The following is a 57196-nucleotide window of genomic DNA, read 5'->3' on the forward strand; positions in this document are numbered from 1 at the left end:
CAGATCAGCTCCAGGTCGACCGGTCCGATCTTGCCGTCGGCCGCCATCGTGTCGCGGAGCCAGTCGATCAGTCCGCGCCAGTACTCGGTGCCCATCAGCACCACCGGGAACCGGGTGACCTTGCCGGTCTGCACCAGGGTGAGCGCTTCGAAGAGCTCGTCCATGGTGCCGAACCCGCCGGGGAGCACGACGAAGCCGTGGGCGTACTTGACGAACATGGTCTTGCGGGCGAAGAAGTAGCGGAAGTCGATGGCGAGGTCGACCCAGTCGTTGATGCCCTGCTCGAAGGGGAGCTCGATGCCGAGCCCGACCGAGAGACCACCGGTCCTGCTCGCGCCCCGGTTGGCGGCCTCCATCACGCCCGGGCCACCGCCGGTGATCACCGCGTAGCCGGCGCGGGCGAGTGCCTCGCCCAACTCCTCGGCCAGCCGGCACTCAGGGCTGTCCGGGCCGCTGCGGGCGGAGCCGAAGACGCTGACCGCCGGGGGAAGGTCGGCGAGGGTGTCGAAGCCCTCCACGAACTCCGAGAGGATGCGCAACGCCCGCCAGGCGTCCCTGGTCTTCCAGTCGCTGCGCCCCCGGGAATCGAGCAACCGCTGATCGGCGGTGCTACTCGGGATTGCCTGCCGTCGCAGGGTGACCGCGCCCCGGTGTCGTTCCCGCCCGGGTTGCCGGCTCGCCTCCCGCCCGTTGCTCTGACTCATGCAAGCAACCGTAGTGGAGCGGGTTCGGCCGGGTGCGCGGGGCGAGAACGCGGCGAAATAGTCCGCGATCTTGGGCAACTAAATCCGTCGCCCGTGCGTCTTACTATTCACATACCGGGTATGCCCCGGCGCGCGCCTTCGGGGGAGGAGCCAGCGTGATCAGCAACAGCGAGATGATCCGGATCCGTCGTCAGATGCAGCGGCGGATCCGCGACGTGGTGGCCGAGCGCCGCCGCGCCCGCCAGATGGAGCCGGCCGGCGGCGAGCCGACCGGCGACGCCGACGTCCGGCAGACCACCGACCCGTCCCTCACCGCCCAACTCTGACCACCCGCCCAGGCCGAAACCGATCAGGAGGCTCGCGCCATCGGCCGCGAGCCTCCTGATCCCGTGTACGGGCTCAGACCGAGGCGAGCCAGCGGTGCAGGGTGGCCGCCCCGTCACGGATCTTGCTGATCTCGACGTGCTCGTCCTTGTGGTGGGCCAGGTTCGGATCGCCCGGGCCGAAGTTCAACGCCGGAATGCCCAGCGCCGCGAACCGGGCCACATCCGTCCAGCCCAGCTTGCCGATCGGCGCCGCGCCGACCGCCGCCACGAACTCCCTCGCCGCGGGCGCGTCCAGCCCGGGCAGGGCACCGGCCGCCGCGTCGGTCACCGCCAGGTCGAAGCCGGCGAAGACCTCCCGCAGGTGCGCCTCGGCGGCCGCCGGGTCACGGTCCGGGGCGTACCGGTAGTTGATCTCGATCTCACAGCGGTCGGGAATGACGTTGCCGGCCACCCCACCGTTGATGCGTACCGCGTTGAGCCCCTCGCGGTAGTCGCAGCCGTCGATGCTCACCCGTCGCGCCTCGTACGTCGTGAGGCGGCGCAACACCTCAGCGGCACCGTGGATGGCGTTCACGCCGTGCCAGGACCGGGCCGCGTGCGCCCGCTCGCCGTGCGTGGTGACGATCGCCCGCATGGTCCCCTGACAACCGGCCTCGACGATGCCGTACGTCGGTTCCAGCAGCACCGCGAAGTCCGCCTGGAGCCACTCGGGGTGCGCCTCACCGACCAGGTGCAGCCCGTTGTACTTCGACTCGATCTCCTCCGCCTCGTAGAAGAAGTACGTGACGTCGTAGCGAGGGTCGGGCAGGGTCACCGCCAGGTGCAGGGCGTACGCCACACCCGACTTCATGTCCGAGGTGCCGCAGCCGTACATCAGGTCGCCACGCATGGTGGAGGGGAAGTTGCCGTTCAGCGGCACCGTGTCCAGGTGCCCGGCCAGCACCACCCGCTGCGCGCGGTGCAGCTCGGTCCGCGCCATCACCGTGTTGCCGTACCGGTGCGTGGTCAGGTGCGGCACACCCCGGAGCACCTCCTCGACGCAGTCCGCGATCGCCTTCTCGTTGAGGGAGACGGACTCGATGTCGACGAGGGCGCGGGTCAGCGCCACCGGATCGGCGAGGACCTCGGGGGTCAACGGGTTCTCCATGGTTCGCACGGTACCGTCAGAGCCGGTGGGGGTGCCGAGCGAGCTTGCGTCCCCGCGACCGCGAACGAGAGGTGAATCAGTGACGTCCGCGCAATCCGCCTGGGGCATCGGCCTGGCCACGGTCACCGCCGACGAGCAGGTGCTCGACACCTGGTACCCGACCGGCAAGCTGGGGCTCGGCGAGCTTCCGCTGGTGGCCGGCGAGGAGAAGGCGGACGTGCTCGACCTGCCGCCGTCGTCGATCGGCGAGCGGACCCTGCCCGGTCTGCGTACCGTCCAGGTGATCACCGTCATCGGCTCGCTGGACGATCCGATCAAGGACGCGCCGGACGCGTACCTCCGGTTGCACCTGCTCTCCCACCGCCTGGTGCGGCCGAACGGACTCAACCTCGACGGCATCTTCGGCAAGTTGGCGAACGTGGCCTGGACCTCGGCCGGGCCGTGCCCGCCGGAGCGGGTCGACGAGCTGCGGGTGATCGAGCGGGCCGCGGGCCGTCACCTGACCGTGTACGGGGTGGACAAGTTCCCCCGGATGACCGACTACGTGGTGCCCTCCGGAGTACGGATCGCCGACGCCGACCGGGTCCGCCTCGGCGCGCACCTGGCCTCCGGCAGCACCGTGATGCACGAGGGGTTCGTGAACTTCAACGCCGGCACGCTCGGCACCTCGATGGTCGAGGGGCGGATCGTGCAGGGTGTCGCGGTCGGCGACGGCTCCGACATCGGTGGCGGCGCCTCGATCATGGGCACGCTCTCCGGTGGCGGCACCGAGAAGATCCGCATCGGTGAGCGGAGCCTGATCGGCGCGAACGCCGGCGTCGGCATCTCCCTCGGCGACGACTGCGTGGTCGAGGCCGGCTGCTACATCACCGCCGCCTCGAAGATCACCCTGCCGGACGGCCGGGTGGTCAAGGCCAGGGACCTCTCCGGCGTGGACGGCCTGCTCTTCTGGCGCAACTCGGTGACCGGCGCGCTGGAGGCCAGGCCACGCACCGGCCGGGGCATCGAGCTCAACGCCGCGCTGCACGCCAACGACTGACCCGGTGCCTCCTCCGGGCCCGCGGTCGCCCGCCGGCCCGGAGGAGCCCACCCTCACCTCAAGCGGTACGCCTGGATGATGTGCTGGGTCACCGTGTCACCGGCGCTGTCCCGTGCGGTGGCCCGCAGCGAGGCGTACCCGGGTCCGGCCGGGTGCCGGACCGTGGCCTTCCAGCCGTCGCGGGTCTGCTGGACCTTCGCCCGCTGCCAGGTCGAGCCACCGTCGTAGGAGACCTCGACGGTCAGCGCGGCGACGCGGGCCGAGGGCGCCCCCGGCTGACGTTCCACCTGGACCGGGATGACGAAGCTCCGGCCGGCGGGTGCGCTGTTCGCCGCGTCCAGCGGTGGCGCGAAGCGGACCGCCATCGCGGGCAGCCGGGCGAAGTCGTCGCCGGGAACGTGCCGGGAGCGGAACGTCCACGCCGCACCGACCTCGGTGCTCAGATCGGTGAAGCCGCGCCGGGTCACGGTCTCCAGCCGGTAACCGGCGCTGCCCGGCGGGACCTCGAACATGCCGGACCCCGGGTAGGTGTTCTCCGCGATCAGCTTCCCGTTGCGGTAGAGGGCCGTCCGGGCGCTGTCGGACAGCGACCCGCCGGCGTGACCGGACGCGTCGCTGTGCAGCGGCACGTCGAGTACGAGCACGTCGCCCTGCCGGCTGATGCCCTGCCCCGGCCAGCGCGGCTCGGGGAAGGACGGCCCGTACGGTGCCGTGTTCCAGCTCTCCCGCAGATGTCTGCCGGCCCGGTAGGACCGGACGTCGCTGGACAGGGCGGCACGAGGTTCGAGCCACCCGTCCTCGGTACGCACGCCGAAGGTCAGCTCGGAGTTCCAGCGCACGCCGCGGGTGTTGTAGTGCTCGACGCGCTGCCCCGGCACCGCGGTCGGCAGCAGGACCGCCCAGCCGCCGCCCGTCGACGCCACCTGCGGAAAGACCGCCCGCTCCGCCTCCAGACCCGGGTACGCACCGCGGAACGTGTGGGTGACGGTGGCCAGGTCACCGGGGCGGTAGCGCCGGTCGAAGCCGGTCGGCAGCCGGCCGGGGAAACCCTCGCTGAGCGCGTAGAGGTATGGGCTGCCGGCCGCATCCGGGTCGGCCCACTGGCTGCTCACCGTGCCGACGAAGCGGTCCGCGTCGCCGTCCGGGCCGACCTGACCGCTGAGCAGGCCGGTGAAGTCGAAGTTCAGCAGACTGAAGCTGTACGAGTTGCCGTTGACGGCGAGGATGTTCGCTCCGATTTCGACCAGCTGCGGGGTGGCCTTGCGGTCCGGCACCGTGGTGCTCACCGGCTTCGCCCGCCGGGCGTCGACGGTGAGCTCGGTGTCCCGGTCGAGCACCAGTTCGGGGCGGGCGAGCAGCGCGGTACGCGGATTCTGCTCATCGCCGCTGTACAGGTAGCTGACCAGGGCGTACCGCCCCTTCGGCACGCGGACCTGCACGGTGCCGTCCGGGTCGTACAGGTCGTGGCTGCTGGTGTCCGCCAGGTTGACGAGGGTGGTGCTGTGGCCGGACGCCGCCGCACCCGTGTCGTCGAGGTGCCGGACGGTGAGCGTGTAGCTCTCCACCTCCCGGTGCACGGCGACCGGGGTGACCGCGACCGTGTCACCGGATCGGGCGACCACCCGGCCGGTGTAGTGCCCGTCGGTGTCGCCCACCCGGGTGTCGGCGGTGACCGTGGCGGTCGCCGTACCGCCGGCCGGCACGGTCACCTGGTCGGCGTTCAGGGCGAACATCCCGCTCGGCGCGGGTGCCCCGTCCGGGCCGGTGACGTCGAGGGTGAGGTCCAGGGTGAGCGCGGTCGGGCCGTCGTTGCGCCAGGTCACCTGCCGGTTGATCGGCGTGTCGTCGTCGTGCGGCCAGAGCGCCCGCCCGAACGAGACGCTCACCGGATCGCTGGTGACGGTCTGACCGATGGCCCGGGCCACGTCGACCCGCCCGGCCCCCTGCTCGTACGCGGTCCGCTCCGGGTGGGGCTGGGCCGAGGCCATCAGCGTCGCCTTGAGCTGACCGGCCGTCCAGTCGCCGTGCTGTTGGGCGAGGAGCGCGGTCGCGCCCGCGACGTGCGGCGCGGCCATCGACGTGCCGGAGATGGCGACGTACGACTCCCCCACCGGTTCGCCGATCTGGCCGTCCGCCGCCCGGGCCGCCACGATCTCCACGCCCGGGGCGGTGATGTCCGGCTTGATCGCGTCGTCGCCGACCCGCGGGCCGCGGCTGGAGAAGTCGGCGAGTTCGTCGTCGCGGTCGACGGCGCCGACCGCGAGTGCCGCGTCGGCGGTGCCGGGCGAGCCGACCGGCGCGAATCCGCCGTCGTTGCCGGCGGAGACCACGAACAGGGTGCCGGTCTGCTCGGTGAGCTGGGTCACCGCCTCCTCGAGTGGATCGGTCTCCGGCGTGTCCGGGCCGGTGAGGCTCATGTTCACCACGTCCGCCTGCTGTTCGACGGCGGCCCAGTGCATGCCCGCGAGGATGGCGGAGTCGGTGCAGAAGCTGGTCTCGCAGACCTTGCCGGAGAGCAGTGTCGCGTCCGGCGCGACCCCCCGGTAGCTACCGCCGGAGGCGGCGCCGCTGCCGGCGATGATCGAGGCGACGTGCGTGCCGTGCCCCACCAGGTCGCCCGGGGCCGGGTCCTCGGTGAAGTTGCGCGCCTCGGCCACCCGGCCGGTCAGGTCCGGGTGGTTGGTGTCCACACCGGTGTCGAGCACCGCGACGCGTACGCCCTCGCCGGTGTAGCCGGCCGCGTAGGCGGCCGGTGCCCCGATCTGCGGGACGCTGTGGTCGAGCGTGACCCGGCGCCGACCGTCGAGCCAGATCCGGTCGACACCCTGCGCGCCGGCTCTGGCGCCGGACCGGCCGGTGACCGTGGCCCAGAACTCGTCCGCCCGGTCCTTGTCCACCGTGCCGGCCACCCCGCCGATCGCGGGCAGGTCCCGGGTGACCGTGACGTCCGGCGGGGCGGCGGCGCGCCGCTCGGCGCCGGCGCGCTGGCGCAGCAGCACCGGTAGGTCGTCGCGCCGGGTGTCGTCGTAGCCGGCGGCGATCAGCCCGGTGACGTCGAAGAGCCGCGGGTCGACGCGGCCGCTGCCGATCAGCGGTAGCGCGTCCTGCGGCACGACCGAGAGCCGCCCCTGATCCCGTCGGGTCAGGAAGCGTACGTGCTCACGCCCGGGGGCGGGACGGACACTGGCGCCACCGGTCGCGGAGACGGTCACCTTGTCCCCGGTGAGCAGGGTGACAGTGTTGGGGTGGTCGGTGGGCATCGACGAGGCCGGCCCGGCCGCCGGGGCGGGCGAACCGGCCGACGGTGCGGCCACCGCGACCGCCGGCGTGGCGAGCACGAGGGTGAGCGTGAGAGCTGCTCCGGTCAACTTCCGTGTTCGGTGCAACGGATCCTCCCTGCTGGGGCGTCCTAACCGATGGAGACATTGACGTCGGTCAGCATTGCACACGCGTTATGCAGCGAAGAGTCAGAAAATTGAACGACTTACCACCAGCAGGTGTGAAAGATCGGGATGATCTACCGGTGACGTCCATGAAGCAGCGCATGCTCGCCGGCGAGCTGTACCGGGCCGACGAACCGGAGATCGTCGCGGACCTGGCCCACGCCGCGCGGCTGATGGAACGCTTCAACACCAGCCCCGCCGACGACCCCCGGGCCCGGCTCGCGGCCCTGCGGGACCTGCTCGGCGCGGTGGGCGACGACACCTGGATCCGGCCACCGTTCTACTGCGACTACGGCTCCCGGATCCGGATCGGGCCGCGCTGCTTCGTCAACTTCAACGCCGTCTTCCTCGACGTCGCACCGATCTCCATCGGTGCCGACGTCCAGGTCGGACCGAACGTCCAACTGCTCACCCCGACACACCCCGTCGAGCCGGAGCCGCGCCGGGCGAAGTGGGAGTCGGCCAAGCCGATCACACTCGGCGACAACGTCTGGCTCGGCGGCGGCGCCATCGTGCTCGCCGGGGTGAACATCGGAGCGAACACGGTAGTCGGCGCGGGGGCCGTGGTGACCCGCGACCTGCCACCGAACGTCGTCGCGCTCGGCAACCCCGCTCGCGCCGTACGTCCCGTCGAATGACTTGATCAGGGCCGGGATGCCGTCACCCCGGCGGCGCCTCGGTCAACCGCACCACCAGGTCCGCCCGGTCGGCGCTGCCGGTCACCAGCGCCGCGTTCCGCTCGTCGCTGCCCATCGCCCACGCCCGTGCCTCCGCCTCGGACCGTCCGTACGCGACGTGCCGGGCGGTGAGCCGGCGCAGCCGCAACTCGGCGTCCAGGTCGAGGAACCAGGCCTGATGCAGCAGAGACCGCGCCTCGTCCCAGGGGGTCTGCGACAGCAACAGGTAGTTGCCCTCGGTCACCACCAGGCGCACCGCCGGCGGCACCTCGATGGCTCCTGCGATCGGCTCCTCCAGGTCCCGCCGGAACGCGGGCGCGTAGACGGAGGTCGGTTCGAGCCGGTGCAGCCGACGTAGCAGGGAGACGTACCCGTTGGCGTCGAAGGTGTCGACGGCACCCTTGCGGTCGGCGCGGCCGAGCCGCTCCAGCTCCGACTGGGCGAGGTGGAAACCGTCCATCGGCACCAGCCGGGCGGCCGGCCCAACCCCGGCGACGATCCGCTCGGCGAGGGTGGACTTGCCCGCCCCCGGGGCGCCCGCGATGCCGAGCAGCTGGCGGGGCCCGTCCTCGGCCAGCGAGCGCGCCCGCTCGATCAGCTCCTCGACCGGGAGCACGCGTGCCTGCGCCATCAGCTCAGGACCGCCTCGGTGATCGCGAACCGCGCCTGCACGGCAGCCTGCACGCTCTGCGGCTGCGGATCGAGGTCGAGCTCCGGCCGCCCGCCCGCCTCGGGGCCGCCGGCGTACGCCATCCGGGCCATCATCGGCCGCTCGACGCCGGTGTCCGCGAGCTCGATCAGCGCGGTGACGCGTGCGCCCAGCGCCTCCGCGTACTCCCGGCCCCGGGCCAGCGCGTCGGCGATCGCGGCGTGCCGCACCTGCCGGTACGCCGGGCTGTCCGGGCGCAGCGACCACCAGGGCCCGGCGACCTCCACCTGATCCTGCTCGGCGAGGCGGAGCATGAGCTCGCCGAGGGCGGTGAAGTCGCTGACCGTGACGGTGGTGGTGACAGCGCCGTGCCAGGCGACCACCCGCTCGGTGGCACGCCGGGTCTCCGGCCGCACCCGCAGGTCACCGGTTTCTCTACGGTCGATCGCGGTGCCCTCGCCGTCGAGCAGCACGCGGACGGTGGCGGCCCGTTCGGCCAGCCTGGTCAGGGTGGTCTCACGGTCCCGGTCGCGGGCCGTCACGGTGACCGTGAACGCGGCCAGCTCCGGCGCCACCTCCCGGTACACCTCCCCGCGTACCGTCACCACCGGCCCGTCCACCATGCCCTCACCCTAGTCGTGGCCGCGGCGGGCCGTCGGGGCAGTGCTCAGCCCGTGCTCACCGCACGGCGGTGGCCGGCGGCCGCCGCCCGAGGTACGTCACCACGTCCGCAGCGGTCTCACAGCCGGTCAGGTAGCCGCCGGCGGAACCCAGCTCCAGCAGGTACGCCAGCTCGGCGGCGTGATCCCCGCCGGCCGGGAACTCACCGCGGCACTCGTCCAGGGTCCGGTCGAACAGCGCATGGCGCAGCTCCTGTGCCTGCCGGTAGCGCTCGACCAGCGCGTCCTGGTCGTCCCGGCGCATCGCGTCGACCAGCCCGTCGAGCACCGCGCGGACCTCGCCGAGCTGGCGGAGCACCTGGTCCCGGTTCTGGAAGAGCATGTCCGCGATGCGTTCTGCGGGCGTGCCCACCACCCGGGTGCCGTCCCGGAAACTCCCGGCGGCCAGGCCGAGCACGGCGTCCCGGACGTCCACGTCGGCCGCCGCGCCGGCGAGGCTGCCCGCCAGCAGGTGCGGGACGTGGGACGAGAGGGCGACCACCGAGTCGTGCACCGTCGGCGCCATCGGCACCACCCGGGCCGAGAACACCGTCACGAGGAGGCCGGCCAGCAGCCGGAAGGACCCGATCCCCGCGGACGTCGGGCAGAGGACCCAGGCCGCGCCGTCGAACAGTTCGGGCACGGCGGCCGCCAGCCCGGAGCGCTCGGTGCCCGCCATGGGGTGGCCGGGCACGAACCGGCCGGTCAGATCGTGCTCGACGGCGAAGCGGGCCACCGCCCCCTTGGTGCTGCCGACATCGGTGATCACACACCGGTCACCGGTCTGCCGGGCCACGGTGAGCAGGGTCTCCGGCAGGCTCGAGAGCGGCCCGGCGAGGAACACGACGTCCCGGTCCCGGACCGCGTCCGCCAACTCGTCGGGGAAGCGTACGCCCTGGTCGCGGCCCAGGGCACGGGTCGCCGGATCGGGGTCCCAGCCGACCACGTCCGGGTACGCCTCGCGCAGCCGGAGCAGGATCGAGCCGCCGATGAGGCCGGTGCCCACCACGGCGACCCTCGGCGGCCCGACTGATCTGTCCACCATCACGTCCCTCGGCGTTCCGGTCGTGCCGCCACGGATGACGGCACGACCTCAGCCCTCGGCGAGCCGGCCGGCCACCGCCGCGACACGCTCGTCGGACTCGGTCAGCGCGATCCGGATGTGCTGCTCCCCGGCCGGGCCGTAGAACGAGCCCGGAGCGACGAGGATGCCACGGCGGGCCAGCCAGTCGACGGTCTTCCAGCAGTCCTCACCGCGGGTCGCCCAGAGGTAGAGGCCCGCCTCCGAGTGCTCGATGGTGAAGCCGGCCTCGTCGAACGCCTGGCGCAGCGTCTCCCGCCTCGCCCGGTAGCGCTGGCGTTGCTCCTCGGCGTGCTGCTCGTCCTGCAGGGCGGCCACCATCGCCGCCTGCACGGGGGCGGGCACGATCATGCCGGCGTGCTTGCGTACCGCCAGCAACTCGGCCACCAGCGCCGGATCCCCGGCCACGAAGCCGGCCCGGTAGCCGGCCAGGTTCGAGCGCTTGGAGAGCGAGTGCACGGCCAGCACGCCGTCGTACGAGCCGCCACAAACCTCGGGCGACAGCACCGAGACCGGCTCGGCCGACCAGCCCAGGGGCAGGTAGCACTCGTCACTGGCGACGACCGCGCCCCGCTCACGTGCCCAGTCGACCACCTTGCGCAGGTGGCGGGCGGGCAGCACCTTGCCCGTCGGGTTTCCCGGCGAGTTGACCCAGACCAGCCGGACCCGCGAGTTCGGGCCGACCGACGTCAGCGAATCGCTGCGTACCGCCGTGGCGCCGGCGAGCCGGACACCGACCTCGTACGTCGGGTAGCTCACCGACGGCACCACGACCACGTCGCCGGGCCCGATCCCGAGCAGGGTCGGCAGCCAGGCGACGAGTTCCTTGGAGCCGATGCTCGGCAGCACGCCCAGACCGTCCACCCCGGCGCCGCAGGCGCGGGCCACCCAGGCGCTGATCGCCGCCCGCAGCGCGGGGGTGCCGGCGGTCAGCGGGTAGCCGGGGGCGTCGGACGCGTCAGCCAGCGCCTGCCGGATCACCTGGGGCACCGGGTCGACCGGCGTGCCGACGGAGAGGTTGATCAGACCGCCGGGGTGCGCCGCGGCCACCGTGGCCGACGCGTCCAGGGTGTCCCAGGGGAACTCCGGCAGGCGCGCCGAGACCGGCGCGGGGCGGTTCAGTGTCCCTCGCCGCGGGGCGGCTGCGCGGCGACGAACGCCGCGTCCTTCTCCACCTTGCCGATCTTCGAGGCGCCACCGGGCGAGCCGAGGTCCTCGAAGAACTCGTAGTTGGCGCCGGTGTAGTCCTTCCACTGCTCCGGGACGTCGTCCTCGTAGAAGATCGCCTCGACCGGGCAGACGGGCTCACAGGCACCACAGTCGACGCACTCGTCGGGGTGGATGTAGAGCATCCGGTTGCCCTCGTAAATGCAGTCGACCGGGCACTCCTCGATGCATGCCTTGTCGAGCACATCCACGCACGGCTCGGCGATGATGTAGGTCACCGGTCTTCTCCTCCGCAAGACGCGCCGCGATCTCCCGCGACGGTAAGAGCCTAGTATCTCGCCGGGGAGGGGGTCGATCGTGCTGGGTCAGCAGGATGTGGGACACCGGATCGTGATTCGGCGAATTGTGGGCATTCGGGAAGGTCGACCGCTCTTCTCCGACGCCCTCGGCGAGCTGGTCGAACTGGACGAGACCCATCTCACTCTGGCCACCGCCCGGGGCCCGCTGCGGGTGCCCAGGGCCGAGGTGCACCGCGCCAAGCGGGTGCCGCCGGCTCGCCGTCCCACCGCGTCCGCCGTGATCGACCTGGAACTGGCCGCCGACGAGGCCTGGCCGGCGCCGGTGCACGAACCGCTGGGCGGCTGGCTGCTGCGGGCCGCCGACGGCTGGACCGGCCGGGCCAACTCGGCGCTGCCGGTCGGCGACCCGGACCGGCCGCTGCCGGCCGCCCTGGACGCCGTCGAGCGGTGGTACGCCGAACGCGGGCTTCCCCCGATGGTGAACACCCCGTTGCCGCTCGCCGCGCCGGTCGGCGCCGAGCTGGATGCTCGGGGTTGGAGCAGCCGGCCTCCGGTGCTGGTGCAGACCGCACCGCTGCCCCTGCCGCACACCGCCGCGCCGGCCGACGGCGCTGTTCGGCGGCAACCACCCGTGACCGACGGCGCGGCCGCGCAGATGCCCGCCGCGCCGGCTCAGGCCGCGCCGCCGCACCCCGAGCGGGCGCCGCAGCCGGACGGCGGCTCGGTGGACCCGACGCCGCGCAAGGGTCCGGGCGAGCTGGCAGTGGTCCGGCTGATGCCCGCCCCCACGCCGCAGTGGCTGGCCGTCGTGGGCGACCGCAAGGCTGGCCTGCCGGACGCCGCCCGCCACGTGCTGACCGCCGTGGACCAGGTCCGTTTCGCGCACGCGTACGCCGACGGCACGCTGGTCGGGATCGGCCGGGGCACGGTGACCGGGCGGGGACGCTGGCTGGGACTGACCCTCGTCGAGGTGCTACCGGCGGCCCGCCGACAGGGGCTGGCCGGCCGGATCGTCCGCGCGCTCGCCCAGTGGGGTGCGCAGGCCGGTGCCACGCACGCCTTCCTCCAGGTCGAGCAGCGCAACACCGCGGCCGTGGCCCTCTACCAGCGGCTCGGCTTCACCACCCACCACACGTACCTGACCCGCGTCGCCCCGCACTGACCCGTCCGGGGGCCCGTCAGCGGCGGACGACCTTGGGGGGCTTGGCGGCCTTCAGCTCGGTGTACCGCTTGAGGCTCTGCGACCGGTGATCGAGGCCGAGCGCGGTGGCGACCAGGTAGCCGACCAGCGCCCCAGCCAGCGTGGCCCCGAGGTAGAGCCAGATCTGGGCGAAGAACGTGCCCGCGCCGCCGGCGAACGGGCTGTCGCCGACCAGCAGCGGGCCGACCAGCACGGTCAGCAGCATCGCGGTCAGCACCGCGCCCGCCACGTCGGCCGACCAGTCGCCCAGCGGTCGACGCCGCGCCCACACGAAGGCGACCACGGCGAGGATCACCCCGATCAGCACGAACATGCCGAGCGACACCCGGTCGGCGACGGTGTCCTCACCGTCGAACCCGAAGTGGATGATCAGCCGGGCGACCACGTTGATCGCGAAGAGCACCCCGGCGAGCACTCCGATGTCGCGCCAGCGCCTGTCCATCGCACGACCTCCTGCCACACCGTTCCCTCGAACGGTTTCTGGCAGGAATATCTACCACTCGAACCTGTGTCCCGTCACCACCCGCGTGGGGACGGTGGCGGGGCGAGGATCTGGCGGAAACCCATGACGGCGAAGGTCATCGCGCCGGCCACGATCATGACGAGGCCGACCCAGTTGTCACCGGCGAGGAGCAGGTCCCCCTCGGACGTCCGGACCGCCGCGACAACCATCAGCAGGAACCACGGCACCGCCGGCAGCGCCACCGACCAACGGCGCCCGACGGTCTGGTGGGCGAACCAGCCGAGCGCGATGTTCGCGGCGACCGCCACCAGCACCGACACGCCGATGAGCTGCCCGGCCACCCGGAGCGTGGCGAGCAGCAGCTCCAGCACCCCGGTCACCACACCGGCCACGACCGCCACGAGACCGCCGGCCACCCTGATGCCGAGGTCGAGCAGGCGCGGTGGTGGCCCCGCCGGCGGCGGGCTGGTCTCTTCCGGGGCGACCGACATCGGGGCGGCGGGCAGCGTCACCGCAGACCGGCCGCCGCTGCCGGGACCCGGTCCGGGCTGTCGTCGGCGAGGCCGGCGAAGAGGTCGTCCTCCCAGCCGTACGGGCCGCTGCCCGGCCCCTTCTCCCCCTTCGCGAGGGTGTAGTACTCCACGCCCATGAACTCACCGCCGATGCCGCCGGCGATCGTGTAGAGCCACGAGGTGGCCGGGATCTGGGTGGCGTGGGCGCGCATCGCGGCCTGCTTCGCGGTGTGCCGATCGGTGGCGTCGATCCGGGCCGCGATCTGCTCGTCGGGAGTGCCGAACGGCAGCTCCGAGACGTCGTCGACACCGGCGAACGGATTGTCGGACGACTCGACGAACTGGCTCATGCCGGCCTTGAGCACGCTGAGCGGCATGGCCGTCCAGTAGACCTTGGCGGGGGCCACACCCTCGGCCTCGGCCAACTCGACCGCCCGCATCGCCACCCGGTTCGCCTGGATGTGGTCCGGGTGCCCGTAGAAGCCGTTCTCGTCGTACGTGATCATGACTTGCGGTCGGGTCTCGCGCATGACCTCGACCAGGTGTCCGGCGGCCTCGTCCAGGTCGGCCTGCCAGAAGGCCCGGCGGTGCTCGTTGGTGGTCAGCCCCATCATCCCGGAGTCGCGGTAGCGGCCCGCGCCACCGAGGAAGCGGTGGTCGGTGACGCCCAGCGCGGCGCAGGCGGCGTTCAGCTCGGCGATCCGGTAGCCGCCGAGCTGGTCGGCCTGATCGGCGGCGAGCTGCGCCAGCGCCGGCACGTGGATCTCGCCCTCCTCGCCGAGCGTGCAGGTCACCAGCGTCACGTGCGCGCCGGTGGCGGCGTAGTGGGCCATCGTCGAGCCGGTGCCGATGGTCTCGTCGTCGGGGTGCGCGTGGACCAGCAGCAGGCGGCGGTCGGGCAGCGTCGTCACGCCCGTCACTCTAACCGGCGGTTCCGTCCGGCCGACGTCAACGCGTCCGCGCAGGTCGGCCACATCACCCCGAGAGCCGACTTACGATCTGGCCGTGGACTATCCGGAGCTGGCCGCCCGCACCCGCCGGTTCAGCCACGGCGCGCCGCGCGCCGTCTCCGTGGCCGACGACGGATCCCGGGTGATCTTCCTGCGTTCGGCCGGCCCCGAGGACCCGGCCGACGCGCTCTGGCTCCTGGACGTCGCCACGGGCGAGGAACGGCTCGTCGCCGACCCGGCGGTGCTGCTCGACGCGGACACCGGCCCCACCGAGCTCTCCCCCGGCGAACGCGCGCTGCGCGAACGGCTACGGCTCAGCGCCGACGGCATCGGCTCGTACGCCCTGGACGCCGCCGGCCGGGTGGCGGTCTTCGCGATCGCCGGCCGGCTGTTCCGCGCCGACCTGGTGCACGGCGACGTTGTCGAGGTGGCCGCAGTCGGACCGGTGCTCGATCCCCGTCCGGATCCGACCGGCGAGCGGCTCGCCTACGTCACCGACGCGACGGACGGGGTTCGTCGGGGCGAGCTGCGGGTCGTCGACGCGGACGGCACCGACACGATGCTCGCCGGCGAGGACTCCGGGGTCACCTGGGGCCTGGCCGAGCACATCGCGGCCGAGGAGTTCAACCGCTTCCGCGGCTACTGGTGGGCGCCGGACGGCCGCTCGGTGCTGGCGGCCCGGGTCGACGAGTCCCGGCTCGACCGGTGGCACCTGCACGACCCGGCCGACCCGGCCACCCCGCCGACGACCGTCGCGTACCCGCGGGCCGGTGGGCCGAACGCCGAGGTCAGCCTGCACCTGCTCGACCTCGACGGTGGTTGGGTCGACGTGCACTGGGACCGGGAGACCTACCCCTACCTGACCGCCGTGAGCTGGGCCGACGGCGGCCCGCTGATCACCGTGCTGCGTCGTGCGCAGCAGCACGGCCTCGTGCTCGCGGTGGATCCGCGCACCGGTGAGACCCAGGTGCACGCCGAGCTGGCCGATCCGCGCTGGGTCGAGCCGATCGCCGGCACCCCCGCCCACCTGCCCGACGGCCGGGTGCTGGTCGGCGGCGAGCTGGCCCACGACGGGTACGACGCGCGCTGCCTGTTCGCCGACGGCACGCTGCTCACCCCGCCCTCGCTGTACGTGCGGCGGGTGGTGGGACGGCTGCCCACCGTCGGCGCGGGCGCGCCCGATCTGCTGGTCGAGGCGAGTGACGGCGAGCCGAGCGAGCGGCACCTGTTCCGGGTACGCACGACGATCGGCGGCGGGGTCGACGCCCGGCGGTTGACCTCCGACTCGGGCTGGCACACCGCCGCCGTCGGCGGGGACGTGCTCGTGGTGGGTGTCGCCTCGCTCGACCACGCGGGAACGCGGTGGACGGTCTGGCGTGGCGACGAGGAGGTGGCGGTGCTCGAGTCGCACGCCGCCGTCGCGCCGTACTCGCCGCTGCCGCTGCTGGAGCGGGTGACCGACCGGCGGTTGCCCAGTGCGGTGCTCTACCCGAACAGCTACGTCACCGGCCGGCGGTTGCCCGTTCTGCTGGACGTCTACGGCGGCCCGGGCCACCAGGAGGTGGTCGCGGCGCGGGCGGCCTGGCTGGAGCGGCAGTGGTGGGCCGATGCCGGCTTCGCGGTCGTGGTCGTGGACAACCGCGGTACGCCGGGGGTCGCGCCGTCGTTCGAGAAGGCGATCCACCGGCGGGTGGCCGACGTGGTCCTGCTCGACCAGGTGGAGGCGCTCACCGCGCTGGCCGACAAGCACCCGGATCTGGATCTGAGCCGGGTGGCGGTACGGGGCTGGTCGTTCGGTGGCTGGTTGGCCGGGCTGGCGGTGCTGCGCCACCCGGAGTTGTTCCGCTGCGGCATCGCCGGCGCACCGGTGTCTGACTGGAGCCTCTACGACACCGCCTACACGGAGCGCTACCTGGGGATGCCGGACGATGGCGTGGACGTCTACGCGCACCATTCGCTGGTCGAGTTGGCCGCCGAGCCGGTGACCGGTCCGGAAGAGGCTCGCCCGCTGCTGCTGGTGCACGGCATGGCCGACGACAACGTGGTCGCCGCGCACACCCTGCGGCTGTCGGCCGCTCTGCTCTCCTCCGGCCGGCCGCACTCGGTGCTGCCGCTGACCGGCGCGACGCACATGGCCGCCGGCGGCACCGCGGAGCGGCTGCTCCGGCTGGAGCTGGACTTCGTCCGCACGCACCTGCGGTAGACAGGGCGTCGCCGACGCCTGCCGAAACCCCTGTCGGCGCCGGGCAGCGCACGACCCCCGGCCGACGACGCTGTCGACCGGGGGCCTGTTCGTGCGGTGGGACTACTGCTTGACGTACGCGTTCACGAACGCCGGGTAGCCGAAGACGCTGGAGATGAAGACCCCGCCGGCCTTGGAGCCGTGCACGTTGTAGGCCACGTCGACGAAGAGCGGCACCACCGGGGCGTACTCCTTCATGATCCGCTCGTCGAGCTTGGCCCACTCCGGGCCCTGCTCGGCGGGAGACATGGCCAGGATCCGGTCCATCTCCGCGTTGATCGCCGGGTCGTTGAAGTACGCCTGGTTGCTGTTGCCCTCGGGCTTGATGGTGCGCCCGTCGTAGAGCACCGGCAGGATCGACGCGCCGCTCGGCCAGTCCGCCGCCCAGTTACCGATGTACAGGTCCCAGGGGTTGTCCTTCTTCTTGATCTCGTCGAGCTTCGCGTCGTCCGGGATGTTCCGCAGCGTGATCTTGAAGCCGGCCCGCTCCAGGTTGGCCTTGAGCTGGGTGCCCTGCAGCTGCTCGGTCGCGCCGTCGGAGACGCCGAGGACCAGCTCCGGGGTCTGACCGCCGAGCAGCTCCTTGACCTTCTCGAGGTTGCCGCTGGCCCCGGCCGGGTACGCGTCGTACGCCTTGAAGCCGATGGTCGACGGCGGCATCAGCGTGGTGAGTGGCGCGGCGACGGTCGGCCCACCCATCGCCTTGATCAGACCCTCGCGGTCGATCGCGTAGTTGAGCGCCTGGCGGATCTTCAGGTCCTTGACCCGCTGGTTGTTGATGACGAGCTGGTTGGCGCTCGGCGTCGGCGAGAGGATGGTGCGGGACTTCAGCGCGGCGTCCCCGGCCACCTTGGCGACCAGCGAGGCCGGCACGGTGTTGAAGGCGAGCGCGCTCTGGTCGGGACCGTTGTCGGCGATCACCCGGTTGTTGGCGGCGTCCGGGGTCGGGCCGAAGGTCCAGACGAACTGGTCCGGGTACTGGTGCCGGACCGGGTCGGTCTTCGCGTCCCAGTTCGGGTTCCGGTCCAGGGTCAGCTTCACGCCGACCTGGTTCTCGACGATCTTGTACGGCCCGGACGAGAACGGCTTGTTGTCCAGGTTGACCCCGGTGTCCTTGGCCGGCGGCAGCGGCGCGGTGGTCGGCAGCGAGGCCGCGAACGGCAGGTCGCAGCGGGGCTTGGCGAACTCGAAGCGCAGCGTCTTCTCGTCCGGGGTGGTCAGCCCCGGCGGCAGCGAGCCCTTGTTCTTCTTGAAGTCCCACTTGGTGTCGAACTGCGGGGTGTCGGCCAGCCACTCCTGGATGTAGGTCGGGCCGCCGGTGAGGTCCGGGTCGAAGGAGCGGGCGATGCCGTAGGCGATCTCCTTCGAGGTGATCGGGCTGCCGTCCTCGAACTTCACCCCGCCCTTGATCTTGAATTCCCAGACCTTGCAGTCGTTGTTGACGTCGCTGCCCGGGGTCTCGGCGAGGTCACCGACGAGGACCAGGCCGCCCTTGCCGTCGTCCTTCCAGGTGGTGAGGTAGCGGGCGAAGAGCGGGCTCGCCATCAGGCCTGCGAACGAGTACGTCCGCTGCGGGTCCAGGTGGGAGATGGGGGTCTCCCGGATGATGCTGAAGGTGCCGCCCTTGCTCGCTCCCGCCACCTCCGCGGCCGGGCCCTGCGAGTCCTTCAGGTCGGTCGCGATCACCCCGGTCTGCGTACGGTCGGTGTCCACGGTGGTGCCTTCGCCCGTGTTCTTCGAGCAGGCACCCAACACCACAACCAGTGCGATCGCCCCGCCTGCGGCGGCCACCACGCGTGGTCGCATCTCCTACCTCCTCCACCCATCTGACCTGCGGCCCGTCGGAGGGAACCGCCGACGTCCCGAGGATCGTAAAGAAGAAAACCTACGAGTTGTGTAACAGTTGTCGATAACTTTCATCATCGCCCGGCGGCCCCGCCCCGGCCGCGCCGCCGCCGGGACCGCCCCGCGTCAGCGCAGCCGCACCCGCGGATCGATGGCCGCGTACAACAGGTCGACCAGCACGTTCGCGAGCACCACGAAGACCGCGGCGATCAGCACGGTGGCCATGATGGTGGGCAGGTCACCGGCCCGCACCGCGTCGACGGCGGTACGACCCAGGCCCTGGATGCCGAACGTCGTCTCGGTGATCACCGTGCCGCCGAGGGCGCCACCGACGTCCAGCCCGGCGATCGTCACCACCGGCGTGATCGCCGCGCGAAGCGCGTGCCGTCCGTACACCTTGGGCTTGGCCAGGCCCTTCGCCCGTGCGGTACGGACGAAGTCCTCCGAGAGCGTCTCCAGCATCTGCGCCCGGGAGAGCCGCGCGTAGATGGCGGAGAAGAGGAAAGCCAGGGAGAACCACGCCAGCACCAGCCCACTCGCCCACTTCACCGGGTTGTCGAGGATCGACGTGTAGCTGGGCACCGGCAGCAGCCGCAGGTTGTAGACGAACACCAGCAGCAGCACCGCACCGACGAAGTAGAGCTGCAACGACGCGCCGGTGAGCGAGAAGCCGATGGCGAGCCGGTCCAACCAGGTGCCGCGGCGTAGCGCCGAGACCATGCCGAGCCCCACCCCGAGCAGCAACCAGAGGACCGCCGCAGGGATCACGATGCTGAGCGTCACCGGCAACACCCGCGCGATGGTGTCCGAGACCGCCTCGTTGGTGACGTACGACCATCCCAGGCAGGGCGCGTCGCAGTGGCCGCCCTGGGCGCTGCCCAGGTCCCGACCGGTGACGATGCCCTTCATGTAGCCGGCGTACTGCGTGACCAGCGGATCGTTCAGACCCAACTCGTCACGGACCCGCTCCAGCCGCTCCGGGTTGCAGTTCTTCGGACACATGCCGGTGACCGGGTCCCGGGGCAGCGCGAAGAACATCAGGAAGGTCAGCACGCTCACCGCGAAGAGGGTCAGGACCGCGGAGAAGAGCCGCTTGACCAGAAATCGAGTCATCAGAGCTCTCCTCCGTTCACGGCCACCGGGCCCCGCTCCACCGCACTCGTCGTGCTCATCTCGACACCTCTACCGGGACGACTTCGGGTCGAGCGCGTCGCGCAGCGCGTCGCCGAAGAGGTTGAAGGCGAACACGAGCGCGAAGATCGTGATGCCGGGGAAGAAGACGTACGCCGGGTCGGTCTGGAGGTAGTCCAGGCTGCGGTAGATCATCCGGCCGAAGCTCGGCGTCTCGTCGCTCAACCCGACGCCGATGAAGGAGAGCGCGGCCTCGCTGGTGATGAACTGCGGTACGGCCAGGGAGAACGACACCAGGATCGGGGCCCAGATGTTCGGCAGCAGCTGCCGGAAGACCATGTGCCCGAGTCCGGCGCCACTGGCCCGGGCCGCCTCGACGAACTCCCGCTCGCGCAGCGCGATCACCTGACCGCGGACCAGCCTGGCGGTGCTCGTCCAGCCGAAGATCGCGAAGACGCCGATCAGCACCGCCACCCCGAAGGCCGGTGAGACGGCCTCCCGCTCGCCGTAGAAGCGCAGCACCAGCGTCGGCGTCAGAGCCAGCGCGATGACCAGGAACGGCATGGCCAGCGTCAGGTCGGTGATCCAGTTGATCACCGCGTCCAGCCAGCCGCCGAGATAGCCGGCGAGCGTGCCGAGCACGACGCCGAGCGTCGCGGTGACGACCGCCGCGGCGAACGCGATGAACAGCGAGGTACGCAGTCCGTAGATCAGCCGGATGAAGATGTCCCGGCCGAGCCCCGGCTCCAGGCCGAACCAGTGGTCGCCGGAGACCCCGCCGGAATAGCCCAGCGGCATTCCGAAGCCGTCCAGCAGACTCTGGAACTGCTCCTTCGGGCCGATGCCGTAGAGCAGCTCGACCAGCGGGGCGGCGAGCGCCAGCAGCATGAAGAAGAGCAGCATCCCGCCGCTGACCATCGCCGTACGGTCGCGACGCAGCCGGATCCAGGCGAGCCGGCCCGGTGAGCGGCCGACGACGTCCTTGCGTTCCGGCACCTCCGGGCCACCGGACTCGATCTCGGCGAGCGCGACACCCTCCACCGGGGACAGGCTCACTTCGACACCTCCTCGACGGTGACGGCGGCCGGATCGCCGCTCTCCCCCGCCACCGGTCCGGACTCCGGGAAGTGGCAGGCGACGGACTGTCCGCTACCCCGCGACACCAGCGCCGGCTCCTCGGTCGCGCAGACCTCCTGCGCCTTCCAGCAGCGGGTGCGGAACCGGCAGCCCGACGGCGGGTCGAGCGGGGTCGGCACGTCGCCGGTGAGCCGGATCCGGCCGCCGGGGCCGAGCTTCGTGACATCCGGGATTGCCGACAGCAACGCCCGGGTGTACGGATGCTGCGGCCGCTCGTAGATGTCGACCCGGTCGCCGATCTCCACGATCCTGCCGAGGTACATCACGGCCACCCGCTGGCAGAAGTGCCGCACCACGGCCAGGTCGTGCGCGATGAACACGAACGCCAGCCCCAGATCGCGCTGCAACTGGCGGAGCAGGTTGACGACCTGCGCCTGGATCGAGACGTCCAGGGCGGAGACCGGCTCGTCGGCGACGATGAGCTTCGGCCTCAGCGCCAACGCCCGGGCGATGCCGATCCGCTGTCGCTGCCCGCCGGAGAACTCGTGCGGGTACCGGTTGTAGTGCTCCGGGTTCAGCCCGACGATCTCCAGCAGCTCCTGCACCCTGGCCTTGACGCCGCCGGGTGGCTCGATGCCGTTGACCTGCAGCGGCATCGCGATGATCCGACCCACCGTGTGCCGGGGATTCAACGAGGCGTACGGGTCCTGGAAGATGATCTGCAGGTCCTGGCGCAGCGGGCGCAACTGCCGCCGGCCGGCGTGCGTGATGTCCCGCCCCTCGAACTCGATGGTGCCGGCGGTCGGCTCCAGCAGCCGGACCAGCATCCGCCCGGTGGTGGTCTTGCCGCAGCCGGACTCACCGACCAGGCCGAGCGTCTCGCCCGGCCGCACCTCGAAGTCCAGCCCGTCGACCGCGCGAACCAGGCTCTGGCCGCGCGAGCCGGTGCGTACCGGGAAGTGCTTCGCCAGCCCCCGCACCCGCAGCAGCGGCTCGGCCGCTGCCGGCGCCACGCTCACCTCACTCATCGGAGCCTGCCTTCGATCGCGACTGCGGTACTCCGCTGCGCTGCGTTCCTCGCGCTCACCGGGCGACCCCCACGTGTGCGATGTCCTCGCGGTACAGCCGGGTCCGCTCCTCGGCGGCCAGGTGGCAGGCGACCAGGTGGCGCTCCTCGCCGGCCGGGCGCAGCTGCGGCACCTCGGTACGGGACCGGCCTCCGGTGCGGTCGGCGTACCGGCAGCGCGGGTGGAAGGAGCAGCCCGAGGGCAGGTTGATCAGGCTCGGCGGGTTGCCCCGGATCGGCACCAGGTCCGCGTCCGCGTCGCCGTGCAGGGACGGCACGCTGGAGAGCAGGCCCCAGGTGTACGGGTGCTGCGGGCGGCGCAGCACCTGTTCGACACTGCCCCGCTCGACGGCCCGGCCGCCGTACATGACCAGCACGTCGTCGGCCACCTGGCTGACCACACCGAGGTCGTGCGTGATCATGATGATCGCCGAGTGGAACTCCGCCTGGAGGTCGGCGAGCAGGTCCAGGATCTGCGCCTGCACCGTGACGTCCAGCGCGGTGGTCGGCTCGTCGGCGATGACCAGGTCGGGGTCGTTGACCAGCGCCATCGCGATCATCGCGCGCTGACGCATACCGCCCGAGAACTCGTGCGGGTACTGGTCGAATCGGCGCGCCGGTTGGGGAATGCCGACCCGGCCGAGCATGTCGACCGCCCGCTGCCGGGCCTCCCGCCGGCCCGCGCCCGGGTGGTGTACCCGGTACGCCTCGGCGATCTGCTTGCCCACCGTGTAGTACGGGTGCAGTGCCGACAGCGGATCCTGGAAGATCATCGCCATGTCCCGGCCGCGCAGCCGGCGTACCTCCTCCTCCGGCAGACCGACCAGCTGGCGGCCGCCGACCGAGATCTCGCCGGTGATCGTCGTCCGCTTGGCGTTGTGCAGCCCGAGGATGGCCAGCGAGGTGACGCTCTTGCCCGATCCGGATTCACCGACGATGCCGAGCGTCCGGCCGCGCTCGACCGTGAAGGACACCCCGTCGACCGCACGGACCACGCCGTCCTCGGTGTCGAAACGAACCCGCAGATCGTCCACCCGCAGGTACGGCCCGCTGGTGGAACGCTGTTCGGGCATGCTGGGGCGGTCGCCCGGTTGCCCGGACGGCACCGACTTCGGCCTGTCCACGACCGCCTCCCTCAGTGACGAAGAGAACTTACAGATAATCCCTGAGGGTGAAAATAAGCTACAAGTCCAGCGGCTGTCAGCGGCCGTCAGCGTAACGACTCGGCAACGTCCGTGAACACCCCTCACCAGCACATTCACGAAGTCCGCTTCTTCACCTCGCCACGTCGGCGCACTTCCGGAGCGACGATGACAGCGGCAGTCAGGCAAGCGTTCCCGCCGACACGAGGTGGAGGTGACCATGACCGTGGCGGTGTTCGACCACGAAGGCCCGTGGACCGAAGAGGAGTACCTCTCCCTCGGCGAGACGTCCCAGCGCGTCGAACTCTTCGACGGGAGCCTTCACGACAAGGTGCTCAAGATGCACCACTACGCGGCTGCCGGCATCGACTGGTACCTGTTGGCCGATCAAGCGGCCGGTGCCCTGCGCCTCCATCGGCGTCGCGGCCGCCACTACGTGGAGCACTCGGCGGCCAAGCGCGGCGAGACACTGGAACTGACCGAGCCGGTCCGGGCCACGATCCGGCCCGAAGAGCTGCTGCCCTGACGCAGGTCGGGCCACTGGCCTAGGGTCGGTCGCATGAGCGATCAACAGATCGAAGTGCGGTCGTGACCGAGTTCGACGCGGCGACCGCCGCCGTGCAGGCCGCAGTGGACGCCGGAGCCCGGTACGCCGATGCGCGCGTCATGCAGCGGACCTACGAGTCGATGTCCGCACGCAACGGCGAGATCGAGGAGCTGACCCAGCACGAGAGCATCGGCCTCGGGGTACGCGCCCTGGTCGGATCGAGCTGGGGCTTCTACGCCGTACCCGACCTCTCCGACGCCGCGGCCCGCGACGCCGGTCGGCGTGCCGCGCGGATCGCCGCGGCCAGCGCGCGCGTGCCCGGCCCGCCCGTCGACCTGGTGCCCACCGAAGCGGTTACCGCGACCTGGGCATCGGAGTGCCACATCGACCCGCTCGGCGTGCCGCTCTCCGACAAGGGCGACCTGCTGGTGCGGTCGACCAGGGCCATGCGGGAGCACGGCGCCGACCTGGCCGAGGGGCTCTACCAGATCTGGGACACGAGCAAGTGGTTCGTCTCCAGCGAGGGGCACCGGATCGACCAGCGCATCCGCGAGTGCGGCGGCGGCATCTCGGCCACCTCGATCGGCGACGGCGAGACCCAGCGCCGTTCCTATCCCAGCTACCGCGGCCAGTACGGCACCACCGGCTGGGAACTCGTCGAGTCGTTGGACCTGGCCGCGCACGCCGCCCGGATCGCCGAGGAGTCCCGCGAGCTGCTCACCGCTCCCCCGTGCCCGGCGGGCGAGACCGACCTGATCCTCGGCGGCGAACAACTGGCTCTGCAGATCCACGAGTCGGTCGGGCACGCCATCGAGCTGGACCGGATCCTCGGCTGGGAGGCCGCCTTCGCCGGCACGTCCTGGCTGGACCTCGCCCAGCTCGGCTCGTTGCGCTACGGCTCCGAGCTGATGAACGTCACCATCGATCCGACCATCCCGGGCGCGCTGGGCAGCTTCGGCTTCGACGACGAGGGCTCCCCCGCGGTGAAGCGGGACGCGGTCCGCGAGGGCCGCTGGGTGGGCGTGCTCGCCGGCCGTGACTCGGCCGCCGTCGCGGGCCTGGACTACGGCGGGAGCGTACGGTCCGACGGCTGGGCCCGGCTGCCGATGGTGCGGATGACCAACGTCGGACTCGAACCCGGCCCACACACGTTGGAGGAGATCATCGCGGCCACCGACGACGGGGTGCTGATGGACCTCAACCGGTCCTGGTCGATCGACGACAAGCGGCTCAACTTCCAGTTCGGCTGTGAGGTCGGCTGGGAGGTGAAGCGGGGCCGGCGCGGCCGGATGCTGCGCAACCCGACCTACACCGGCATCGGCCCGCTCTTCTGGCGGTCGATGGACATGCTCTCCTCGGAGACCGTCGCCTGGGGCACGCCGAACTGCGGCAAGGGCCAGCCGGGCCAGACCGGGCACACCGGGCATCCGGCCGCGCCGGCCCGGTTCCGCAACGTTCGCGTGGGGGTGTCCGCGTGAGCGCGAGGAGTGAGCCGGGTTTGCGAGCCCCGCAGTCGCGAACGGAAGGTTGGTCGGCATGACCGAGCTGGAACTCGCCGGCCAGGTGGTCGAACTGGTCCGCCGCGTCGGCGGCCCGGACGCGCAGGCCGAGGCGGTGGTCACCCGGGCCGATCTGGCGTTGACCCGGTTCGCCACCTCCTTCATCCACCAGAACGTCGCCGAGTCCGGTGTCGGCGTCCGGCTGCGGGTGCACGTCGACGGACGCACCGCCGCGGGCAGCGGCAGCGAGGTGAGCCCGGAGGGGCTGCGCACGCTGGTCGAACGGACCCTCACCGCCGCCCGGCTAGGTCCGCCCGACCCGGCCTGGCCCGGACTCACCCCGCCCACCCCGACAGCGGCCAGCGGGCCGGTCGACGAGGCCACCGCGTACGCCGACCCGGACGAGCGGGCCGAGCGGGTCCGCGCCTTCGTCGAGGCGGCCGACGGACTGGAGACGGCCGGCTACTGCCGTACCACCCACCGCTCATCGGGATTCGCGAACAGCGTGGGCCACTCGGCGTACGGTCACGCCGTCGAGGCGGCCATGGACGGCATCGCCCGGGCCGGGGGCGCGGACGGGGTCGCTCGGCTCTGCGCCGACCGGCTCGCCGACATCGACGGCGCCGCGCTGGGCACCCGGGCGGCGGCCAAGGCTCGCGCGGCGGTGGCTCCCGTCGAGTTGCCGCCGGGACGCTACGAGGTGGTGTTCGAGCCCGCGGCGGTGGCGGACCTGCTCCAGAACCTGTCCTGGTACGGCTTCAACGGCAAGCGGCACGCCGAGCGGCAGTCCTTCGCCGAACCGGGAACGGCACAGTTCGACCCGGCCGTCACCGTGGTCGACGATCCGCTCGCCGCGGTCGACCTGCCGTTCGATGTGGAGGGCACCCCCCGGCGACGGCTGACGCTGGTCGAGGCCGGCACCACCGCCGCCGTCGCGCACGACCGGAGGACGGCCGTGAACGCGGGGGCGCAGTCCACCGGGCACGGGATCATGGGCGGCGCGAGCTTCGGGCCGATCCCCCGTAACCTGCGGCTGCTCGGCAGCGACGGGACGGGCGGGGACGCGGACGGCAGCCCGGGGGTTCCGGCTGCCGGCGCGGTCGCCGACCGGGACACCGCCGCCCTGGTCGCACAGGTCACCCGCGGGTTGCTGGTCAGCGACCTGTGGTACACCCGGGTGCTCGACCCGAAGAGCCTGGTGGTGACCGGGTTGACGCGCAACGGCGTCTGGCTGATCGAGGACGGCGAGGTGACCGCGGCGGTACGCGACTTCCGGTTCACCGAGTCGTACCCGCGGGCGCTGGGGCCCGGTCGGGTGCTCGGCCTCGGCCGGCGTCCGGTGCGTCAACCGGACCGGCTGGACGGGGTCTGGTGGGCGGGCCCACCGCTGCGGCTGGCCGAGTGGAACTTCACCGGTGGCGCCTCCGGCTGACCCGGTGGCGGCACACACCCGAGGGGCCCCGGTGCTGCTCGGCCACCCCGGCGTCACGACGGGACAACGACTTACTTAACATCGTCACATCGATCATCGTTCCGGGGGCTCCTGGGCCAGCCGGACACACGGGACGCCGTCTTGGACGGACGGCAAGCGAAGATCGGCGTAACGTGTGTCACTTAGCTGCGCCGGCGCGCCGGCGTGGTCGTTGGTGTGCGCATGACGTGGCAAGCGGGTGCGGTTTCAACGGTCCGCGTGCCGACCGGAGGAAGTTCCGCCCGCGCGGGTGCGGGCGCCCCGTCGAGGAGACGACTCGAATGACATCAACGGCAACGAGGCCGCGGGGAGCGCGGGGGCGCGCCGCCATCGCGGCGAAGACGTTGCGCACCGACCGCTGGTGGCTCGCCCCACTGATCACCGTCGTCGGACTCACCGCCTGGGTCGCGTACGCGACGGTCCGGGTCTACCTGCACAACTGGTACTGGGTCGAGGATTTCCACTACCTGACCCCGTTCTACTCCCCGTGCATCACGGACCGGTGCGTCGAGGGCGCCGCACACTTCGGACGGATCCTCCCCGACTGGTGGATCATCCCCGAGGCCGCGTTCACGCTGCCCTTCCTGCTGCTGTTCCGGCTGACCTGCTACTACTACCGCAAGGCGTACTACCGGTCGTTCTGGCTCTCGCCGCCGGCCTGCGCGGTCCCGGACGGGCACCAGAGCTACAGCGGTGAGACCCGCTTCCCGCTGCTCGGGCAGAACCTGCACCGCTACTTCTTCTACGCCGCCGTGATCATCTCGCTGATCAACTCCTGGGACGCGGTGCTCGCCTTCCACTCGCCGAAGGGCTTCGGATTCGGGCTGGGCAACCTCATCCTGATCGGCAACGTGGTGATGCTCTGGGCGTACACCATCTCCTGCCACTCCTGCCGGCACATCATCGGCGGCCGGCTCAAGCACTTCTCCAAGCACCCGCTGCGCTACCGGGCCTGGACCGGCGTGTCCTGGCTCAACGTCAGGCACATGCAGCTCGCCTGGATCACGCTCGGCACCCTGGCGCTGACCGACTTCTACGTCATGGCGGTCGCGGCCGAGTGGTTCCCCGACCTGCGGTTCATCAACTAGAGGGCCTGGACATGACGACTACCACTCGAATCGAACGACACCACTACGACGTCGTCGTGATCGGCGCCGGCGGCGCCGGCCTGCGCGCGGCGATCGAGGCCCGGCTGGCCGGCAAGAAGACCGCGATCATCTCGAAGTCGCTGTTCGGCAAGGCGCACACGGTGATGGCCGAGGGCGGCGCCGCCGCCGCGATGGGCAACGTGAACCCACGCGACAGCTGGCAGGTGCACTTCCGCGACACCATGCGCGGCGGCAAGTTCCTGAACAACTTCCGGATGGCCGAGCTGCACGCGAAGGAGTCGCCGCAGCGGATCTGGGAGCTGGAGACGTACGGTGCGCTCTTCGACCGCACCAAGAACGGCAAGATCTCGCAGCGCAACTTCGGCGGCCACGAATACCCGCGACTGGCACACGTCGGCGACCGCACCGGCCTGGAGCTGATCCGCACCCTTCAGCAGAAGATCGTCTCGCTGCAGCAGGAGGACAAGCGCGAGCTCGGCTCGTACGACGCCCGGATCCGGGTCTTCGCCGAGACCACCATCACCGAACTGCTGCTCGACGGCGACCGGGTGGCCGGGGCGTTCGGCTACTACCGGGAGTCCGGCGAGTTCATTCTCTTCGAGGCCCCCGCCGTGGTGCTGGCCACCGGCGGTGTCGGCCGGTCCTACAAGGTCACCTCGAACTCGTGGGAGTACACCGGGGACGGCCACGCGCTCGCGCTGCGCGCCGGGGCGAATCTGATCAACATGGAGTTCCTCCAGTTCCACCCGACCGGAATGGTCTGGCCGCCGTCGGTCAAGGGCATCCTGGTCACCGAGTCGGTCCGCGGCGACGGCGGCGTGCTACGAAACTCCGACGGCAAGCGGTTCATGTTCGACTACGTGCCCGACGTCTTCCGCAAGCAGTACGCGGAGACCGAGGAGGAGGCGGACCGCTGGTACACCGACCCGGACAACAACCGCCGCCCACCGGAGCTGCTGCCCCGTGACGAGGTGGCGCGGGCCATCAACAGCGAGGTCAAGGCCGGTCGGGGTACGCCCGCCGGCGGGGTCTACCTCGACATCGCGAGCCGCAAGTCGGCCGACGAGATCCGCCGCCGGCTGCCGTCGATGTACCACCAGTTCAAGGAGCTGGCCGACGTCGACATCACCAAGGAGCCGATGGAGGTCGGCCCGACCTGTCACTACGTGATGGGTGGCGTCGAGGTGGAGCCCGACAGCGGGGCGGCGGTCGGCCACGTACGCGGCCTCTTCGCCGCGGGTGAGGTCTCCGGCGGCATGCACGGCTCCAACCGGCTCGGCGGCAACTCCCTGTCCGACCTGCTCGTCTTCGGCAAGCGCGCGGGCGGCCACGCGGCCTCGTACACCGAGGCTCTGGCCGAGCGGCCGAAGGTGGCGGTGCAGGCGGTCGAGGCCGCGGTGGAGACGGCGTTGGCGCCGTTGCAGCGGGACACGGGCGAGAGCCCGTACACCCTCCAGCAGGACCTCCAGGCGGTGATGGGAGATCTGGTAGGAATCATCCGGCGCGAGGGCGAGTTGGCCGACGCCCTGGTCCGCCTCGCCGAGCTGCGCGAGCGGGTGGCGAAGGTGAGCGCGGCCGGTGGGCGGCGCTACAACCCGGGCTGGCATCTCGCGCTGGATCTGCGCAACATGCTGGTGGTCTCCGAGTGCACCGCCAAGGCGGCGTTGGAGCGCCGCGAGTCGCGCGGCGGGCACACCCGGGAGGATCACCCGGCCATGGACCCGCAGTGGCGCCGGGTCAACCTGGTCTGCTCGATGGGCGGTGACACGGTCACGCTGACCCGCAAGCCGCTACCGAAGATGCGGCCGGAGCTGATCGGCCTGTTCGACCGGGCCGAGCTGGCCAAGTACCTGACCGACGAGGAACTCGCCGAGTTCGACGCCCTCACCGAGGAGGCGAACAACTGATGGGAAGCAAGCGGGAGTTCCGCATCTGGCGGGGCGACGAGAACGGCGGCGACCTGCAGGACTACATGGTCGAGGTGAACGAGGGCGAGGTCGTCCTCGACGTCATCCACCGGCTACAGGCCACCGACGCGCCCGATCTGGCCTGCCGGTGGAACTGCAAGGCGGGCAAGTGCGGCTCCTGCTCCATGGAGATCAACGGGAAGCCGCGGCTGGCCTGCATGACCCGGATGTCGACGTTCGAGCCGGAGGAGACGGTCTCGGTCACGCCGCTGCGCACGTTCCCGGTCATCCGGGACCTGGTCACCGACGTCTCGTTCAACTACGAGAAGGCCCGCGAGACCCCCGCCTTCGCGCCGCCGGCGGACGTGGCGCCCGGCGACTATCGGATGCAGCAGGTCGACGTGGAGCGCTCGCAGGAGTTCCGCAAGTGCATCGAGTGCTTCCTGTGCCAGAACGTGTGCCACGTGATCCGCGATCACGAGGAGAACAAGCCGGCCTTCTCCGGGCCGCGGTTCTTCATCCGCGCCGCGGAACTGGACATGCACCCGCTCGACACCCGGACCGACCGTAAGGAGTACGCACAGGCGGAGATGGGCCTGGGGTACTGCAACATCACCAAGTGCTGCACCGAGGTTTGCCCCGAACACATCAAGATCACTGACAACGGGATCATCCCCATGAAGGAACGCGCGGTCGACCGCAGGTACGATCCCCTTGTGTGGCTTGGTAGCAAGATCTTCCGTCGGGGCGAGACGCCCCAGACCAGCGTGACCAGCGCCCGCGCGGCCGGGCCGGCGACGCCCAGCACCACGCGGGGCGGAGTGCACTCGCACGCCGGCGGCTCGCACGACCCGCAGGCCGAGGCCCAGGCGCAGGGCGGGGTGAACTGGCACCGCGAGGTGCCCCACCCGTCCGCGCCGGCGGTGGACGAGCGGGGCAAGCTGCCGCTCACGGAGCTGACCTTCGACCGGGCCGCCGCGCCGTCGCCCTTCGGCGACGACGTGAGCTTCCCGCTCCCTCCGGAGCACCTCAACTTCGCCCACCCGGAGCAGGACAAGCACTGAGCACGTCGACGACGATGACGACGGGGGCCGCGGCATTTGCCGCCGGCCCCCGCTTCTATTCTGCCGAAATGCCCGCTACGTCATCAGCGCGGCCCGGCCGGGCCGGCCAAGACGGTTACCGGACGACCGGCCTCGCAGGCCCGGCCAGCAGGCCGCCGAACGGTCAGCCGGCGGCGAGCAGGGGACGCAGGGCGGCCACGATGGGGGCGTCGGCGGGCAGCCAGGTCACCGAGTGCAGCTCGGCGGCGGAGAGCCAGCGCAGCCCCGAGTGCTCCAGCGGCTGGGGCTCGGCGTCACCGAGCAGGCGCGCGGCGTACACCTTGAGCACCGAGCGTCCGTGGGCCATCTTGACGTCGCGGCCGACCCGGTCGCCGATCTCCACGCGTACGGCCAGTTCCTCGACGCATTCCCGGGCCAGCGCTTCCGGCTCGGACTCCCCCCGTTCGACCTTGCCACCCGGGAACTCCCACATGCCGGCCACCTCCGGCGGTGCGGAGCGCGCGCACGCGAGCACCCGTCCGTCCCGGATGATCGCCGCGCCCACGATCACCTTGAGGTCCCGCCGCGCGGCCTGCCCGCCGCCACTCGCCCGTTCGGTCTGCACGGCCGTCCAGCGTGCCAGATCAATCGGCGGTTTGGGTACCGGAACCGGCCGCTAGGTCAGGAAGACCCGGAAGTGTGGGCGTGGACACACGAACTGCAGGGCGAAAGACTAGAAGCCACCGACAAGACACGGGATGGCGACGATTTGGCCACAAGCCGGCAACGGCGCCTGGGAGGTGCGGTGATGCGTGCGCTGTTCAACGGCCGAGCGAAGCAGGACTACCTCTCCGACGCACTCACACTGCTCCCCGGGTGGACCCGCGAGGGCGAGCAGATCCAACGCACCCTCGTGATCGACGACAGCCAGCACGCCGCACTGACGGAGCGGGTGAAGGTGGTGGCGGACGCGCTGCACCTGCGGCCGGAGATCAGCCGCCGGGCGGACCACACCCAGATCCGGGTGGGGCACGGCAACGTCCCGCTCAGCGAGGGCGAGGTGCTGCTCGCCGCCCGGATCGAGGACGCCTACCGCACGGTCACCGAGTCCTGACGGCCCGGCGTACGCTTCCCGGTCGTCGGCGAAGCCGGATTGCTCCTGCTCACAGTCCCGTGCACCCACGAAGCTGTTGCTGATGATGCCGGTCCGGCAGCGGGAGCGCAGCGACCGGAGGCGATCGCCACGATCGAGGACTTGGCTGGAGACCTGAAGCTTCGTCGTCACCGAGAATCGCCCCGCCGGACGCGTCCAACGGGCCGCGCCGACGGGGCTTCGGTACGACGGTCAGTCGCAGCGGTCCGCCGGATACCAGCGGAGTTCGATGGAGTTGCCGTCCGGATCGCTGACGTAGATCGAGGTGGCGGAGCCGCGCGCCCCGAACCGCCCGACCGGCCCCTCCAGCACGGTGAACGCCCCTGAGTCGATCACCTCCGCCCAGTCCAGCGGAGCCACCACCAGACAGAAGTGGTCAACGTTCCGCTCCCCTCGGTCGGCCTGGATCAGGTCGATGATGGTGTCCTGGCTGACCCGCGCCGAGGGGAACGGGACACGCCCGGCGCGCCATTCGTCGACCCGGACCGGTGCCAGACCGAGCCGACCGCAGTAGAAGTCGAGCGACCGCTCGACGTCGGCGACATTGAGCACGAGGTGGTCGAAGCCGATGATCCGCACGCCGCTCACGCCTCCAACTCCCGCGCCTGGCCGAGCCAACCGGTGAACAGGGCCGGATCAACGTCGGCGACGGTGCGCAGTTTGACCGAGGCCATCTGCCGGGCTCCCGGGATCAACCGCCCGGACGGGTCGTCGACCTCCTGTCCCCGCCACAGCCCGAAGGTGACGTACGCGCCGTAGGCCTTGACCAGGCTGACCGGCCGGCGGCCCGGGTTGTCGCCGACGCCCCAGACCGGATGGCCGTGCCACACGGCGGCGGTGGTGCCCGGTAGGGCCGCGTCGATGACGGATCGGAGCCGCACTGCGATCTCCCGAAGCGGCGGCCGGAGGTCGGCCAGATAACCCTCGATGGTGTTGCTGCTGCTCATTGCTTGCCTCTCGCTCGTGGACGACTCCACTCTCGGCCCGACGGCGGCGGCGACCAAGACGGGATCGGGCTACGATCGTTGACCCTGGCGCAACGATTGGACGGCGCGATGCTGGAGCGGTACGAGCTCGAGACCTTCCTCGTTCTCGCCGACGAGCTGCACTTCGGGCGGACCGCCGAACGGCTGCGAGTGACGACCGGCCGAGTCAGCCACGTGATCAAACGGCTGGAGCGGCGGATCGGCGCCCCACTCTTCGCACGGACCAGCCGCGTCGTCCAGCTCACCCCGATCGGCCGGCGCTTCGCCGACGAACTCCGGCCACTGGTGGCCGGGATCGACGAGGCAGTCGCGCGGGCCGTGGATGCCGGTCGCGGAGTGACGGGGACGCTACGTGTCGCTTTCCTCGGCGAGTGGACCGCGCCCGCGCTGCTCAAGGCCGTCGCTCTGTTCAGCCAGCGCCACCCCGAATGCGAGGTCGAGGTACGCGAGGTCCAGCTGTTCAACTCCCGGCCGAGCTTGCTCGACGGCTCGATCGACGTACTAATCGCCGCGTACCCCTTCGACGGCATGGCGACCGGGCCGACGATGCTCACCGAGGGCCGGGCGCTGGCGGTACCGGCCGGGCATCCGCTGGCCGCCGCGGAGTCGGTCTCTCTCGAGGTGCTGGCAGAGCACCCGGTGGTGCAGTACCCGGCAGTGACCTCGACCGGGTTCAAGCGGGACCGGACACCGGACCGCACCCCGTCGGGCCGTTCCGTGCCGAGAGGGCCGACAGGCAACACGTTCTCGGAGATGCTGTCGCTGGTGGCGTTGGGCCGGGGTGTCCTACCGGTCGGTGCGCACACCATGCGCTACTACCCGCGCCCCGATGTCGCCTACGTTCCGATCCACGACGCCCCACCGATCCGGCGCGGCCCGGTCTGGCTGGGGAGCAACACCACCGCCCGGGTCCGCGAGTTCGTCCGAGCCGCGGCCGACTCGGTCGCAAGCTGATCCACGCCGCTTCCGGCGGCTGGCGGGCGCTTCCTAACGTGAGGCTCATGGCCAACGCGACGTACGACCGCAAGGAGCAGTTCCAGCAGATCCAGAGCGGGTTGCTCGACGGGGAGCAGATCATCGCCGTCTACGACGCCGTCGGCACCGGCACCGGATTCATCGGCCTCACCGATCGGCGAGTGATCGTCCAGGATCGCTCGTTCATCGGCAAGCGGTACGCGATCACCAGCATCCCGTACTCGAAGATCACCAGCGTGAGCGTGGTCAGCAACAAGTCCTGGGGCGGCTCGTTCTTCTCGACGGGCGCGATCGCGATCCACGTCGGTACGCACACCTACGAGGTGGAATTCCGTGGCACGCAGAAGAGCCACCACGTCCACAATGTGATCCTGCACTACATCTCCTGACCGTGGACGAGGCGGCGAGAAGCGGCGAGTGAAGGGCGGCGACGTGGCGGGCGGGAACCCGGAACGGTGAAGCACGCGGAGTTCGAAGACCCTCGCCTGGTGCAGGTGTACGACGCGGAATGCCCCTGGGGCCCCGACGACGACTTCTTCCTCACCGTGGTCGGCGAGACGCCCACCGCCCGGGTGCTCGACCTCGGCTGCGGTACCGGACGGCTGACCATAGCGTTGGCGGCGGCCGGTCACGCCGTCACCGGCGTCGACCCGGCGCACGCCTCCCTCGCCGCTGCCCGGCAGAAACCCGGTGCCGACCGGGTCACCTGGATCGAGGGCACGTCGGCCGTACTTCCGAGCGACGCGTACGACGTGGCACTGATGACCAGCCACGTGGCCCAGATCTTCGCCACCCACGCCCAGTGGGCGGCCACCCTCGCCGATCTGCGCCGGGCGTTGGCGCCCGGTGGCCGGCTGGTCTTCGACTCACGTGACCCGGCGGACCGGCGCTGGGAGCGGTGGAACCCGGTCGACTCGCGGCGTCGGATCGTCCTGCCGGACGGCCGCAAGGTCGAGGCGTGGACCGAGGTGACGGCGATCGCCGCGGGCGACGTCGGCTTCGAGCACCACTACGTCTTTCCCGACGGCGAGGAATTGCACAGCTCGGCCACGCTGCGCTTCCGCACCGAACGGGACCTGCGCGACTCGCTGCGGGTGGCCGGGTTCTACGTCGAGCACGTCTTCGGTGGGTGGGGGCGCGAGCCGGTCGGTGCGGGCGACGGCGAACTCCTGGTCATCGCCCGCCGCCCGGTGACGTCGGAATAACCGTCGACGGAGCGGGAAGAGTAACCGACCGCTCCGCCGGCCCGGCGCGGGCACCGACGAGCGCGGCAGGTTGCGCGGCCTCGTGCCGGAATTCAGGCTTCGGGAGAGACGACGATGACCGATCAGCCGGACAGCTACCAGCGGGCACTCGACACGGCCGAAAGGCTCCTGGGTACCCCGCTCACCCTTCCGCTCGCTCCCGGCGAGCCGGAGGTCGGGCAGGACTTCCGCCGCCTCGCCACGGTGCAGACGTTCGGCGAGTCGTGGCCGCGCCCCGGGCTGGACACCCGGAGCCGGGCCCTCGTCTCCGTCGCCATCGCCGCCACGCTCGGCACACACGAGCCGCTGCGCGGGCAGCTGCGGATCGCGCTGCACTCCGGCGTCAGCAAGGAGGAGATCGTCGAGCTCTTCATTCACCTCGCCGCGTACGCCGGCGCGGCCCGAGCCTTCGACTGCTACCAGGTCGCGCTCGCGGTCTTCGGCGAGGGCTGACGCGCGCCGCGGCGGCACCTAAGATCCTCTGTCGGGGCGGCCTCCGCCGTGCCGAGCTGATCCGCGCGAGCGCACAGGGGTGTCAGATGCAGGTGACCGTACGGGCGGCGACAGCAGCCGACGCGCCGGACCTGGGCAGCCTCCGGTGGCGCCGCCTGACCGAGGAGCGCGGCTACACCGGCACCGACCGTGACGCGTTCCTGCGGCTCTTCTCCACTTGGGTCGCCGACCACCTGTCGAGCCACCTGCCCTTCCTCGCCGAGGTCGACGGCGCGGTGGTCGGGATGGCGTGGCTGATGGTCGCCGACCGGGTGCCCACGCCCGCCGACCGCGCCCGGCGCAGCGGCGACGTCCAGTCGGTGTACGTGGTACCCGAGCTGCGTGACAGCGGAATCGGCGCCGAACTGCTGGAGGCCGTGCTGGACGAGGCTCGGAAGCTGGACCTGGAGCACGTGACCGTCCACTCCACCGAACGCGCGGTGCGCTTCTACCAGCGGGTCGGCTTCCAGCACGACCAGCGCTGGCTCCGCTGGCAGCCGGCCTGACGGCCGGTCAGTCCCGCAGCGAGCCGGCGACGTGGAGGAACCGTTCGCCGGCCTCGACGACGTCTTCGGCGCTCCATTCGAGGCCGGGCCCGGCGACGGTGACCTCGGCTCTCGACACGCCCGGCACCTCAGTCTCCTGCCAGCCGCCGACGAACCACACCTTCTCCTTCTCGGCGAGCGCCAGCGCCGCGTCGTTGAGCGTCTCTGCCGGGTGGGGTAGCCAGAGCCGGAACTGGTGCGTGTGCGGAGGGTCCGGATAAACCCGGGCCCCCGGCAGCGTGGCGAGGGCGGCCGCGACCGTGCGGGCGTGTCGTACGTACTCGGGGACGCGCGGCAGCACCATGTCGAGTCCGGCGAGAGCGCTCAGGGCGGCCGGCCACTGCTGGAACAGCTGACCGCCGTACCGGTGCCGCCAGACCCGCGCGTACGCGGCCAGTTCCGTGGTGCCGGCGAGCGCCGCGCCGCTGATGCCGCCGAGTGTCTTGTAGAACGACACGTAGCTGCTGTCGGCGAGGCCGACGATCTCGCTGAGGGTGTGCGCAAGGTATGGGCCGGACTCCCAGATCCGTGCACCGTCAAAGTGCACGCGCGCCCCGATGGCGCGCGTCGCGGCGCACGCGGCCACGAGTTCGTCCCAGGAGGGGAGTACGAAACCCGCGTCGCGCAGCGGGAGCTCGAAGACGACGGTGCTCACCGGCTCGGCCAGCGCGCTGATCTCGTCGGCGGTGGGGTTGCGGGGCACGGTCGTCGGCCAGGTGCTGCGCAGACGGCCCAGGTGGGCGTGGGCGTGCCGCTCGTGCACCTCCTGGTGACCGAGCGGGTGCAGGGCCGCCGTGCGATGTCCGCTGAGGTCGGCACCGAAGCGCAGCGCCACCTGCTGCGCCATCGTGCCCGTGGGGAAGAAGACGGCGGCTTCGGCGCCGAGGAGTTCCGCGACCCGCTCCTCCAGCGCGCCCACCGGTCCGTCGCCGTAGAAGTCGGGCTGGTCGTCCAGATTCCCGCCCTCGGCCAGCGCGGCGAGGTGGTCCCGCATGGTGGCCGGCCGGGCCCCGGAGAGGATTCGATCGGAGGCCGCCTGAGCGGCCAGCCGGCGCCGCCTTGTGTCCTGCATTCGCAGATCGTCGCAGACGATCTACCGACCAGCGGCAGCTCCCTCCCCGACACCGGTGATGGATTCCGCTCGCCGTCGTCCGGCCGGGCCCCTACCCGTCGTCACTCACCCGGCACGCCACTCGCTTCGACCTCCCGTCGGTGCTCCCCGGCACGCCGTTCGAGGTAGTCGGCAACGTCGTCCGCTCCGGTCTGACGCCCGAGCCAGCGGCTCAGGTTCGACTTCTGTGGTGCGGGAGCCATCACCCGACTGCCGTCGGTGCAGGTGATGGCAATTCCGTAATAGCCCGCATCACACCGCACAACGGCCGACCACGGAACGCGGGTCGTACGCCACTGGCTGCGCAGGACCAATCCTTCGGGACCTGCGGAGAGCCGAGGATGGAATGTCTGCCGCCACAACAAGAATCCCAACAAGCCGAAAGGCACCGGGGCCACGAGCGCCGAACGCAAGTCGCCGTCGGGCGCGGCAGCCTGGTAGGCGAGGAAAGCCACCACCCCTGCGGTCACAACGCCGAAGAGCAGGCCGGCGAAGATCCTCAACGCGACACCCAGTCGCCACACCCGCACCTCGTCCAAGTCCATCCGCACTCCCACCCCACCTATCCGACGCGATCGTCCCGCAGCGCAAAAACGTGACACCCGACAACCAGGAAATGAACCGAGAGAGGAAAACATCATCACCGAGACGTCATGGGCAGAACCTCCCGAGCCTGTCCGGACGAGTGGCACCGGGTCGTACGCGACCGTCACGGAACACGCGGGTGTCCATCCGGGGATCGGGCTGAAGCCACCGCGTCCACCGAGTCGGAACCGCCGCGCCTACCCGGGCGTGTGGGATTCGCCCGGTGGACACGTCGGGACAGGCGACAAGACTGCCCGGCAACTGGCGGCATCCATTGGGACGTTGAGGCGTGCGAGAAGACGGGGCTGCACCCACTGTCCGTCGGGACCGACGTGGAGCCACTGGACGCCTTCGGCGTGTAGGAAACACCACAACGCGGTGGCCAGCGGCCGGAGGACCGACTACCTGCACGAACGATCCGACAACGTCCCTCAACGTCCGAGCATGTACGGCACCGTCGTCACCCAGTCAGTCACCCAGCACCTGAACTCCTACGTGGAAGCACATGAAGCGTTACCAGATCCACCAAGAACATGGTACGGAAACGAGCTTGACGCTGAGTTACCCCTCTTCCAAGTGGGATCTGCGAAAAATGGGCTGCCTCAATTGCTAGTGCCACGACAGCCACGAGTGCAGACACGAGAAACACCAAAACACACGGAAGAATTAGAACTACTTCCGCGGAGTGGCCAATTATGTCGTTGATCGACAGGACCTGGATCAGTGCGCCAATAGCAAGCGTGAGCAACGCGCTCCGCCAGGACAGTACGAGTAAGCGGTAGGACTTTCCGCTCCTGACTTTGCGGCGCTGACCACTCCAGGATGCCCAGCCGAGTTGCCGATCAACAGACAAGGCTCTCACCGCCGCAAGGTTCGCTGTCACCACGCAGTGCCCACCACCTGTCCCACCCTAGACGACAGGATCATGGGCAGATCCGGCTGCGTCCGCCGCCTGATCGTGTCCGTGCTCCGCGATCACTAGCTCGTCGATCCACTACTGCTGTCGGGCGGACGACGGGCTTGGCTGCGGATGTTGACTGTGGCGTGTCCCTCGTGATCGAGTCTTCGGAGCTGGAGTCTGGTGCTACGGAACGAGCAATGCCTGGGTCAGGGTGGCAAGGTTCGAAACGACGGGGGTCTGGTTAGCGGCCAAGTGTTTGCGTGAATCGCGTCCGCATTCGCAGCCAAGCCCAATCGCACCCGCACGTCGAGCCTGGTACAGCCGCAGAAAGGAACCGCACACGACAAGGCAGGACGCGACGGGCACTCCGAGCAGATCGGCCGCGCGTACAGCGGTACAACCGGCGTCGACGCCAGGAAGGTCGAGTCCCTGCCGAGCGGCGACGGCAGCGACGTACCTATCCAGCATGTGCGCTCGGAGCGTGGCCCACACTGCGTCCTCGGAGAGGTCGCTGATCACGGCTACCTTGCGCCCGGCGGCAGCACGGACGGCGAGGAGTTGGTCCAGGCCCCGCGTCGGCTTGGCGGTGAGCGCCGCTTCCACCTCCAGGCCCGAGATGAGTGCCTCCGCCTCAACGGCGTGATCAGGTTCGTGCTTCGCGAGATACTCCAGCGTCGGGTGAACCCCGAAGAACGAGAATGTGACCGGCACTGATCGGGGCCGGTGTTCGCGACTCATCAGCAAGCCCGTGATCGCCTGCTCACGGGCTTCCGGACCCATCGTGGCCCGCACGTCGAACATCACACCGTCAAAGTCCAACAGCACAAGTTGGGCGCGACCGACAGCACGCGCGACGTGGGCCCGCACCCCCGGTGCGGTTCGACCAGCATGCTGATCCACATCCGCCCCCAAGTCTGTGCCTAACGGCCGAGCATCGCCCGTTTCATATCACCCCCGGCCGCCATCACCGAATCGTGACAAGCGCCGCTGGTCGTGCCGCTGAGGGACGCCGTCGGACCAGACCGCCAGTGGCGTCCGGCTGGCAGTGACTCGGTGTGACAGCGGAGGCCCATCGCGCGGGACCTCGTCACTCGTCAAGTGGAACTGATGTGCAAGGCGTCAAGTGGAGCCCGACATCGCCGACAGCCGGCCGCCTCGGCGTTAGTGCTTCGGCAGGAGGACTCAGCGAGGGACGTGAGGCGGTCCCGCACCTGAGGCCATTCCGAGTCGGTCACGCTGTAGCAGACGCTGTCCCGATACCTGCGAGTGCTCAGCAGCCGGTGATTCCGCCAGACGCCTTCGCGGACTGCCCCAAGCTTGCCGATTGCCCGCTGCGACCGCTCGTTGCCGGCAATCGCCGAGAAACTCCTGACCTGCGCCAACAGGCTGGATTCAGACGTTGAAGCGAAATTCCACGACGTCGCCGTCCTGCATGACGTACTCCTTGCCCTCGATCCGGACCTTGCCGGCCGCCTTGGCGGCGCCCATGCTCCCGGCCCCGACCAGGTCGTCGTAGGAGACCACCTCGGCCTTGATGAAGCCACGCTGGAAGTCGGAGTGGATGACGCCCGCGGCCTCCGGCGCGGTCGCGCCGGTCGGGACGGTCCAGGCCCGCGCCTCCTTGGGGCCGGCCGTGAGGTACGTCTGGAGTCCGAGCGTGCGGAACCCGACCCGGACCAGCTGGTCCAGGCCCGGCTCGTTCTGCCCGATCGACTCGAGCAGCTCGCGGGCCTCGTCCTCCGGCAGGTCCACCAGCTCCGACTCGATCTTGGCATCCATGAAGATCGCCTCCGCCGGGGCGACGAGCGCACGCAGCTCGTCGAGGAACTCGGCGTTGCCGAGCTCGGCCTCGTCGACGTTGAAGACGTAGAGGAACGGCTTCGTGGTGAGCAGGTGCAGCTCCCGCAGGTGCTCAAGCTCGACGCCCGCGTCCTTGGCGCCCGCGTACAGGGTGACGCCGGTGTCCAGCAGCTCGACGGCCTTCTTCGCGGCGGTCAGCGCGGCGGCGCGGTCCTTGCGGAGCTTGGCCTCCTTCTCCAGCCGCGGCACCGCCTTCTCCAGCGTCTGGATGTCGGCCAGAATCAGCTCGGTGTTGATCGTCTCGATGTCGTCGGCCGGGGACACCTTGCCGTCGACGTGCACCACGTTCGGGTCGGAGAAGGCCCGGACCACCTGGCAGATCGCCGAAGCGTCCCGGATGTTCGCGAGGAACGCGTTGCCCCGGCCCTGCCCCTTCGAGGCGCCACGCACCAGGCCGGCGATGTCGACGAACGACACCGGCGCGGGCAGCACCTTCTGCGAGCTGAAGATCTCGGCGAGCTTGTGCAGCCGCTCGTCGGGCAACCCGACAACGCCGACGTTGGGCTCGATCGTGGCGAACGGGTAGTTCGCCGCGAGCACGTCGTTCTTGGTCAGCGCATTGAACAGGGTGCTCTTGCCGACGTTGGGCAGGCCGACGATGCCGATGGTGAGACTCACGACGAGCCAGCTTACGCCGATGACCTCCGCCCCCGGGAACGCGGTGCGGAGTTCGCGCGGCGGGTCGTCAGACCGAGGCGTCTTCGGCGGGCAGGGACACCGGAACTGCCACGCCCGGGGTCGGTCAGGCCCCGAGCAGGCGCGGGGTGATGACAGTCTCCGATACGGTGCCGTCCGCGGCGCGGCTCACCTCGTACGCCGAGACGCCCTCCCGGTCCGCGACCGCCTCGACCAGCTTGTCGCGCCGGTAGACGAGGCCGACGCCGTCGTCCGTGCAGTGCGAGACGGGCAGCGTGCCGTCGCCGACCAGCCGATGGATCAGCGGGCGGCGCTGCCCCTCGCTGTCGTAGTGCACACCGTTGCCGTACGGCAGCCAGCCGAGCCCGTCGGTGTACGCCCGCAACTGCGGGCCGAAGCTGTCGGTGGCACCGCCCCTGTGCCAGCAGATCGAGCCGGCGGACACCCCGCCCAGCACCACCCCGGCCTGCCAGCACTCGTGCAGGATCTCGTCGAGGCCGTGCACCCGCCAGACCGCGAGCAGGTTCGCCACGCTGCCGCCGCCTACCCAGATGACGTCCTGGGCGAGCAGGTGGGCGCGGATGTCGTCGACGTTCGGCATCGGGAAGAGCGCCAGGTGCGACATGCGGAACCGGGTGCCCGCGAAGGCGCCGTAGAGCGCGGTGAACGTGGTGGGCTGGTCGCCGACCGCCTGCCCCAGGTAGCAGATGCGCGGCTCCGGGCCGGCCTGCGCCAACTCGGCGGCGAGCTCGAAGATCGGCCCGGGCCGCAGGTCGTACGGCCCGCGGCGGCGGCTGAAGAAACCCATGCTGGTGGCGAGGATGGTCGGTTCGCTGGCAGGCACGGTGGTCCTTTCCGTCGAGGGCGGCGGCCCCGCCGACCATCCTGCCCCAGCCGTGACCGGGGCGACGACCCAGTGGACACGGGCGGAGGCGCCCTGCCCGCCGACCGCCGCCGCGCTCGGCAGTTGGGCGTCGCCCCCGCCGATCAGCGGCGGCGCAGTTGGCGGGGCACGATCGCCGACGGCTCGCCGACGGGACAACCGGCCAGGGCCAGCTCGGCGGCCGAGAGCTGCCCGGGTGCCAGCTCGCGAAGCGCGGCGAGCGGAAGGGTGAACCGGGCCTCGGCCGACGGGCCGGCCACTCGCGACTCGCGGAGCATCCAGCGCACCTCGTCAGCCGTCCAGCCCAGCCCGAAGCGCTCGGCGATCTCCCGGACGAGGCGCAGGCCGGGCCGGGTGTCGTCGTCGTAGAACCGCATGCACCAGTGGTGCGCCCACATGCCGAGCGCCCGCAGCCCGTCGTGATCGAGGGAGCGAGCCAGCCGGCCGCAGGCGGTGTCGGCGAAGGAGCGGGTGGGGTCGTCGGCGCGGTCCCGCTCGATCGCGCCGACGGCAGCCGGCGCCACGGCACGCATCCGGCGGTAGAAGCCCTGCAGCACGGCCCGGTCCAGCGGAGGGTGGTCGCTCCGCGTCGTTTCCGGACCCGCCACGCTCGCCATCGCCGTACCCCTTCTTGAGTTGGTGGCCGGACGGTACCGCCCACTACCGACACTTTCGACGGCGCGGGCGGAACCACCCAGACGGACCCGGACGTCGCCGACGCCGAGCGCGAACCCGAACCGTTCTGGGTCGCTCGCGGCGCCGGGGCGGGCGTCGGCGTCGTGGCCCGGACGTCGCAGTGGCTGACGGGCGGTACGGTCAGGTCCGATTCCCGCCAGCCGACGCCCCGCCGGTGGGGGCATCATCGGTGGCGTGGAGTTGGACTTCGAGCGGTGCTACCGGGCGGTCGACAGCCGTGACCAGCGATTCGACGGCTGGTTCTACACCGGCGTGACGTCGACCGGGATCTACTGCCGGCCGTCCTGCCCGGCCACCACACCGAAGCGGCAGAACGTCCGGTTCTTCCCGTCCGCGGCGGCGGCGCAGGGTGCGGGACTGCGCGCCTGCCGCCGCTGCCGGCCCGACGCCGCGCCCGGCTCACCCCAGTGGGACGTACGCGCCGACGTGGTCGGCCGGGCCATGCGGCTGATCGCGGACGGGGTGGTCGACCGGGAGGGGGTGCCGGGGCTGGCCACGCGGCTCGGCTACACCGAACGGCACCTGCACCGGATGCTGCACGCCGAGGTCGGGGCGGGACCGCTCGCGCTGGCCCGGGCACAGCGGGCGCAGACCGCCCGGATCCTGATCGAGACGGCCGGGCTCGGCATGGCCGAGGTCGCGTTCGCGGCGGGGTTCGGCAGCGTACGGCAGTTCAACGACACCGTCCGGGAGGTCTACGGCGTGGCACCGACGGAGCTGCGCCGGGCCTGCGGCCAGCGGCTCGTCGCGGGCGGCGCGGGAACGATCACGCTCCGGCTCGCGTACCGCCCGCCGCTGCACGCCACCGCGTTGCTGGACTTCCTCGCGCTGCGTGCGCTGCCGGGGGTCGAGGAGGTCCGGGACGGGACGTACCACCGCGGGCTGCGGTTGCCGCACGGCTCGGGCGAGGTGGCGCTGACGCCGGCAGACGGTTACGTGTCGGCGGTGCTACGCCTGACCGACATGCGTGACCTGTCGCCGGCGGTGGCCCGCTGTCGCCGCCTGCTCGACCTGGACGCGGACCCGGAGGCCGTGGACGGCACGCTCGGCGCGGATCCGGCGCTCGCCGCCGCCGTCGCGGCCGAGCCGGGCATCCGGCTGCCCCGCTCGGTGGACGGCTTCGAGATGGCGATGCGCGCGATCGTCGGTCAGCAGGTCTCGGTGTCCGCCGCCCGTACGACCCTGACCCGCCTCCTGGCCCACGCCGCTGCCGAGGCCCCGCCGCCGACTTCCGTCGATCATGAGGTTGTCGCCTCGGACGGCGGCGTGTCGGGACGACAACCTCATGATCGACCCGGGTTCCGCCCGGCCGGGTGCGGGTTGCGGGGATTCCCGAGGGCGGAAGCGGTGGCGGGGTTGCCGGACCCGGCGTTCCGGATGCCGGCGGGGCGGCGGGAGACGATCCGGGGGCTGGCCCGGGCGGTGGCCGAGGGCGAGCTCGAACTCGCGCCCGGCGGGGACCGGGAGGAGACCGTCCGCCGGTTGATGGCGCTCCCCGGGGTCGGCCCCTGGACCGCCGGATACGTCGCGATGCGCGCGCTCGGCGACCCGGACGTCCTGCTCCCCACCGACCTGGCCGTTCGGCGCGGCGCGGCCGCGCGGGGCCTGCCCGACGACCCGAAAACCCTCGCCGCGTACGCGGACCGCTGGCGACCCTGGCGGTCCTACGCGGTGATCAGACTCTGGAGAACGATTTGACCACTGTAGACACCGTCGTGCTGGCCACCCCGGCCGGTCCGCTCAGCGTCCTGGCCGGCCCGGACGGGGCGGTTCGGGCGGCCGGCTTCACCGACGACCCCGAGGCCCTGCTGCCACTCGTCCACCCGGCGCTAAGAGCGCCGCTGCGGCACCGCGCCGACCTCGGTCCGGTGACCACCGCCGTTCGTTCCTATCTCGACGGTGACCTGACCGCGATCGACGCGGTACCCGTCGAACAGCGCACCGGCGGCGAGTTCCTGACGCACGCCTGGCAGGTGCTGCGCGACGTGAAGCCGGGTGAGCCGGTCACGTACACCGGATTCGCCGGGCTCGCCGGACGGCCGCTGGCCGTACGCGCCGCCGCGGCGGCCTGCGCCCGCAACGCGGCCGCGCTCTTCGTGCCCTGCCACCGGGTGCTGCGTACCGACGGGACGCTCGGCGGCTACCGCTGGGGGCTCGACGTGAAGAAGTGGCTTCTCGGCCATGAGCGGCGGTTGACGGCAAGCTGACACCGGCGCGGAGCGCAGTTGACGCTAACGTCGGGTAGTGCCTGCGGAGCGCAACGGCGACCCGCCCGCCCGGGTCGCCGCGGGCCCCCACCCGGTGCACAACCTCTGGCGGCTGCGCCGCTACCTGCGCCCGTACGCGACCGAGTTCGCCTGGGTGCTGCCCGCGGCGTTGGCCGCCACCGGGGCGGGCATCGCCGTACCGCTCGTGGTGCAACGGGTCGTGGACGGGCCGGTGGCCCGGCGGGACCCGGCCGGTCTGCTCCAGCTCAGCGCTCTGGCGCTGCTGCTGGGGCTGGCCGAGGCGGTGCTCATCTTCATCCGCCGCTGGGTGCAGTCCTCCTCCGCCGTCGGCATGGAGGCGGCGCTGCGGGCGGACCTCTACGCCCACCTGCAACGGCTGCCGGCGAGCTTCCACGACCGCTGGCAGTCCGGCCAGTTGCTCTCCCGGATCACCAGCGACCTGTCGGCGATCCGGCGGTTCCTCTCCTTCGGCCTGCTGTTCCTCGTGCTCAACGTGTTGACCTACGCGGTCGTGGTGGTGCTCCTCATCCGCCTGCACCCGGCGTTGGGACTGCTGGTGGCCGCCAGCGCGGTGCCGCTGTTCCTGATCACCCGCCGGTTCGCCCGGCAGTACCATGCCGCGTCCCGGCGGATGCAGGACCAGCAGGGCGACGTGGCCACCTTGGTCGAGGAGACCGCGCAGGGTCTGCGCACCATGCGGGCGTACGGGCGGGGGCCGCAACTGGCCGCCCGCTTCGGTGCCGCCGCCCGCACCCTGCACGACACCGGGGTCGGCAAGGGTCGGCTGCTGGCCCGCACCTCGGCCCTGCTCGACCTGGTGCCGAACCTGACCCTGGGCGTGGTGCTGGCCGCCGGAGCGGCCGCCGCCGCCCGGGGCGTACTGACGATCGGGGAGCTGGTCGCGTTCGTGAGCCTCCAGCTCATGCTCATCTGGCCGGTGCAGTCACTGGGCTGGATCATCGCGAACGGTCAGGAGGCGGCGACCGCCGCGGACCGGGTCCAGGAGGTGCTCGACACTCCCCCACGGATCGTCGACTCGCCCGGCGCCATCGCGCTGCCCCGCTCGGCCGTACGCGGTCGGCTGAGCTTCGAGCACGTGTCGTTCGCCTACCCGGGCGCGTCGGCGCCGCTGCTGCGGGACGTCGACCTGACCGTCGAGCCGGGCGAGACGCTCGCCCTGGTCGGCGCGACCGGCTGCGGCAAGAGCACGCTGCTCTCGCTGGTGCCGCGGCTGCACGACGTGACCGGCGGCCGGATCACCCTGGACGGGCACGACCTGCGGGAGTTGCGGCTCGACTCGCTGCGCCGGCTCGTCGGGGTGGCGTTCGAGGAGCCCATCCTCTTCTCCATGTCGGTCCGGGAGAACCTCGCCCTGGGCCGCCCGGACGCCGGTGAGGAGGAGATCCGGGCCGCGCTCGCGCTCGCCCAGGCCGACTTCGCCGACGACCTGCCGTGGGGGCTCGGCACCCGGGTCGGCGAGCAGGGGCTCTCCCTCTCCGGCGGGCAGCGGCAGCGACTGGCGCTGGCCCGCGCGGTGCTGGGCCGCCCCGCACTGCTGGTGCTCGACGACCCGCTCTCGGCACTCGACGTGCAGACCGAGGCGCTGGTGGAGGCGGCCCTGAAACGGGTGCTGCGCGACTGCACCGCGCTGCTCGTCGTACACCGGCCGTCGACCATCGCGCTGGCCGACCGGGTGGCGCTCATCGAGGACGGCCGCGTCACCGCGGTCGGCCGGCACTCCGAACTGCTCGCCACCGTCCCGGCGTACCGCGCCCTGCTCTCCGCCGATCCCCCGGACACCGCGCAGCCCGCCGCAACGGCGGCGGACGCCGGGAGACCGCCGACCGCGGACGCACCGCCCGGGAAGACCGCGCCACTTTCCGGTGGTACGCCGGACGGGAGCGGGTTGGTGCGGTCGTGACGATCAAGGTGGCCGGCCGGGGCGGCCGGTGGCGGCTGCGGGCCCGCCGGCCGCCCGCGCCGGCGGGCCTGCCACCCGCGGCGCGGGACTCCCCACCGCCCCGCGCCGACGCACCAGCCGAGGCGGCGGGGGCGGCGCCGCCCGGCAGCGGCGACACCGGACTGTCCCGGTGGCGCGGGCAGGCCACCGATCCGGACGCCGACCGCAGCCGCGCCGAGGAGAACACGCCGCAGGCGCTCGCCCGGCTCCGCGTGCGAAGTCGCGTGCTCCTGGCGGATCTGCTACGCCCGCACCGGGGTCGCCTCGCCGCGGCGGTGGCGCTGCTGCTCGCCCAGAACGGCGCCGCGATGGCCGGGCCGTACCTCGTCATGCTCGGTATCGACCGGGGCATCGCGCCCCTGCGGGCGGGCGACGCCCGGCCGCTGGTCGCCGTGGCCGGTGCGTTCGGGGCGGCGGCGCTGACCGAGTACGCGGCCCGCCGCGGCTTCCTCACCCTCTCGGCGCGGATCGGCCAGGCCGTCCTGCTCGACCTCCGCCAACGGGTGTACGGGCACTTCCTGCGCCTGTCGGTGGCCTTCCACGAGCGGTACACGTCCGGCCGGATGGTCTCCCGGCTCACCAGCGACCTGGACTCGATCGCCGAACTGGCCGACGGCGGCATCGACAGCCTCGTGCTCGCCGTGCTCTCCATCGTCTCCGTCGCCGCCGTCCTGCTCTGGCTCGACCTTCCGCTGGCCGCCGTGACGCTGCTCGCCTTCCCGTTCCTGTTCTGGCTGTCCCGCTGGTTCGCGCGGGCCTCGGCCGGGGCGTATCGGCGGACCCGCGAGGCGGTGGCCCTCGTCATCGTCCACTTCATCGAGTCGATGCACGGCATCCGGGCCGTCCAGGCGTACCGGCGCGAGCCGCGCAACCAGCGCATCTTCGCCGCGCTCAGCGACGAGTACCGCCGGTCGAGCCTGCGCACCTTCCGGCTGATCGCCACGTACTCACCGGGCATCAAGGTGATCGGCAACGTGACGGTGGCGGCGGTGCTCTGCTACGGCGGCTGGCGGGTGCTCGGCGGGCGGACCGAGATCGGGGTGCTCGCCGCGTTCCTGCTGTATCTCCGGCGATTCTTCGAGCCGATGCAGGAACTCAGCCAGTTCTACAACTCGTTGCAGTCCGCCACGGCGGCGTTGGAGAAGCTCGCCGGCGTGCTCGACGAGCGGCCGACCGTCGCCGAGCCGGCCACGCCGGTGCCGCTGCCGCACGGCCCCGGCCACGGCGAGCTGAGGTTCCGTACCGTCTCCTTCGGCTACCGTGCCGGCGCGGCCATCCTCACCGACCTGGAGCTGACCGTGCCCGCCGGGCAGACCGTCGCCCTGATCGGACCGACCGGCGCCGGCAAGTCGACGATCGCCAAGCTGGTCGCCCGGTTCTACGACCCGGTCGCCGGCACGGTAAGCCTGGCCGGCGTCGACCTCCGCGACGTGGCCGACGCCGACCTGCGCCGGGCCGTGGTCCTGGTGACCCAGGAGAACCACCTGTTCACCGGCACCGTGGAGGAGAACATCAGGTTCGGCCGCCCGGACGCCGACGACGCCGCCGTGCGGGCGGCCGCGCGGGCGGTCGGCGCGCACGACTTCATCGCCGCCCTTCCCGACGGGTACGCCACCCAGGTGCACCGGCGCGGCGGGCGGCTCTCCGCCGGGCAGCGGCAGCTGGTCGCGTTCGCCCGGGCCTTCCTGGCCGATCCGGCCGTACTGCTGCTCGACGAGGCGACCTCGTCGCTGGACGTGCCGACGGAGCGGCTCGTACAGCGGGCGCTCGGCACGATCCTGCGGGACCGGACGGCGCTGGTCATCGCGCACCGGCTCTCCACCGTGGAGATCGCCGACCGGGTGCTCGTGCTCGACGGGGGACGGATCGTCGAGGACGGCCCGCCCGATCAGCTCGCCGAAGCGGGCGGCCGGTACGCCGCCCTGCGCCGGCAGTGGCAGGACTCCCTCCGCTGACCGGGAGGGTTCACCAGCGGTCGACGTGCAGTACCTCGTCCAGCGGCTGCCGGATCGCCGGGCGGAAGTCCCCACCGGTGTACCAGGCGGTCGGGACCAACGCCGCCTGGCGTACCTCCTCGGGAAGGCCGAGCAGTTCGGCCACCTCCGCCTCGTACACCAGATGCAGGGTGGTCCAGGCGGTGCCGAGGCCACGCGCCCGCGCGGCGAGCATGTAGCTCCACACCGCCGGCAGCAACGATCCCCACAGCCCGGCCTGATTGCCGGCGGCGAGCTCACCGCCGCCGGACAACCGCAGGCACGGCACCAGCAACACCGGCACCTGCCCCATGCGGTCGCCGAGCCAGGCCACGCTCTCGGCCACCCGGCTCTGCACCGCCGCCCGCGCCGGGTCGTCCGCGAAGAGGCGGCCCGCCGAGGACTCCGAGTCGAGGTAGGCGCGCACCGCCCGCTGGTAGAGCAGACCGATCTCGGCCCGCAGCATCGGATCGGTCACCAGCACGAAGTGCCACCCCTGCCGGTTGGAGCCGCTGGGCGCCTGCAACGCGATCTCCAGGCACTCACGAACCAGCTCCATGGGCACCGGGCGGGTCAGGTCCAGCCGGCGACGGACCGTACGGGTGGTGGTGAGCAGCTCGTCGGGGCTCAGCGGATGCGTCGGCACGAATTGCATCGTGTCACGCCGTCAACCGCGTGGTCCGGCCGTTGGCGGCTGCCTACGATCGCAGGATGACTGATACGGCGAGTACGGCGCGCACCGGCGTCCCCGAGCGTCCGACCCTGGACGGCATCGAGGAGGCATGGGCGCGCCGCTGGCAGGAGGATGGCACGTACGCGTTCGACCGGGCGAAGCAGCGGGCGGACGTTTACTCCATCGACACACCACCCCCCACCGTATCGGGCGAGCTGCACATGGGGCACGTCTTCTCGTACACGCACACGGACACGATCGCCCGGTTCCAGCGGATGCGCGGCAAGGCCGTGTTCTACCCGATGGGCTGGGACGACAACGGCCTGCCCACCGAACGCCGGGCGCAGAACGTCTACGGCGTGTGGTGCGATCCCGAGCTGCCGTACGACCCGGCCTGGCGTCCACCGGCCACCCCGGTGACGGACGAGGCCCGGAAGAACCCGACCCCGATCTCGCGGCGCAACTTCATCGAACTCTGCGAACGGCTCACCGTCGCCGACGAGCAGGTCTTCGAGCGGCTGTGGCGGCGGCTCGGGCTGTCGGTGGACTGGTCGTTCACGTACACCACGATCGGTCGGATGGCGCGGGCCACCAGCCAGCGGGCGTTCCTGCGCAACCTGGCCCGCGGTGAGGCGTACCAGGCGGAGGCGCCGACGCTCTGGGACGTCGGCTTCGCCACCGCCGTGGCCCAGGCCGAGCTGGAGGACCGGGAGCGCCCCGGCGCCTACCACCGGCTGCGGTTCACCGGCCCGGGCGGGCGCGAGGTGCTGATCGACACGACCCGGCCGGAGTTGCTGCCGGCCTGCGTGGCCCTGGTCTGCCACCCGGACGACGAGCGGTACGCCGAGCTGGTGGGCGCCACCGTGCGCAGCCCGCTGTTCGGGGTCGAGGTGCCGGTGCACGCGCACCCGCTCGCCGACCCGGCCAAGGGCACCGGCATGGTGATGGTCTGCACGTTCGGCGACCTCACCGACGTGACCTGGTGGCGTGAGCTGCAACTCGACACCCGCGTGGTGATCGGGCGGGACGGCCGGCTGCTGCCGGAACCGCCGGCCGGCGTGCCGGCACAGCCGTACGCGGCGCTGGCCGGGCAGACCGTCAACGGCGCCCGCCGTGAAATCGTCGGGATGCTGGCCGACGCGGGTGACCTGGTCGGCGAGCCACGCCCCATCACCCATCCGGTGAAGTTCTACGAGCGGGGTGATCGGCCACTGGAGATCGTCTCCACGCGGCAGTGGTACCTGCGCAACGGCGGACGCGACCTGCAGCTGCGCGAGGAGCTGCTCGCCCGCGGCCGGGAGCTGCGCTGGGTGCCGGAGCACATGCGGCACCGCTACGAACACTGGGTGGGCGGGCTGACCGGCGACTGGCTGGTCAGCCGGCAGCGCTTCTTCGGCGTGCCGGTGCCGGTGTGGTACCGGCTCGACGACGCTGGCGAGCCGGACCGGTCCCAGCCTCTCACGCCGGACGAGTCCGCGCTGCCGGTTGACCCTTCGACCGACGCGCCGGCCGGATACGACGAGTCCCAGCGCGGCCGGCCCGGCGGTTTCGTCGGTGACCCGGACGTGCTGGACACCTGGGCCACCTCGTCCCTCAGCCCACAGATCATCGGCGGCTGGGAGACCGACCCGGACCTGTTCGACCGGGTCTTCCCGATGGACCTGCGACCGCAGGGGCACGACATCATCCGCACCTGGCTCTTCTCCACCATCGTCCGTTCGCATCTGGAGCACGGTGTGCTCCCGTGGCGGGACGCGGAACTGTCCGGCTGGATCCTCGACCCGGACCGGAAGAAGATGTCCAAGTCCAAGGGGAACGTGGTGACCCCGATGGCGTTGCTGGAGCAGAGCGGATCCGACGCGGTGCGGTACTGGGCGGCCAGCGGTAAGCCCGGCATGGACCTGGCGTTCGACCCGGCCCAGATCAAGATCGGCCGCCGGCTGGCGACCAAGGTGCTCAACGCGTCGAAGTTCGCCCTCGGACTGGGTGCCGGCGACGCGCTGCGCGCCGCCGCCACCGAGCCGCTGGACCGCGCCATGCTCGCCGAGCTCTCCGGAGTGGTCACCGCCGCGACGACCGCCCTCGAGGCGTACGACCACACCGCCGCGCTGCTGACGACCGAGTCGTTCTTCTGGCGCTTCTGCGACGACTACATCGAACTGGTCAAGGAGCGCGCCTACGGCTCCGGGCCGGGGGGCGACTCGGCCCGGGCGGCACTGGCCACCGCACTCTCGGTGCAGTTGCGGCTCTTCGCCCCGGTGTTGCCGTTCGTCACCGAGGAGGTCTGGTCGTGGTGGCGGTACGGCTCGGTGCACCGCGCGCCGTGGCCGACGACGTACGAGGTGGGCCGGGCGATCGAGGGCGAGGCGGATCCGGAGCTGCTCCGGATCGCCGGGGATGCGCTCAGCCAGGTGCGCCGGGCCAAGTCGGAGCGGAAGCTCTCGATGCGGGCCGAGGTGCCGCTCGCCGAGGCGCTCGGTCCGGCCGCCCTGCTGCAGAAACTCACCCTGGTCTCCGACGACCTACGGGCGGCGGGCCGGATCGCCAAGCTGGACCTTCTTCCCGACCGTGCGACGGAGCTGGTGATCGCCTCCGCCTTCTGAAGTCCCCTCCTTGCACTTGCCCGGAAAGAGTGGCGTCCGCGCACGGAAGGCCACTCTTTCCGGGGGCAAGGGGCACCTTGCCCGTGGGGTTGGATTACCAGGTGCGGAGGAAGCGGAGGCCCAGGAGGAAGGCGACTGCGGCCGGGCCGACCAGCAGGGTGATCGCCTGAAGCCGGTACGGCATGCGGTGCCGGGTCAACTCGGCCGCGTTGCCGAGCACGATCACCCCGGCCAGCATCAGGAACGCACCCCACCAGCCGGCGTCACCGAAGTCCACGAGGTGGACGCGGAGCAGCTGGAAGGTCGCGCCGAGCAGGGCCCCGGTCAGCGCGAGCAGCGCCACGGCCCGGTGCAGACCCCGGGCCAGTGGATGCGCCGGCCGCCACACGTAGGTACCGGCGACCGCCAGGCACGGCACCATGATCATGACAGGCCAGCCCCGGCCCATGACGCCGAACATGAGCAGCGCGCCGGTGGCGAAGACCAGCACACCGGCACAGCAGACCACGTAACCGGCGAACGCCCGCCCACCGCCCCGGGCCAGCAGCGGCCCGCCACACGCCGCGATGAGCGCGCCGGGGATCAGCACGAAAAGCGCCCACCAGTTGAAGTGCCCGCTGCTCCGGGCGAGCGTGGTGGTCACCGCCGCAGCCAACCCGGTGACCGCGAGGCTCACCAGCCAGTGCCGCCCGGTCTCCGTGCCCGGCCGCCCCGCCATCACCTGTCGCACTTCTGCGCTCACCGGTCCAGCCTCGCCGACCGGTCCGGCCCGGTCCATCCGGCCAGCCCTACCTTCGCAAGACCGGTGAGCAGGGGTCCCTGCCGCACGCGAAGCGTCGACAGGGACCCCTGTTCACCGAAACTTGGGTGTCAGCTGGTTTCGCCCGCCACGCTGAACGAGCGCAGCCGATCGATCGCCAGGACGGTGAAGCCGATGCTCACCAGCGCGGTCATCACCGCCGCCACCGGCACCGACACACTGGTCTCCAGCAGGCTGGTCGGCGCCAGCCGGTCGGCGAGGGCGATCACGTACTGCTGGATCGACAGGACCTTCGTGCCGCTCACGAAGTTGCCGAGCAGCCCCTCCCAGATCAGTACGTAGACCAGGCCGAGCAGCACCGGACGCCGGGTGATCAGGCTCAGCGCCAGGAACAGTGCCGAGTACGCCAGCGCGCCGAGGCACCCGGCCACGGCGAGCGCCAGACCGAGCCGTACCGAATGGGCCAGCACGCCCGCGACGTAGAGCGGCACGGCGAGGGTGGCCGCGGTGACCCCGGTCGCCACCGCGAGCTTCGGCAGCACGATCTGCCAGCGCGGAAGCGGCTTCGTGAGGATGTGCACTACGGTGCCGTCGTCGATCTCCGCGCCGAGCACGCCGGTGCCGACGATCAGCGCGACGACCGGCAGCACCACGGCCAACCCGAGCCCGACCAGCACCGGCGGCCCCCACTCGCCCGGGTCCACCCCGAGCGAGCGGGAGAGCACGGCGAGCAACACCAGCACGACGGGCAGTGGGAAGAGCATCAGGAACCGGCGGCGGCCGAAGAGGCCCCGGGCGGTGATCCAGGAAACGGTCGACATCTCAGGCCTCCACCAGGTAGGAGAAGACGCTCTCCAGGGACTCGTCCTCGGGCACCAGCTGCCGGACCCGGATGCTCTTCGCCAGGGCGATCCGGGGCAGCGCCCGGGTGAAGGCGCCGTAGTCGCCGGCCCGCACGGTCAGGCCGGTACGGCCCAGCTCGACCCCGGTGACGGAGGGCTCGGCCATCAGCGCGACGGCCAACGCCCGGTCGTCGGTGGAGTGCACCGCGAAGACGTGCGGCCGGTTGGTCATCAACCGGCGGATCGTGCGGAAGTCGCCGGAGGCGGCGAGGCGGCCGGCGACCATCACCTGGACGGTGCCGGAGACCTGCTCGACCTCTTCCAGGATGTGCGAGCTGAACAGGATGGTCCGGCCGGCGTCTCCGAGGCGGTGCAGCAGCTCCATCATGTGCAGCCGCTGGCGCGGGTCCATTCCGTTGAACGGCTCGTCGAGCAGCAGCACCTGCGGGTCGTGGACCAGTGCCGCGGCCACCCTCGTCCGCTGCCGCATGCCCTTGGAGTACGTGCCGATCCGCCGCTCCTGCGCGCCCTCCATCTCGACCAGCGCGATGGCCCGGCGGGCCGCCTCCTTCGGGTCGGGCAGCCGGTGCAGCTTCGCGCTGGCCAGCACGAACTCGTACGCGGTGAGGAACGTGTGCACCGCCTCCCGCTCGCTGACCAGACCGAGCCGGCGGTAGACGGCGGGGTTACGCCAGGTCGGCTCCCCGTCGAGCGCGACCGTGCCGCGGGACGGGGCCAGGAAACCGGCCATCATGTGCAGCAGGGTGGTCTTGCCCGCGCCGTTCGGACCGAGCAGCCCGGTGACGCCCGGGCCGAGGCGCATGGAGACGTCGTTGACGGCGACCACGTTGCCGTACCACCGGGAGACGCCGTGCAGGTTGAGGGTGGAGGTGGGGGTGGCCGGGGCCGCCGGCTCCGCGCTGATCGTGGTCATCGGGCGGCCACCTTCCGGTATCGCAGGAACAAGAGGGCGACGCAGGCGGCCACCAGCAGCACGGCGGCGGCCACGTAGACCGGTCCGAAGCCGCCGATTTGATTTCCGGCCTGCCCGCCGGGTATCAGCAGGTCACCAAGGGTGTATTGGCCGACGGCATGGACCAGGGCGGTGGGCGAGCCGAGCATCGCCAACTCGTTGACCGTACGGGACGGCATGATCGACAGGATGCCGACGATCGGGGCGGTCATCAGGAACACGGCCACGACGCCGCCGGCCGCGAAGGCTCGCTTGCCGGTGAGCGAGGCGATGAGCAGCCCGACCGAGGCGAAGACCACCGCCCACAGCACGGCGTAGAGCAGGCCGGGCAGCAGGTCGAGCAACTCGTCCCAGACACCGCTCATCCCGTCCTTGGTGGTGAACGCGGCACCCAGGAACATCACCAGCTGCGGTGCCCCGAGCAGCAGCCAGAGCGCGCTGCCCAGCGCGGCCAGCTTGGCCAGGGCGTAGTCCCCGCGGGGCAGCGGGCGGGAGAAGTAGAGCGGTAGCACGCCGCTGTGCAAATCGCGGGAGACCAGCTCGGGGGCGACCACCGCGACGAAGAAGATGACCAGCCAGCTCATGTTGTCGGCGAACTGGGCGTAGGTCATCACCACCTCGCCGATCTGGCTGCGCACCGCGGTGACGCCGGCGGCGACCAGGGTGACGATGCCGATCACCAGCCAGGGGAAGATCTTGGCCTTGGCGCTGCGTCCCAGGCCGAACGCGGTGCGCAGACCGTGCAGGTAGAGCGCGCCGAAGACTTGCCGGCGACCCAGCCGCGGACCGGTGTAGCGCTGGTAGCCGATGTCGTGGATGACGCCGGTCGGCTCAGACATGGCTGGGCTCCCTCGTGGCGAACAGCTCGGCCACCCGGTGCCGGCGCTGGTCGAGCCGGTGCAGCGGCAGGTCCAGCTCGGCGACCGCGCCGAGGATCAGATCGTAGGTGGCGTCGTCGGCGAGCGGTACGAGCAGCAGCCGTCCGTCCCGGGTCACCGGCAGCTGGAGCGCGGTCAACCGCGCGGCGAGGTCTTCGGTGCCCTCGCTGACCTCCACGGCGAGCACGTCGGTGCTCGACGTCATCGCCGAGATGTGGTCTGCCCGCAGCAACCGTCCGCCGTCGATGGCGACCAGCGTGTCGCAGATCCGTTCCACCTCGCCCAGCAGGTGGGAGCAGACCAGTACGGAGATGCCGAACTCCGTGCCGATCCGGTGCACGAGGGCCAGCATCCCGTCCCGTCCCGCCGGGTCGAGGCCGTTGGTCGGCTCGTCGAGCAGCAGCAGGTCGGGATCGTGCACCAGCGCCTGTGCGAGCTTGACCCGTTGCTTCATGCCGGTGGAGTAACCACCGACCGGCCGGTAGCGCTCCTCGTAGAGCCCGACGTGCCGCAGCGCCTCGGAGGCCCGCTCCCGGGCGACCGTACGCGGCAGGCCACTGATCCGTCCGAGATGGGTGACCAGTTCGGCGGCGGTGAGGTCCGGCGGGAGGGCGTCGTGTTCCGGCATGTATCCGACCCGGGCACGGACGGCCGCCGAGTCGGTGGTCGGGTCCAGGTCGAGCACCCGGACCCGGCCGCTGGTCGGGGTGAGCAGGCCGAGCAGGATCTTGATCAGGGTCGACTTGCCGGCGCCGTTGGCGCCGACCAACCCGATGATCCCCGGCTCGACCGCGACGGTGAGGTCGGCCAGTGCCGTGACCCCACCCCCGTAGGTCTTGGTCAGCGACTCCGTCGCGATCAGTGTCACGCCGACCAGCGTAGGCAGGACACGCTGGTCGTGGGGGGCGCCTCGCCCCCGGTCCTCCCCTGATCCTCGCCGGTTTGCCCCCTAAGGAAATCGGTCTCGAGGGAACCGCGCACACCGTCGGCCGGGCGGCCGTCGAGGTTCCCTCGTGGAGTGGCACCCTCGACCGATCGCGGGTCTGCTGCGAAACTGTGTGCCGATCAGCGAGTGGGGGTGTGATGAGCAACGGGTGGGTGCTGCCCGACGAGGTGCTCCGCGACGCGCCGGCGTACACGCCGCGCCCGGGGGAACTGGCCGACCTTGAGCTGCTGCTGACCGGGGCGTACGCCCCCCTCAGCGGCTTCATGACGCGCGCCGACCTGGTCTCCGTAAGCCGGCGTGCCCGGCTCGCCGACGACACCCCGTGGCAGGTCCCGGTGACCCTCCAGGTGCCGGCGGCACTCGCCCAGGGGCTCGATCCACGTGATCCGGCGCGCCGGGCACTGGTGCTCACCGACGGCGAGGGCGCCCCGGTGGCGGCGCTGGAGGTGGCCGACACGTGGCCGGTTCGCGACGGGGTCGCCGGCGTCGGCGGCCCCCTGCGCCGCCTGGGCGACGGCGGTCACGGGCCGTTCCAGCGGCTGCGCCGCGCCCCGGAGGAGGTACGCGCGTTGCTGCCTCCCGGCCGGGTGCTCGGGGTGATCGCCGACCGGCCGCTGCACCGCCCGCAGCTCGCCCAGATCGCGCACGCCGCCCGCACCCTCGGCGCGCATCTGCTCGTCCTGATCCCGGTCGGCGAGGACGGGGTCGGCGGGCTGCCACCCGAGTCGCTGGTGCGCGCCGTGTTCGCCGCCCGCGACCGGATGCCGCCGGCCACCCTCGTCGCCGTGCCGCTCTCCCGCCGCCGCGACGAGATCAGCGAGGCGCTGCTGCGGGCCAGGGTGTCGGCCGCGTACGGGGTGACCCATCTGCTCTCCACCGGCGACATGCTTCCCGGGG

54 protein-coding genes (2 of these 54 only partly in view) are annotated in these 57196 nt (G+C 71.6%); 23 read left to right on the plus strand and 31 right to left on the minus strand.

Annotated features, from left to right (window positions below):
• Positions 1 to 704: the 5' portion of a TIGR00730 family Rossman fold protein gene (locus tag ABZS42_RS00995; protein ID WP_355141170.1), read on the minus strand. It extends 229 nt beyond the left edge of the window; the window shows 704 of its 933 coding nt (coding positions 1-704); the start codon lies at positions 702 to 704; the stop codon falls past the left edge of the window.
• Positions 705 to 859: 155 nt separating this feature from the next.
• On the opposite strand from ABZS42_RS00995, the gene ABZS42_RS01000 reads away from it, so the two are divergent.
• The gene (locus ABZS42_RS01000; RefSeq protein ID WP_175649069.1) at positions 860 to 1030 is read left to right on the plus strand and encodes a hypothetical protein; all 171 of its coding nucleotides are present in this window, start codon (positions 860 to 862) and stop codon (positions 1028 to 1030) included.
• Between the two features lie 73 nt (positions 1031 to 1103).
• Here ABZS42_RS01000 and dapE read toward each other — a convergent pair whose 3' ends face one another.
• Positions 1104 to 2177: a succinyl-diaminopimelate desuccinylase gene (gene dapE / locus ABZS42_RS01005; RefSeq protein WP_355141172.1), complete on the minus strand. Its 1074-nt coding sequence runs from the start codon at positions 2175 to 2177 to the stop codon at positions 1104 to 1106.
• A 79-nt stretch (positions 2178 to 2256) separates the two neighbouring features.
• Between dapE and dapD the strand changes: the two genes are divergently transcribed.
• Complete coding sequence (dapD, locus tag ABZS42_RS01010) at positions 2257 to 3216, plus strand: 2,3,4,5-tetrahydropyridine-2,6-dicarboxylate N-succinyltransferase (protein ID WP_355141174.1); 960 nt, start codon at positions 2257 to 2259, stop codon at positions 3214 to 3216.
• A gap of 53 nt (positions 3217 to 3269) precedes the next feature.
• Here dapD and ABZS42_RS01015 read toward each other — a convergent pair whose 3' ends face one another.
• Positions 3270 to 6602, minus strand: coding sequence for a S8 family serine peptidase (locus ABZS42_RS01015; protein ID WP_355141176.1), 3333 nt, complete (start codon positions 6600 to 6602; stop codon positions 3270 to 3272).
• 137 nt (positions 6603 to 6739) lie between these two features.
• Here ABZS42_RS01015 and ABZS42_RS01020 point away from each other — a divergent pair, with 137 nt between their 5' ends.
• The gene (locus tag ABZS42_RS01020; protein WP_355141178.1) at positions 6740 to 7297 is read left to right on the plus strand and encodes a sugar O-acetyltransferase; all 558 of its coding nucleotides are present in this window, start codon (positions 6740 to 6742) and stop codon (positions 7295 to 7297) included.
• 22 nt (positions 7298 to 7319) lie between these two features.
• Here ABZS42_RS01020 and ABZS42_RS01025 read toward each other — a convergent pair whose 3' ends face one another.
• The 5 genes from ABZS42_RS01025 to fdxA are packed head-to-tail and all read right to left on the minus strand — an operon-like array spanning position 7320 to position 11170.
• Positions 7320 to 7967 carry a nucleoside/nucleotide kinase family protein gene (locus ABZS42_RS01025; RefSeq protein WP_355141180.1) on the minus strand — a complete coding sequence of 216 codons (648 nt, stop codon included), beginning with the start codon at positions 7965 to 7967 and terminating at the stop codon, positions 7320 to 7322.
• A complete protein-coding gene (locus ABZS42_RS01030; RefSeq protein ID WP_355141182.1) occupies positions 7967 to 8608 on the minus strand; it encodes an SIMPL domain-containing protein in 642 nt (213 codons plus the stop codon). The genes ABZS42_RS01025 and ABZS42_RS01030 overlap by 1 nt, the downstream gene beginning before the upstream one ends.
• A gap of 55 nt (positions 8609 to 8663) precedes the next feature.
• A complete protein-coding gene (locus tag ABZS42_RS01035) occupies positions 8664 to 9689 on the minus strand; it encodes a prephenate dehydrogenase/arogenate dehydrogenase family protein (RefSeq protein ID WP_355141184.1) in 1026 nt (341 codons plus the stop codon).
• Positions 9690 to 9737: 48 nt separating this feature from the next.
• Positions 9738 to 10847 carry a succinyldiaminopimelate transaminase gene (gene dapC, locus ABZS42_RS01040; RefSeq protein WP_355141363.1) on the minus strand — a complete coding sequence of 370 codons (1110 nt, stop codon included), beginning with the start codon at positions 10845 to 10847 and terminating at the stop codon, positions 9738 to 9740.
• Entirely contained in the window at positions 10844 to 11170 is a 327-nt protein-coding gene (gene fdxA, locus ABZS42_RS01045; RefSeq protein WP_076466513.1) for a ferredoxin, read from the minus strand. Before fdxA ends, dapC begins: the two co-directional genes overlap by 4 nt.
• A 79-nt stretch (positions 11171 to 11249) precedes the next feature.
• On the opposite strand from fdxA, the gene ABZS42_RS01050 reads away from it, so the two are divergent.
• On the plus strand, positions 11250 to 12353 hold the full coding sequence (locus tag ABZS42_RS01050; protein WP_355141186.1) for a GNAT family N-acetyltransferase: 1104 nt from the start codon (positions 11250 to 11252) through the stop codon (positions 12351 to 12353).
• 16 nt (positions 12354 to 12369) lie between these two features.
• Here the strand turns inward: ABZS42_RS01050 and ABZS42_RS01055 are convergent, their stop codons facing one another.
• The 3 genes from ABZS42_RS01055 to mshB all read right to left on the minus strand — a co-directional run bounded on the left by ABZS42_RS01055 (position 12370) and on the right by mshB (position 14287).
• Positions 12370 to 12834, minus strand: a complete 465-nt coding sequence (locus ABZS42_RS01055) for a hypothetical protein (RefSeq protein WP_355141188.1) — start codon at positions 12832 to 12834, stop codon at positions 12370 to 12372.
• A gap of 74 nt (positions 12835 to 12908) precedes the next feature.
• Positions 12909 to 13346 (minus strand): hypothetical protein, encoded by a 438-nt coding sequence (locus tag ABZS42_RS01060; RefSeq protein WP_355141365.1) that lies wholly within the window; start codon positions 13344 to 13346, stop codon positions 12909 to 12911.
• 17 nt (positions 13347 to 13363) lie between these two features.
• On the minus strand, positions 13364 to 14287 hold the full coding sequence (gene mshB, locus ABZS42_RS01065; RefSeq protein WP_355141190.1) for an N-acetyl-1-D-myo-inositol-2-amino-2-deoxy-alpha-D-glucopyranoside deacetylase: 924 nt from the start codon (positions 14285 to 14287) through the stop codon (positions 13364 to 13366).
• Between the two features lie 85 nt (positions 14288 to 14372).
• Between mshB and ABZS42_RS01070 the strand changes: the two genes are divergently transcribed.
• The gene (locus ABZS42_RS01070; protein ID WP_355141192.1) at positions 14373 to 16520 is read left to right on the plus strand and encodes a prolyl oligopeptidase family serine peptidase; all 2148 of its coding nucleotides are present in this window, start codon (positions 14373 to 14375) and stop codon (positions 16518 to 16520) included.
• A 102-nt stretch (positions 16521 to 16622) separates the two neighbouring features.
• On the opposite strand, the gene ABZS42_RS01075 is transcribed toward ABZS42_RS01070, so the two are convergent.
• The 5 genes from ABZS42_RS01075 to ABZS42_RS01095 all read right to left on the minus strand — a co-directional run bounded on the left by ABZS42_RS01075 (position 16623) and on the right by ABZS42_RS01095 (position 22751).
• Complete coding sequence (locus tag ABZS42_RS01075; RefSeq protein WP_355141194.1) at positions 16623 to 18365, minus strand: ABC transporter substrate-binding protein; 1743 nt, start codon at positions 18363 to 18365, stop codon at positions 16623 to 16625.
• 165 nt (positions 18366 to 18530) lie between these two features.
• Entirely contained in the window at positions 18531 to 19517 is a 987-nt protein-coding gene (locus ABZS42_RS01080) for an ABC transporter permease (RefSeq protein ID WP_355141196.1), read from the minus strand.
• Between the two features lie 69 nt (positions 19518 to 19586).
• Positions 19587 to 20591 (minus strand): ABC transporter permease, encoded by a 1005-nt coding sequence (locus tag ABZS42_RS01085; protein ID WP_355141198.1) that lies wholly within the window; start codon positions 20589 to 20591, stop codon positions 19587 to 19589.
• Positions 20588 to 21640 carry a dipeptide ABC transporter ATP-binding protein gene (locus ABZS42_RS01090; protein ID WP_355141200.1) on the minus strand — a complete coding sequence of 351 codons (1053 nt, stop codon included), beginning with the start codon at positions 21638 to 21640 and terminating at the stop codon, positions 20588 to 20590. Before ABZS42_RS01090 ends, ABZS42_RS01085 begins: the two co-directional genes overlap by 4 nt.
• Before the next feature lie 55 nt (positions 21641 to 21695).
• Complete coding sequence (locus ABZS42_RS01095) at positions 21696 to 22751, minus strand: ABC transporter ATP-binding protein (RefSeq protein ID WP_355141367.1); 1056 nt, start codon at positions 22749 to 22751, stop codon at positions 21696 to 21698.
• A gap of 289 nt (positions 22752 to 23040) precedes the next feature.
• Here ABZS42_RS01095 and ABZS42_RS01100 point away from each other — a divergent pair, with 289 nt between their 5' ends.
• The 6 genes from ABZS42_RS01100 to ABZS42_RS01125 all read left to right on the plus strand — a co-directional run bounded on the left by ABZS42_RS01100 (position 23041) and on the right by ABZS42_RS01125 (position 30417).
• On the plus strand, positions 23041 to 23346 hold the full coding sequence (locus ABZS42_RS01100) for a Uma2 family endonuclease (RefSeq protein WP_355141202.1): 306 nt from the start codon (positions 23041 to 23043) through the stop codon (positions 23344 to 23346).
• Positions 23347 to 23408: 62 nt separating this feature from the next.
• Positions 23409 to 24845: a TldD/PmbA family protein gene (locus ABZS42_RS01105; RefSeq protein WP_355141204.1), complete on the plus strand. Its 1437-nt coding sequence runs from the start codon at positions 23409 to 23411 to the stop codon at positions 24843 to 24845.
• 58 nt (positions 24846 to 24903) lie between these two features.
• A complete protein-coding gene (locus tag ABZS42_RS01110) occupies positions 24904 to 26298 on the plus strand; it encodes a metallopeptidase TldD-related protein (RefSeq protein WP_355141206.1) in 1395 nt (464 codons plus the stop codon).
• Between the two features lie 320 nt (positions 26299 to 26618).
• Positions 26619 to 27425 (plus strand): hypothetical protein, encoded by an 807-nt coding sequence (locus ABZS42_RS01115; RefSeq protein ID WP_355141208.1) that lies wholly within the window; start codon positions 26619 to 26621, stop codon positions 27423 to 27425.
• A gap of 11 nt (positions 27426 to 27436) precedes the next feature.
• The gene (locus ABZS42_RS01120) at positions 27437 to 29353 is read left to right on the plus strand and encodes a fumarate reductase/succinate dehydrogenase flavoprotein subunit (RefSeq protein WP_355141210.1); all 1917 of its coding nucleotides are present in this window, start codon (positions 27437 to 27439) and stop codon (positions 29351 to 29353) included.
• Positions 29353 to 30417 (plus strand): succinate dehydrogenase/fumarate reductase iron-sulfur subunit, encoded by a 1065-nt coding sequence (locus tag ABZS42_RS01125; protein WP_355141212.1) that lies wholly within the window; start codon positions 29353 to 29355, stop codon positions 30415 to 30417. Before ABZS42_RS01120 ends, ABZS42_RS01125 begins: the two co-directional genes overlap by 1 nt.
• A 163-nt stretch (positions 30418 to 30580) precedes the next feature.
• On the opposite strand, the gene ABZS42_RS01130 is transcribed toward ABZS42_RS01125, so the two are convergent.
• Entirely contained in the window at positions 30581 to 31021 is a 441-nt protein-coding gene (locus ABZS42_RS01130; RefSeq protein ID WP_355141213.1) for a (deoxy)nucleoside triphosphate pyrophosphohydrolase, read from the minus strand.
• Between the two features lie 183 nt (positions 31022 to 31204).
• Between ABZS42_RS01130 and ABZS42_RS01135 the strand changes: the two genes are divergently transcribed.
• Positions 31205 to 31510, plus strand: coding sequence for a 4a-hydroxytetrahydrobiopterin dehydratase (locus ABZS42_RS01135; protein WP_076466530.1), 306 nt, complete (start codon positions 31205 to 31207; stop codon positions 31508 to 31510).
• A gap of 231 nt (positions 31511 to 31741) precedes the next feature.
• Here ABZS42_RS01135 and ABZS42_RS01140 read toward each other — a convergent pair whose 3' ends face one another.
• Together ABZS42_RS01140 and ABZS42_RS01145 are read right to left on the minus strand one after the other, a co-directional pair.
• The gene (locus tag ABZS42_RS01140; protein WP_355141215.1) at positions 31742 to 32137 is read right to left on the minus strand and encodes a VOC family protein; all 396 of its coding nucleotides are present in this window, start codon (positions 32135 to 32137) and stop codon (positions 31742 to 31744) included.
• Positions 32134 to 32496: a DUF1801 domain-containing protein gene (locus ABZS42_RS01145; RefSeq protein ID WP_355141217.1), complete on the minus strand. Its 363-nt coding sequence runs from the start codon at positions 32494 to 32496 to the stop codon at positions 32134 to 32136. Before ABZS42_RS01145 ends, ABZS42_RS01140 begins: the two co-directional genes overlap by 4 nt.
• Before the next feature lie 108 nt (positions 32497 to 32604).
• On the opposite strand from ABZS42_RS01145, the gene ABZS42_RS01150 reads away from it, so the two are divergent.
• From ABZS42_RS01150 to ABZS42_RS01170, 5 genes are all read left to right on the plus strand, one after another.
• Entirely contained in the window at positions 32605 to 33489 is an 885-nt protein-coding gene (locus ABZS42_RS01150) for a LysR family transcriptional regulator (RefSeq protein WP_355141369.1), read from the plus strand.
• A 47-nt stretch (positions 33490 to 33536) separates the two neighbouring features.
• Positions 33537 to 33899, plus strand: coding sequence for a PH domain-containing protein (locus ABZS42_RS01155; protein WP_355141219.1), 363 nt, complete (start codon positions 33537 to 33539; stop codon positions 33897 to 33899).
• Between the two features lie 99 nt (positions 33900 to 33998).
• On the plus strand, positions 33999 to 34715 hold the full coding sequence (locus ABZS42_RS01160; RefSeq protein ID WP_355141221.1) for a class I SAM-dependent methyltransferase: 717 nt from the start codon (positions 33999 to 34001) through the stop codon (positions 34713 to 34715).
• 114 nt (positions 34716 to 34829) lie between these two features.
• Positions 34830 to 35207, plus strand: coding sequence for a carboxymuconolactone decarboxylase family protein (locus ABZS42_RS01165; protein WP_355141223.1), 378 nt, complete (start codon positions 34830 to 34832; stop codon positions 35205 to 35207).
• Between the two features lie 86 nt (positions 35208 to 35293).
• A complete protein-coding gene (locus ABZS42_RS01170; protein WP_355141225.1) occupies positions 35294 to 35752 on the plus strand; it encodes a GNAT family N-acetyltransferase in 459 nt (152 codons plus the stop codon).
• A 7-nt stretch (positions 35753 to 35759) separates the two neighbouring features.
• Here ABZS42_RS01170 and ABZS42_RS01175 read toward each other — a convergent pair whose 3' ends face one another.
• From ABZS42_RS01175 to ABZS42_RS01200, 6 genes are all read right to left on the minus strand, one after another.
• Positions 35760 to 36863: a beta-eliminating lyase-related protein gene (locus ABZS42_RS01175; RefSeq protein WP_355141227.1), complete on the minus strand. Its 1104-nt coding sequence runs from the start codon at positions 36861 to 36863 to the stop codon at positions 35760 to 35762.
• A 101-nt stretch (positions 36864 to 36964) separates the two neighbouring features.
• Positions 36965 to 37447, minus strand: a complete 483-nt coding sequence (locus ABZS42_RS01180) for a PH domain-containing protein (protein WP_355141229.1) — start codon at positions 37445 to 37447, stop codon at positions 36965 to 36967.
• A gap of 1124 nt (positions 37448 to 38571) precedes the next feature.
• Positions 38572 to 39207, minus strand: coding sequence for a hypothetical protein (locus tag ABZS42_RS01185; RefSeq protein ID WP_355141231.1), 636 nt, complete (start codon positions 39205 to 39207; stop codon positions 38572 to 38574).
• A 573-nt stretch (positions 39208 to 39780) separates the two neighbouring features.
• On the minus strand, positions 39781 to 40866 hold the full coding sequence (gene ychF, locus ABZS42_RS01190) for a redox-regulated ATPase YchF (protein ID WP_355141233.1): 1086 nt from the start codon (positions 40864 to 40866) through the stop codon (positions 39781 to 39783).
• 124 nt (positions 40867 to 40990) lie between these two features.
• A complete protein-coding gene (locus ABZS42_RS01195; RefSeq protein ID WP_355141235.1) occupies positions 40991 to 41728 on the minus strand; it encodes a peptidase E in 738 nt (245 codons plus the stop codon).
• 143 nt (positions 41729 to 41871) lie between these two features.
• Complete coding sequence (locus ABZS42_RS01200) at positions 41872 to 42384, minus strand: hypothetical protein (protein ID WP_355141237.1); 513 nt, start codon at positions 42382 to 42384, stop codon at positions 41872 to 41874.
• A 253-nt stretch (positions 42385 to 42637) separates the two neighbouring features.
• On the opposite strand from ABZS42_RS01200, the gene ABZS42_RS01205 reads away from it, so the two are divergent.
• The 4 genes from ABZS42_RS01205 to ABZS42_RS01220 all read left to right on the plus strand — a co-directional run bounded on the left by ABZS42_RS01205 (position 42638) and on the right by ABZS42_RS01220 (position 48606).
• Positions 42638 to 44161, plus strand: coding sequence for an AlkA N-terminal domain-containing protein (locus ABZS42_RS01205; RefSeq protein WP_355141239.1), 1524 nt, complete (start codon positions 42638 to 42640; stop codon positions 44159 to 44161).
• Positions 44158 to 44670 (plus strand): methylated-DNA--[protein]-cysteine S-methyltransferase, encoded by a 513-nt coding sequence (locus ABZS42_RS01210; protein WP_355141241.1) that lies wholly within the window; start codon positions 44158 to 44160, stop codon positions 44668 to 44670. The genes ABZS42_RS01205 and ABZS42_RS01210 overlap by 4 nt, the downstream gene beginning before the upstream one ends.
• A 37-nt stretch (positions 44671 to 44707) precedes the next feature.
• The gene (locus tag ABZS42_RS01215) at positions 44708 to 46612 is read left to right on the plus strand and encodes an ABC transporter ATP-binding protein (protein ID WP_355141243.1); all 1905 of its coding nucleotides are present in this window, start codon (positions 44708 to 44710) and stop codon (positions 46610 to 46612) included.
• A 161-nt stretch (positions 46613 to 46773) separates the two neighbouring features.
• A complete protein-coding gene (locus ABZS42_RS01220; RefSeq protein WP_355141371.1) occupies positions 46774 to 48606 on the plus strand; it encodes an ABC transporter ATP-binding protein in 1833 nt (610 codons plus the stop codon).
• Positions 48607 to 48616: 10 nt separating this feature from the next.
• Here ABZS42_RS01220 and ABZS42_RS01225 read toward each other — a convergent pair whose 3' ends face one another.
• On the minus strand, positions 48617 to 49270 hold the full coding sequence (locus ABZS42_RS01225; RefSeq protein ID WP_355141245.1) for a nitroreductase family protein: 654 nt from the start codon (positions 49268 to 49270) through the stop codon (positions 48617 to 48619).
• A gap of 65 nt (positions 49271 to 49335) precedes the next feature.
• Between ABZS42_RS01225 and valS the strand changes: the two genes are divergently transcribed.
• Positions 49336 to 51900, plus strand: a complete 2565-nt coding sequence (valS, locus tag ABZS42_RS01230; protein ID WP_355141247.1) for a valine--tRNA ligase — start codon at positions 49336 to 49338, stop codon at positions 51898 to 51900.
• Between the two features lie 94 nt (positions 51901 to 51994).
• Here valS and ABZS42_RS01235 read toward each other — a convergent pair whose 3' ends face one another.
• From ABZS42_RS01235 to ABZS42_RS01255, 5 genes are all read right to left on the minus strand, one after another.
• The gene (locus ABZS42_RS01235; RefSeq protein WP_355141249.1) at positions 51995 to 52642 is read right to left on the minus strand and encodes a hypothetical protein; all 648 of its coding nucleotides are present in this window, start codon (positions 52640 to 52642) and stop codon (positions 51995 to 51997) included.
• A gap of 128 nt (positions 52643 to 52770) precedes the next feature.
• Positions 52771 to 53481, minus strand: coding sequence for an ABC transporter permease (locus tag ABZS42_RS01240; protein ID WP_355141251.1), 711 nt, complete (start codon positions 53479 to 53481; stop codon positions 52771 to 52773).
• A 1-nt stretch (position 53482) separates the two neighbouring features.
• A complete protein-coding gene (locus ABZS42_RS01245; protein ID WP_355141253.1) occupies positions 53483 to 54436 on the minus strand; it encodes an ABC transporter ATP-binding protein in 954 nt (317 codons plus the stop codon).
• A complete protein-coding gene (locus ABZS42_RS01250; protein ID WP_355141255.1) occupies positions 54433 to 55314 on the minus strand; it encodes an ABC transporter permease in 882 nt (293 codons plus the stop codon). Before ABZS42_RS01250 ends, ABZS42_RS01245 begins: the two co-directional genes overlap by 4 nt.
• Positions 55307 to 56221, minus strand: a complete 915-nt coding sequence (locus tag ABZS42_RS01255) for an ABC transporter ATP-binding protein (RefSeq protein ID WP_355141257.1) — start codon at positions 56219 to 56221, stop codon at positions 55307 to 55309. Before ABZS42_RS01255 ends, ABZS42_RS01250 begins: the two co-directional genes overlap by 8 nt.
• A gap of 215 nt (positions 56222 to 56436) precedes the next feature.
• On the opposite strand from ABZS42_RS01255, the gene cysC reads away from it, so the two are divergent.
• Positions 56437 to 57196, plus strand: the beginning of a protein-coding gene (gene cysC / locus ABZS42_RS01260) for an adenylyl-sulfate kinase (protein ID WP_355141259.1). 770 nt of this gene lie beyond the right edge of the window; only the first 760 of its 1530 coding nucleotides appear in the window; the start codon lies at positions 56437 to 56439; its stop codon lies off the right edge, out of view.

This window comes from Micromonospora sp. NPDC005367, from assembly GCF_040606825.1.
Taxonomy (GTDB): Bacteria; Actinomycetota; Actinomycetes; order Mycobacteriales; family Micromonosporaceae; genus Micromonospora.

Excerpts from the sequence above, each read along its gene's own strand:
- dapE (WP_355141172.1), bottom strand. The coding sequence starts at position 2,177 with ATGGAGAACCCGTTGACCCCCGAGGTCCTCGCCGATCCGGTGGCGCTG.
- ABZS42_RS01025 (WP_355141180.1), bottom strand. The coding sequence starts at position 7,967 with ATGGCGCAGGCACGCGTGCTCCCGGTCGAGGAGCTGATCGAGCGGGCG.
- ABZS42_RS01030 (WP_355141182.1), bottom strand. The coding sequence starts at position 8,608 with ATGGTGGACGGGCCGGTGGTGACGGTACGCGGGGAGGTGTACCGGGAG.
- ABZS42_RS01035 (WP_355141184.1), bottom strand. The coding sequence starts at position 9,689 with ATGGTGGACAGATCAGTCGGGCCGCCGAGGGTCGCCGTGGTGGGCACC.
- ABZS42_RS01055 (WP_355141188.1), bottom strand. The coding sequence starts at position 12,834 with ATGGACAGGCGCTGGCGCGACATCGGAGTGCTCGCCGGGGTGCTCTTC.
- ABZS42_RS01060 (WP_355141365.1), bottom strand. The coding sequence starts at position 13,346 with ATGTCGGTCGCCCCGGAAGAGACCAGCCCGCCGCCGGCGGGGCCACCA.
- ABZS42_RS01075 (WP_355141194.1), bottom strand. The coding sequence starts at position 18,365 with ATGCGACCACGCGTGGTGGCCGCCGCAGGCGGGGCGATCGCACTGGTT.
- ABZS42_RS01080 (WP_355141196.1), bottom strand. The coding sequence starts at position 19,517 with ATGACTCGATTTCTGGTCAAGCGGCTCTTCTCCGCGGTCCTGACCCTC.
- ABZS42_RS01090 (WP_355141200.1), bottom strand. The coding sequence starts at position 21,640 with ATGAGTGAGGTGAGCGTGGCGCCGGCAGCGGCCGAGCCGCTGCTGCGG.
- ABZS42_RS01095 (WP_355141367.1), bottom strand. The coding sequence starts at position 22,751 with ATGCCCGAACAGCGTTCCACCAGCGGGCCGTACCTGCGGGTGGACGAT.
- ABZS42_RS01100 (WP_355141202.1), top strand. The coding sequence starts at position 23,041 with ATGACCGTGGCGGTGTTCGACCACGAAGGCCCGTGGACCGAAGAGGAG.
- ABZS42_RS01110 (WP_355141206.1), top strand. The coding sequence starts at position 24,904 with ATGACCGAGCTGGAACTCGCCGGCCAGGTGGTCGAACTGGTCCGCCGC.
- ABZS42_RS01115 (WP_355141208.1), top strand. The coding sequence starts at position 26,619 with ATGACATCAACGGCAACGAGGCCGCGGGGAGCGCGGGGGCGCGCCGCC.
- ABZS42_RS01120 (WP_355141210.1), top strand. The coding sequence starts at position 27,437 with ATGACGACTACCACTCGAATCGAACGACACCACTACGACGTCGTCGTG.
- ABZS42_RS01125 (WP_355141212.1), top strand. The coding sequence starts at position 29,353 with ATGGGAAGCAAGCGGGAGTTCCGCATCTGGCGGGGCGACGAGAACGGC.
- ABZS42_RS01135 (WP_076466530.1), top strand. The coding sequence starts at position 31,205 with ATGCGTGCGCTGTTCAACGGCCGAGCGAAGCAGGACTACCTCTCCGAC.
- ABZS42_RS01145 (WP_355141217.1), bottom strand. The coding sequence starts at position 32,496 with ATGAGCAGCAGCAACACCATCGAGGGTTATCTGGCCGACCTCCGGCCG.
- ABZS42_RS01150 (WP_355141369.1), top strand. The coding sequence starts at position 32,605 with ATGCTGGAGCGGTACGAGCTCGAGACCTTCCTCGTTCTCGCCGACGAG.
- ABZS42_RS01155 (WP_355141219.1), top strand. The coding sequence starts at position 33,537 with ATGGCCAACGCGACGTACGACCGCAAGGAGCAGTTCCAGCAGATCCAG.
- ABZS42_RS01165 (WP_355141223.1), top strand. The coding sequence starts at position 34,830 with ATGACCGATCAGCCGGACAGCTACCAGCGGGCACTCGACACGGCCGAA.
- ABZS42_RS01170 (WP_355141225.1), top strand. The coding sequence starts at position 35,294 with ATGCAGGTGACCGTACGGGCGGCGACAGCAGCCGACGCGCCGGACCTG.
- ABZS42_RS01175 (WP_355141227.1), bottom strand. The coding sequence starts at position 36,863 with ATGCAGGACACAAGGCGGCGCCGGCTGGCCGCTCAGGCGGCCTCCGAT.
- ABZS42_RS01180 (WP_355141229.1), bottom strand. The coding sequence starts at position 37,447 with ATGGACTTGGACGAGGTGCGGGTGTGGCGACTGGGTGTCGCGTTGAGG.
- ABZS42_RS01200 (WP_355141237.1), bottom strand. The coding sequence starts at position 42,384 with ATGGCGAGCGTGGCGGGTCCGGAAACGACGCGGAGCGACCACCCTCCG.
- valS (WP_355141247.1), top strand. The coding sequence starts at position 49,336 with ATGACTGATACGGCGAGTACGGCGCGCACCGGCGTCCCCGAGCGTCCG.
- ABZS42_RS01240 (WP_355141251.1), bottom strand. The coding sequence starts at position 53,481 with ATGTCGACCGTTTCCTGGATCACCGCCCGGGGCCTCTTCGGCCGCCGC.
- ABZS42_RS01245 (WP_355141253.1), bottom strand. The coding sequence starts at position 54,436 with ATGACCACGATCAGCGCGGAGCCGGCGGCCCCGGCCACCCCCACCTCC.
- ABZS42_RS01250 (WP_355141255.1), bottom strand. The coding sequence starts at position 55,314 with ATGTCTGAGCCGACCGGCGTCATCCACGACATCGGCTACCAGCGCTAC.